The sequence below is a fragment of the Mariniluteicoccus flavus genome, from assembly GCF_054776655.1.
This window is the reverse complement of sequence record NZ_BAAHBN010000015.1, coordinates 1-55,681: the sequence shown is the minus strand read 5'-3', so window position 1 is coordinate 55,681 and position 55,681 is coordinate 1. Positions and strand designations below refer to the sequence as shown.

At 68.9% G+C, this 55,681-nt stretch carries 57 protein-coding genes and 1 pseudogene (1 of these 58 cut by a window edge); 18 read left to right on the top strand and 40 right to left on the bottom strand.

Features of this window, described 5'->3' with window-relative positions; translation table 11 throughout:
• The 5 genes in view from ACYVAG_RS16575 to ACYVAG_RS16555 are tightly spaced (at most 56 nt apart) and all read right to left on the bottom strand, a layout consistent with a single transcriptional unit that may run on beyond the window.
• Positions 1–115, bottom strand: the start of a protein-coding gene (locus tag ACYVAG_RS16575) for a DUF2695 domain-containing protein (RefSeq protein WP_460771506.1). Its footprint begins 254 nt before the window's first position; only the first 115 of its 369 coding nucleotides appear in the window; the start codon lies at positions 113–115; its stop codon lies off the left edge, out of view.
• A gap of 56 nt (positions 116–171) precedes the next feature.
• On the bottom strand, positions 172–585 hold the full coding sequence (locus ACYVAG_RS16570) for a hypothetical protein (protein ID WP_460771504.1): 414 nt from the start codon (positions 583–585) through the stop codon (positions 172–174).
• Between the two features lie 30 nt (positions 586–615).
• Entirely contained in the window at positions 616–807 is a 192-nt protein-coding gene (locus ACYVAG_RS16565) for a hypothetical protein (RefSeq protein ID WP_460771502.1), read from the bottom strand.
• Positions 807–1,595 carry a pentapeptide repeat-containing protein gene (locus tag ACYVAG_RS16560; protein WP_460771501.1) on the bottom strand — a complete coding sequence of 263 codons (789 nt, stop codon included), beginning with the start codon at positions 1,593–1,595 and terminating at the stop codon, positions 807–809. The genes ACYVAG_RS16565 and ACYVAG_RS16560 overlap by 1 nt, the downstream gene beginning before the upstream one ends.
• 21 nt (positions 1,596–1,616) lie before the next feature.
• Positions 1,617–2,438, bottom strand: a complete 822-nt coding sequence (locus tag ACYVAG_RS16555; RefSeq protein ID WP_460771499.1) for a class F sortase — start codon at positions 2,436–2,438, stop codon at positions 1,617–1,619.
• A 273-nt stretch (positions 2,439–2,711) separates the two neighbouring features.
• Between ACYVAG_RS16555 and ACYVAG_RS16550 the strand changes: the two genes are divergently transcribed.
• Complete coding sequence (locus ACYVAG_RS16550) at positions 2,712–3,272, top strand: hypothetical protein (RefSeq protein WP_460771498.1); 561 nt, start codon at positions 2,712–2,714, stop codon at positions 3,270–3,272.
• A gap of 68 nt (positions 3,273–3,340) precedes the next feature.
• Here the strand turns inward: ACYVAG_RS16550 and ACYVAG_RS16545 are convergent, their stop codons facing one another.
• Positions 3,341–3,535, bottom strand: a complete 195-nt coding sequence (locus ACYVAG_RS16545) for a hypothetical protein (protein WP_460771497.1) — start codon at positions 3,533–3,535, stop codon at positions 3,341–3,343.
• Between the two features lie 14 nt (positions 3,536–3,549).
• On the opposite strand from ACYVAG_RS16545, the pseudogene ACYVAG_RS16540 reads away from it, so the two are divergent.
• Positions 3,550–4,107: pseudogene (locus ACYVAG_RS16540) on the top strand (ABC transporter ATP-binding protein); the annotation flags it as partial.
• A gap of 1 nt (position 4,108) precedes the next feature.
• Here ACYVAG_RS16540 and ACYVAG_RS16535 read toward each other — a convergent pair.
• Positions 4,109–4,930 carry a DUF1206 domain-containing protein gene (locus tag ACYVAG_RS16535; protein WP_460771495.1) on the bottom strand — a complete coding sequence of 274 codons (822 nt, stop codon included), beginning with the start codon at positions 4,928–4,930 and terminating at the stop codon, positions 4,109–4,111.
• A 1-nt stretch (position 4,931) separates the two neighbouring features.
• Positions 4,932–6,326, bottom strand: coding sequence for a dihydrolipoyl dehydrogenase (gene lpdA / locus ACYVAG_RS16530; protein WP_460771494.1), 1,395 nt, complete (start codon positions 6,324–6,326; stop codon positions 4,932–4,934).
• 98 nt (positions 6,327–6,424) lie between these two features.
• Here lpdA and ACYVAG_RS16525 point away from each other — a divergent pair, with 98 nt between their 5' ends.
• Positions 6,425–7,948: a helix-turn-helix domain-containing protein gene (locus tag ACYVAG_RS16525; protein WP_460771492.1), complete on the top strand. Its 1,524-nt coding sequence runs from the start codon at positions 6,425–6,427 to the stop codon at positions 7,946–7,948.
• Positions 7,949–8,011: 63 nt separating this feature from the next.
• Here ACYVAG_RS16525 and pdxY read toward each other — a convergent pair whose 3' ends face one another.
• Positions 8,012–8,866, bottom strand: coding sequence for a pyridoxal kinase PdxY (gene pdxY / locus ACYVAG_RS16520; RefSeq protein ID WP_460771491.1), 855 nt, complete (start codon positions 8,864–8,866; stop codon positions 8,012–8,014).
• Positions 8,867–8,920: 54 nt separating this feature from the next.
• On the opposite strand from pdxY, the gene ACYVAG_RS16515 reads away from it, so the two are divergent.
• The 5 genes from ACYVAG_RS16515 to ACYVAG_RS16495 all read left to right on the top strand — a co-directional run bounded on the left by ACYVAG_RS16515 (position 8,921) and on the right by ACYVAG_RS16495 (position 13,074).
• Positions 8,921–9,931: a YeiH family protein gene (locus tag ACYVAG_RS16515; RefSeq protein ID WP_460771489.1), complete on the top strand. Its 1,011-nt coding sequence runs from the start codon at positions 8,921–8,923 to the stop codon at positions 9,929–9,931.
• Positions 9,932–9,969: 38 nt separating this feature from the next.
• A complete protein-coding gene (locus ACYVAG_RS16510) occupies positions 9,970–10,440 on the top strand; it encodes a PGPGW domain-containing protein (RefSeq protein ID WP_460771488.1) in 471 nt (156 codons plus the stop codon).
• A 28-nt stretch (positions 10,441–10,468) separates the two neighbouring features.
• Complete coding sequence (locus ACYVAG_RS16505) at positions 10,469–11,263, top strand: glycerophosphodiester phosphodiesterase (protein WP_460771486.1); 795 nt, start codon at positions 10,469–10,471, stop codon at positions 11,261–11,263.
• 53 nt (positions 11,264–11,316) lie between these two features.
• The gene (locus ACYVAG_RS16500) at positions 11,317–12,639 is read left to right on the top strand and encodes an MFS transporter (RefSeq protein WP_460771527.1); all 1,323 of its coding nucleotides are present in this window, start codon (positions 11,317–11,319) and stop codon (positions 12,637–12,639) included.
• A gap of 96 nt (positions 12,640–12,735) precedes the next feature.
• On the top strand, positions 12,736–13,074 hold the full coding sequence (locus ACYVAG_RS16495) for an RNA polymerase-binding protein RbpA (RefSeq protein WP_460771484.1): 339 nt from the start codon (positions 12,736–12,738) through the stop codon (positions 13,072–13,074).
• Between the two features lie 210 nt (positions 13,075–13,284).
• Here the strand turns inward: ACYVAG_RS16495 and ACYVAG_RS16490 are convergent, their stop codons facing one another.
• From ACYVAG_RS16490 to ACYVAG_RS16470, 5 genes are read right to left on the bottom strand one after another with little or no spacing between them, the layout of a single operon-like run.
• Positions 13,285–13,854, bottom strand: a complete 570-nt coding sequence (locus tag ACYVAG_RS16490; RefSeq protein ID WP_460771483.1) for an FxsA family protein — start codon at positions 13,852–13,854, stop codon at positions 13,285–13,287.
• Positions 13,854–14,732 carry a polyprenol monophosphomannose synthase gene (locus ACYVAG_RS16485; RefSeq protein ID WP_460771481.1) on the bottom strand — a complete coding sequence of 293 codons (879 nt, stop codon included), beginning with the start codon at positions 14,730–14,732 and terminating at the stop codon, positions 13,854–13,856. Before ACYVAG_RS16485 ends, ACYVAG_RS16490 begins: the two co-directional genes overlap by 1 nt.
• Positions 14,732–16,339, bottom strand: coding sequence for an apolipoprotein N-acyltransferase (gene lnt, locus ACYVAG_RS16480; RefSeq protein WP_460771479.1), 1,608 nt, complete (start codon positions 16,337–16,339; stop codon positions 14,732–14,734). The genes ACYVAG_RS16485 and lnt overlap by 1 nt, the downstream gene beginning before the upstream one ends.
• Positions 16,336–17,976, bottom strand: a complete 1,641-nt coding sequence (locus ACYVAG_RS16475) for an amidohydrolase (RefSeq protein ID WP_460771477.1) — start codon at positions 17,974–17,976, stop codon at positions 16,336–16,338. The genes lnt and ACYVAG_RS16475 overlap by 4 nt, the downstream gene beginning before the upstream one ends.
• Positions 17,963–18,427: an Lrp/AsnC family transcriptional regulator gene (locus ACYVAG_RS16470; protein WP_460771475.1), complete on the bottom strand. Its 465-nt coding sequence runs from the start codon at positions 18,425–18,427 to the stop codon at positions 17,963–17,965. Before ACYVAG_RS16470 ends, ACYVAG_RS16475 begins: the two co-directional genes overlap by 14 nt.
• A gap of 33 nt (positions 18,428–18,460) precedes the next feature.
• Between ACYVAG_RS16470 and ACYVAG_RS16465 the strand changes: the two genes are divergently transcribed.
• Together ACYVAG_RS16465 and ACYVAG_RS16460 are read left to right on the top strand one after the other, a co-directional pair.
• Complete coding sequence (locus ACYVAG_RS16465; RefSeq protein ID WP_460771474.1) at positions 18,461–19,435, top strand: 5'-3' exonuclease; 975 nt, start codon at positions 18,461–18,463, stop codon at positions 19,433–19,435.
• Positions 19,436–19,708: 273 nt separating this feature from the next.
• On the top strand, positions 19,709–20,149 hold the full coding sequence (locus ACYVAG_RS16460) for an HNH endonuclease (protein ID WP_460771472.1): 441 nt from the start codon (positions 19,709–19,711) through the stop codon (positions 20,147–20,149).
• A gap of 94 nt (positions 20,150–20,243) precedes the next feature.
• Here the strand turns inward: ACYVAG_RS16460 and ACYVAG_RS16455 are convergent, their stop codons facing one another.
• From ACYVAG_RS16455 to thpR, 5 genes are read right to left on the bottom strand one after another with little or no spacing between them, the layout of a single operon-like run.
• Positions 20,244–20,777 carry a DUF1707 SHOCT-like domain-containing protein gene (locus tag ACYVAG_RS16455; RefSeq protein WP_460771470.1) on the bottom strand — a complete coding sequence of 178 codons (534 nt, stop codon included), beginning with the start codon at positions 20,775–20,777 and terminating at the stop codon, positions 20,244–20,246.
• Between the two features lie 10 nt (positions 20,778–20,787).
• Positions 20,788–21,408 carry a methionine biosynthesis protein MetW gene (gene metW / locus ACYVAG_RS16450; protein WP_460771468.1) on the bottom strand — a complete coding sequence of 207 codons (621 nt, stop codon included), beginning with the start codon at positions 21,406–21,408 and terminating at the stop codon, positions 20,788–20,790.
• Positions 21,402–22,535, bottom strand: a complete 1,134-nt coding sequence (gene metX, locus ACYVAG_RS16445; protein ID WP_460771466.1) for a homoserine O-acetyltransferase MetX — start codon at positions 22,533–22,535, stop codon at positions 21,402–21,404. Before metX ends, metW begins: the two co-directional genes overlap by 7 nt.
• Positions 22,532–23,818 (bottom strand): O-acetylhomoserine aminocarboxypropyltransferase/cysteine synthase family protein, encoded by a 1,287-nt coding sequence (locus ACYVAG_RS16440; RefSeq protein WP_460771465.1) that lies wholly within the window; start codon positions 23,816–23,818, stop codon positions 22,532–22,534. The genes metX and ACYVAG_RS16440 overlap by 4 nt, the downstream gene beginning before the upstream one ends.
• A 41-nt stretch (positions 23,819–23,859) precedes the next feature.
• Complete coding sequence (thpR, locus tag ACYVAG_RS16435) at positions 23,860–24,468, bottom strand: RNA 2',3'-cyclic phosphodiesterase (RefSeq protein ID WP_460771462.1); 609 nt, start codon at positions 24,466–24,468, stop codon at positions 23,860–23,862.
• Between the two features lie 76 nt (positions 24,469–24,544).
• On the opposite strand from thpR, the gene ACYVAG_RS16430 reads away from it, so the two are divergent.
• From ACYVAG_RS16430 to ACYVAG_RS16420, 3 genes are read left to right on the top strand one after another with little or no spacing between them, the layout of a single operon-like run.
• Positions 24,545–25,270, top strand: coding sequence for an ATP-binding cassette domain-containing protein (locus ACYVAG_RS16430; protein WP_460771460.1), 726 nt, complete (start codon positions 24,545–24,547; stop codon positions 25,268–25,270).
• A 39-nt stretch (positions 25,271–25,309) separates the two neighbouring features.
• On the top strand, positions 25,310–27,625 hold the full coding sequence (locus ACYVAG_RS16425) for a YhgE/Pip family protein (protein ID WP_460771459.1): 2,316 nt from the start codon (positions 25,310–25,312) through the stop codon (positions 27,623–27,625).
• 8 nt (positions 27,626–27,633) lie between these two features.
• Complete coding sequence (locus ACYVAG_RS16420) at positions 27,634–28,305, top strand: TetR/AcrR family transcriptional regulator (protein WP_460771457.1); 672 nt, start codon at positions 27,634–27,636, stop codon at positions 28,303–28,305.
• 2 nt (positions 28,306–28,307) lie between these two features.
• Here ACYVAG_RS16420 and ACYVAG_RS16415 read toward each other — a convergent pair whose 3' ends face one another.
• Positions 28,308–28,793: a hypothetical protein gene (locus tag ACYVAG_RS16415; protein ID WP_460771454.1), complete on the bottom strand. Its 486-nt coding sequence runs from the start codon at positions 28,791–28,793 to the stop codon at positions 28,308–28,310.
• A 36-nt stretch (positions 28,794–28,829) separates the two neighbouring features.
• Between ACYVAG_RS16415 and ACYVAG_RS16410 the strand changes: the two genes are divergently transcribed.
• Genes ACYVAG_RS16410 through ACYVAG_RS16400 form a run of 3 tightly spaced genes read left to right on the top strand, consistent with a single transcriptional unit; the run spans position 28,830 to position 32,914 of the window.
• On the top strand, positions 28,830–29,879 hold the full coding sequence (locus ACYVAG_RS16410) for an ATP-dependent DNA ligase (protein WP_460771453.1): 1,050 nt from the start codon (positions 28,830–28,832) through the stop codon (positions 29,877–29,879).
• Between the two features lie 46 nt (positions 29,880–29,925).
• A complete protein-coding gene (locus ACYVAG_RS16405) occupies positions 29,926–32,478 on the top strand; it encodes an HAD-IC family P-type ATPase (RefSeq protein ID WP_460771451.1) in 2,553 nt (850 codons plus the stop codon).
• A gap of 52 nt (positions 32,479–32,530) precedes the next feature.
• Positions 32,531–32,914: a PPOX class F420-dependent oxidoreductase gene (locus tag ACYVAG_RS16400; RefSeq protein WP_460771449.1), complete on the top strand. Its 384-nt coding sequence runs from the start codon at positions 32,531–32,533 to the stop codon at positions 32,912–32,914.
• Here the strand turns inward: ACYVAG_RS16400 and ACYVAG_RS16395 are convergent.
• From ACYVAG_RS16395 to ACYVAG_RS16355, 9 genes are all read right to left on the bottom strand, one after another.
• Positions 32,904–33,815: a DMT family transporter gene (locus ACYVAG_RS16395; RefSeq protein ID WP_460771447.1), complete on the bottom strand. Its 912-nt coding sequence runs from the start codon at positions 33,813–33,815 to the stop codon at positions 32,904–32,906. The genes ACYVAG_RS16400 and ACYVAG_RS16395 overlap by 11 nt on opposite strands.
• Positions 33,816–33,824: 9 nt before the next feature.
• Complete coding sequence (locus ACYVAG_RS16390; RefSeq protein ID WP_460771446.1) at positions 33,825–34,775, bottom strand: dihydrodipicolinate synthase family protein; 951 nt, start codon at positions 34,773–34,775, stop codon at positions 33,825–33,827.
• Between the two features lie 33 nt (positions 34,776–34,808).
• Positions 34,809–36,215 carry a glycoside hydrolase family protein gene (locus ACYVAG_RS16385; RefSeq protein ID WP_460771444.1) on the bottom strand — a complete coding sequence of 469 codons (1,407 nt, stop codon included), beginning with the start codon at positions 36,213–36,215 and terminating at the stop codon, positions 34,809–34,811.
• Complete coding sequence (locus ACYVAG_RS16380) at positions 36,212–37,228, bottom strand: ABC transporter ATP-binding protein (RefSeq protein WP_460771442.1); 1,017 nt, start codon at positions 37,226–37,228, stop codon at positions 36,212–36,214. Before ACYVAG_RS16380 ends, ACYVAG_RS16385 begins: the two co-directional genes overlap by 4 nt.
• Positions 37,218–38,267 (bottom strand): ABC transporter ATP-binding protein, encoded by a 1,050-nt coding sequence (locus tag ACYVAG_RS16375; RefSeq protein WP_460771440.1) that lies wholly within the window; start codon positions 38,265–38,267, stop codon positions 37,218–37,220. Before ACYVAG_RS16375 ends, ACYVAG_RS16380 begins: the two co-directional genes overlap by 11 nt.
• The gene (locus ACYVAG_RS16370; protein WP_460771438.1) at positions 38,264–39,241 is read right to left on the bottom strand and encodes an ABC transporter permease; all 978 of its coding nucleotides are present in this window, start codon (positions 39,239–39,241) and stop codon (positions 38,264–38,266) included. Before ACYVAG_RS16370 ends, ACYVAG_RS16375 begins: the two co-directional genes overlap by 4 nt.
• Positions 39,242–39,251: 10 nt before the next feature.
• Positions 39,252–40,205: an ABC transporter permease gene (locus ACYVAG_RS16365; protein WP_460771436.1), complete on the bottom strand. Its 954-nt coding sequence runs from the start codon at positions 40,203–40,205 to the stop codon at positions 39,252–39,254.
• 15 nt (positions 40,206–40,220) lie between these two features.
• Positions 40,221–41,843 (bottom strand): ABC transporter substrate-binding protein, encoded by a 1,623-nt coding sequence (locus ACYVAG_RS16360; protein ID WP_460771434.1) that lies wholly within the window; start codon positions 41,841–41,843, stop codon positions 40,221–40,223.
• A 361-nt stretch (positions 41,844–42,204) separates the two neighbouring features.
• Entirely contained in the window at positions 42,205–42,420 is a 216-nt protein-coding gene (locus tag ACYVAG_RS16355; protein WP_460771432.1) for a hypothetical protein, read from the bottom strand.
• Between the two features lie 475 nt (positions 42,421–42,895).
• On the opposite strand from ACYVAG_RS16355, the gene ACYVAG_RS16350 reads away from it, so the two are divergent.
• Positions 42,896–43,183, top strand: coding sequence for a C40 family peptidase (locus ACYVAG_RS16350; RefSeq protein ID WP_460771430.1), 288 nt, complete (start codon positions 42,896–42,898; stop codon positions 43,181–43,183).
• 2 nt (positions 43,184–43,185) lie between these two features.
• On the opposite strand, the gene ACYVAG_RS16345 is transcribed toward ACYVAG_RS16350, so the two are convergent.
• The 5 genes from ACYVAG_RS16345 to ACYVAG_RS16325 all read right to left on the bottom strand — a co-directional run bounded on the left by ACYVAG_RS16345 (position 43,186) and on the right by ACYVAG_RS16325 (position 47,373).
• Positions 43,186–43,362, bottom strand: coding sequence for a DUF6767 domain-containing protein (locus ACYVAG_RS16345; protein WP_460771428.1), 177 nt, complete (start codon positions 43,360–43,362; stop codon positions 43,186–43,188).
• Between the two features lie 12 nt (positions 43,363–43,374).
• On the bottom strand, positions 43,375–43,929 hold the full coding sequence (locus ACYVAG_RS16340; protein ID WP_460771426.1) for a GtrA family protein: 555 nt from the start codon (positions 43,927–43,929) through the stop codon (positions 43,375–43,377).
• Positions 43,930–43,939: 10 nt separating this feature from the next.
• Positions 43,940–44,410 (bottom strand): hypothetical protein, encoded by a 471-nt coding sequence (locus ACYVAG_RS16335; RefSeq protein ID WP_460771424.1) that lies wholly within the window; start codon positions 44,408–44,410, stop codon positions 43,940–43,942.
• 62 nt (positions 44,411–44,472) lie between these two features.
• Positions 44,473–45,726, bottom strand: coding sequence for an ATP-binding protein (locus ACYVAG_RS16330; RefSeq protein ID WP_460771422.1), 1,254 nt, complete (start codon positions 45,724–45,726; stop codon positions 44,473–44,475).
• Positions 45,727–46,135: 409 nt separating this feature from the next.
• Positions 46,136–47,373, bottom strand: a protein-coding gene (locus ACYVAG_RS16325; protein ID WP_460771421.1) for an IS3 family transposase whose coding sequence is annotated in 2 segments (ribosomal slippage) — positions 46,136–47,088 and positions 47,088–47,373 — 1,239 coding nt in all. Because the reading frame shifts where the segments join, the coding sequence is not laid out codon by codon here.
• 800 nt (positions 47,374–48,173) lie between these two features.
• Here ACYVAG_RS16325 and ACYVAG_RS16320 point away from each other — a divergent pair.
• Positions 48,174–51,947, top strand: coding sequence for a hypothetical protein (locus ACYVAG_RS16320; RefSeq protein ID WP_460771419.1), 3,774 nt, complete (start codon positions 48,174–48,176; stop codon positions 51,945–51,947).
• On the opposite strand, the gene ACYVAG_RS16315 is transcribed toward ACYVAG_RS16320, so the two are convergent.
• The 6 genes from ACYVAG_RS16315 to ACYVAG_RS16290 all read right to left on the bottom strand — a co-directional run.
• Positions 51,935–53,062 (bottom strand): DUF4365 domain-containing protein, encoded by a 1,128-nt coding sequence (locus tag ACYVAG_RS16315; RefSeq protein ID WP_460771418.1) that lies wholly within the window; start codon positions 53,060–53,062, stop codon positions 51,935–51,937. The two genes, ACYVAG_RS16320 and ACYVAG_RS16315, sit on opposite strands and share 13 nt — an antisense overlap.
• Positions 53,063–53,185: 123 nt before the next feature.
• Positions 53,186–53,716, bottom strand: coding sequence for a hypothetical protein (locus ACYVAG_RS16310; protein ID WP_460771416.1), 531 nt, complete (start codon positions 53,714–53,716; stop codon positions 53,186–53,188).
• Between the two features lie 9 nt (positions 53,717–53,725).
• The gene (locus ACYVAG_RS16305) at positions 53,726–54,049 is read right to left on the bottom strand and encodes a hypothetical protein (RefSeq protein ID WP_460771414.1); all 324 of its coding nucleotides are present in this window, start codon (positions 54,047–54,049) and stop codon (positions 53,726–53,728) included.
• Between the two features lies 1 nt (position 54,050).
• Positions 54,051–55,037 carry a caspase family protein gene (locus ACYVAG_RS16300; protein WP_460771413.1) on the bottom strand — a complete coding sequence of 329 codons (987 nt, stop codon included), beginning with the start codon at positions 55,035–55,037 and terminating at the stop codon, positions 54,051–54,053.
• A gap of 8 nt (positions 55,038–55,045) precedes the next feature.
• A complete protein-coding gene (locus ACYVAG_RS16295) occupies positions 55,046–55,417 on the bottom strand; it encodes a TIR domain-containing protein (RefSeq protein WP_460771411.1) in 372 nt (123 codons plus the stop codon).
• Positions 55,418–55,460: 43 nt separating this feature from the next.
• Positions 55,461–55,681 (bottom strand): integrase core domain-containing protein (locus tag ACYVAG_RS16290; RefSeq protein ID WP_460771409.1); only part of this gene is annotated, 221 nt, incomplete at its 5' end.

Sequence of the window (55,681 nt, the reverse complement as noted above, 5' to 3'; positions counted from 1 at the left end):
CCAGCATGCGTGCCGTGTAGCACGCGAAACACTCCCGCTCGCGCGGCAGTGTCATGCGTTGCGCCTTCACCCACAGCTCGCGCTCCAGGTCGTCGATCCACTGTCCCGTCGTCATGTCTCCCCCTCGTTCTGGCCGGACGCAGAGCCAATCAGTGGGGTCTGACAATTCCGTCAGGGTGCGTCAACCGATCGGCGCCGGCGCCCGACCACGACCCCGATGGCCGCGCCGATAGCGGCGGGCACCAGCACGAGTCCGGCCACAAGAGGTGTCACGCCGCTCAGGTCCGACGCCAGGACCTGCGGATCGATGCGTGGCGCGAACGCCTGGGCCTGCACGGCAGCGATCACGCCCACGACGATGGCCGTGACGAGCCACACCGCCAGTGGTCGGCCCAGCTTCCCGGCCCGGTGACCGTCCAGAGCGCCCCAGACGCCGGACATCACGATCAGCGCGGCGAAGCCCGCCAGCCCGGCTCCCAGCGCGGCACCGCCCGAGCGATCGCCGAGGGTGGCGAGCCAGCCGGCGGCGAACGAGCCCGCCGCGAGGACCAGCGTACGGACGAACACGTCCAGAACTGCTCTCATGCTGACCATCCAATCACCCTGCGGCTTCGTTCAGATGGACATGAAGGCCCCGACGAGGCCGGCCAGCACCATGCAGGCCACGCCGATCGCGACGCAGACGCCGCCGCGCCGCTGCGTACGCGTGGCCTCCCCCGTCAGGTCCGTCATGAACTTGATGCCGACGATCACGAACGCCAGCCCGATGCACGGGATGATGATCACCGGCCACCACTTGGCGTCCATCACCGCTCCCATCCACCGGGGCGTGCAAGTCGTGCCGGGATCGTGGTCCGCGCGTCGCCGCGCGTGCCGTTCAGCTGCGACTGACTCAGGAAGAGGGCCTCGGCGAGGAGCGCGCCGCCGACGCGGGCCCCGCGCAGGTCGGCCCCCAGGAGGTCTGCGTACGCGAGGTCGGCGCCGCGCAGGTCGACGCCGATCAGCAGGCTCCCGCGGAGGTCCGCGCCCGCCAGCGCCACACCGCGCAGGTCGCGACCGGCGAGATCGGCCCGTGGATGGATGTACGCGGGCGCCCGGCCCCCGCGGCCCGAGCGCAGACGGGTGCTCTCGTCAGAGAGCACCGCTCCCACCCGGGAGCGCAGCTCCGCGACGTCCAGGTCCAGAACCCCTTGTCCCGTGTCGATCGCGGCGATCACCTCGTCGCGCACGGGATGGTCGGCGAGTTGCTCGAGATGGAACAGCATCTCGAAGAGTTGGTGCATCACGGGGAAGACCTCGAACATCTCCTGCCGGGTCTGGGCGTCGTCGTGCCACGTGCGGCCCGCGTACGTCACCGACGCGACGTGCTGCCCCGCTCCGAAGCAGTCGAACACCGTGCAGCCGATCCAGCCGCGGTCTGCCAGCGAGGAATGGATGGTGCACCGATGGTCACGCGCGAGATTGCGGCAGGGCTCGCCGGCGGCCTTGTCGACGGGGAAGGACTCCGAGGCGAAGAAGGGGAGGGCGACGCAGCACAGTCCTTGGCAGCGCGAGCAGTCGGGTCGGGTCTCCAGCACCCCCTGAGCGTGCCACATGACATCAACCGTGGCTGGGATTCAGGCGATCCGATCGGCATAGAAGATGATGCGCGACTCGTAGATGCCGGTGCGGGGATCGCGATCCCAGCACGTCATGATCGCGAGTTGGGGCCGCCCCGTGGCGTTGTGGTAGACGCCGGACCTCGGGTCATAGGTCCTGACCGAGATGCGCTTCTTCTCGCGGAAGCGATAGCACGCGACCTTGCCATCGGCACCGGAGACCTTGATGATGTCGCCCGGGTTCAACCCGCCGAGGTGGAGGTCGTTGCCGAGCGCACGGCCCTTCATGTTCGAGTGGATGTTGATGATCACGTTGCCCCGTGACGATCCGGGCGCCGGTGAGCCCGTGTACCACGCCGCCTGCCACAGGCTCTTGGCGACGCCCGGGTTGCCATCGGCGTCCTTGCCGACGCTGACCATGGGCACGTTCACCCCGGTGCGCAGGACCTGGAACCGGGTCGGGCGGACCGTGCCGGGGGTCGACGAGCAGGAGACCGGAGCGGGCCGGGCCGGGGCGGGGGCGCGGGGCGCCGGCGGCGGGTCCGCGGCGGGTGGCTCCTCATCGGGCAGCTCGGCGCCCACGGTGGCGGGTGGCTTCCCGGGCGGGGGCGCGGGCGCGGCCGGCTTCGGTGGCGCGACTGTCGGGCGGCTCGATGGAGACGCCGACGTGGTCGGGGTGGTGTCGACCTTCGCCCTGGGGGGAACGACGGGGGCCGCCGCCGGCACGGCGGAGACCTCGGCGCCCGCCTGTCCCGTCAGCCCCAGACCCAGCCACGACAGAGGAGCGAGCGTGAGCACGGCGGCGGCGATGCCGATCCTCGCCTTCAGTGTGTCAGCCATGCTCTCCCCCGTTCTCACTCATGTCCCACCACCGTAGGCAATCGCCGGCACGGCGGGCGTGTGGTGGGGGGTGGAAGATTCCTTGTCTTCGACTCGCTGCGCTCGCTCAGACAACGGGGGGCTGCGCTCGCTCAGACAACGTGTCCGACATCTCACCGCTCGGTAAGGGTTTCAACTACTACATCGCATAGTAGTCGTGGTTGAATCATCACGTACCCAAGAAGTACCGCCCCGCCTCACCGGGGTGAAGATCATTGACCTAGGAGTCTCCCGATGCGTCGCAGCGTCCTTGACAAGCTCATCTCTTACGTCGGCCTCGCCCTGGCCGCCCTCCTGCTCGTGGCCGGCGGCCTGCTCGCCTGGGCCAGCAGCTTCGTGAACCAGCAGGTGAGCGACCAGCTCACCTCCCAGCGGATCACGATGCCGTCGGGACCCGCCCTCGACGCGCTTCCGGCCGCCGACAAGGCCCAGCTGGCCCCCCACGCCGGCAAGGAGATGAGCACCGGCGCCCAGGCGAAGGCCTTCGCCGACAACTACATCCTCGTCCACATGAACAAGTCGTCGGGCGGCAAGACCTATGAGGAGGTCTCGGGTGAGTTCCAGAAGCTTCCCGACAAGACCACCGCGGAGGCCAAGAAGATGGGCGACCTGCGCCAGAGCCTCTTCATGGGCAACGCCCTGCGCGGCATGCTGCTCAACGCGTACGCCTTCGGCACCATGGGCATGATCGCCGGCATCGCCTCGGTCGCCGCCTTCATCGGCGCCGTCGTGATGGCGATCCTCGGCTTCCTCGGGCTCAAGCACGCGAAGACCGCGGGCGACACGACCCTCTGAAACCCGGCTGGACAAAGGAAAGGGGCGCACCGGCCGGTGCGCCCCTTCTGTGTCCCTGCGCCCGGGCGTCAGTCGGCCACGCGTACGCCGGCTCCCGTCGCCCGCCAGAACCGCCACCACATCAGACCCGCTGTGGTGGCGAGCCCGAGCCCGCAGCCATACACGCCCAGGCCGCCCCAGACGGCAAGTGCGAGCGCGGCGGGCAGCCCCACCACCCAGTAGCCGACGATCGACATCCAGAGCCCGGCCCCGGTGAGATCCAAGCCGCCTCACCGCGCTCGTCGGCCCATCGGGCGTCGGCAAGACCACGCTCGCGCGGGCGTTGGCCGGGCTCCACCCCGCCCTCGCGGGTGACCTCAGCCTCCACGGCGTACGCCTGCCGTGGCGCGTCGGCCGCCGACCCCGGCGTACGCGGGCCGCGGTGGCGTGGGTTGCGCAGGACCCGCGGGGCGCGCTGACCCCCGGGCGCACGGTCCGCGACACGCTCGCCCGGCCGCTGCGACGCAGCGGACTCGACGAGACGGTGCAGGGACTGCTGCATGCGGTGGCGCTGACGCCCGACGTCTCCGACCGCACGCCGGAGCGGTTGTCGGGCGGGCAGCGTCAGCGGGTCGCTTTGGCGCGGGCGCTCGCCCAGGACCCCCGCGTGCTGCTGGCCGACGAGGTGACGTCGGCGCTCGACCCGGGAACCGCCGTCGCGGTGGTCGATCTGCTCCGCAGACTGGCCGCCGAGCGGGACATCGCCGTGCTGCTCATCACGCACGACCTCGACCTGGTGGCGCGGCGATGTGACCGGGTGGTCGAACTGGCCGCATCTCCGGTCGAGGAGGGGTGAGTCAGGCCTTCTCGTGGCGCGCGTTGCGCGACCACACGAAGCAATAGACGGCGAACGCGGCGAATCCCAGCCCCATCAGGCCGAGCAGGATCGATCCGAACGGCGCCTGCTGCAGCGTCTTGAGTGCCCCGTCGAGCCCCGCGGCCTTTCCGGCGTCGAACGTGATCGCGGCCCACACGATGAGCAGTCCGGCGATGGCGAGGCCGACGCCCTTCGCGATCCACCCGGCCGTGCCGAGCTTCTTCGCCCATTCGGGCACGCCGCCGTCGAGGTCCTCCTGGACGAACTTGCGGCGGACCCCCTTGACGATCTGGCTCACGCCGACCGCGACGACGGCCGCGCCGAGCAGAGCGACCAACACCTGGCCGAAGGGCGCCGACATCAGCCGCCCGGTCACGTCCTGGGGCGCCTGGTTCGAGTTCGACGCCTGACCCCCCATGGCGATGCGGCCGGCGGTGAGCGCGAGGCCGGCGTACAGGATCGCGCGGCCGACGGAGGAGACCCGCTTGCGCAGACGCTTCTTGTCGTCGTACTGGGTGTGGCCGATCGCGGCCTCGATGGCCTGCCACACCACGAGCGCGACCATGCCGATCGCGACCAACCAGAGCAGCACGGTGCCGAAGGGCTTCGACGCCAGGTCGCGCAGCGCGCCCTGGTTGGACGCCTCTCCCCCGCCACCGCCGAGCGCGAGCTGGACGCAGATCCAGCCGATCAGCAGGTGGATGACGCCGTAGGCGATGAGCCCGAGCGTCACGAGCCACTGGTACGCAGGGTGGTTCTGCACCTGCGAGCCCGCGCTGCGGGCGGTGTCGGACGCGGTCATGTCAGAGGTTGATCATGTGGCCGGCGATGCCCTCGACGGCCTCCTTGAGGGCCTCCGAGAGCGTCGGGTGGGCGTGGATCGAACGGCCGACCTCTTCCGCGGTCAGGTCCCACATCTGCGCCAGGACGAGCTCGGGCAGCAGCTCGGTGACGTCGGGACCGACCATGGACGCGCCGAGCAGCTCGCCGTACTTCGCGTCGGCGACGACCTTCACGAAGCCGGTCGCGTCGCCCAGGCCCCAGGCCTTGCCGTTGGCCGAGAAGGGGAACTTGGCGACCTTGACGTCGTAGCCCTTGTCCTTCGCCTGCTGTTCGGTGTAGCCGAACGAGGCGACCTGCGGCTGGCAGTAGGTCGCCCGCGGGATCATGTCGTAGTTGATCGGCATGGTCTCGGCTCCGGCGATGGTCTCGGCGGCGACGACACCCTGGGCCTCCGCGGTGTGGGCCAGCATCAGCTTGGCCGTCACGTCGCCGATGGCGTAGATGCCGTCCACGTTGGTGCGCATGAAGTCGTCGATCGCGATCGCGCCGCGCTCGGTCAGCTCGACGCCGGTCTTCTCGAGGCCGAAGCCCTGCGTACGCGGGGCGAAGCCGATGGCAGACAGGAGCTTGTCGGCCTCGAGGACCTGCTCGCCGCCCTTCTCCGAGGTCACCTTCACCTTGACGCCCGAGCCCGTGTCCTCGACCGACTCGACCTTGGTCGACGTCAGGAGCTTCACGCCGAGCTTCTTGTAGGCCTTGGCGAGTTCCGCGGAGACCTCGGGGTCCTCGAGCGGCACGATGCGGTCGAGGAACTCGACCACGGTGACGTCGACGCCGTAGGCCTGCAGGACGTACGCGAACTCGATGCCGATGGCGCCGGAGCCGGCGATCACGATGGAGTCGGGGACCTCGTCGGCGAGGATGAGTTCCTCATAGGTCTGGACGTTCTTGGACACCTCGACGCCGGGCAGCATGCGGGTGACCGAGCCGGTCGCGATGATGCAGGCGTCGAACGTGACGGTGGTCTCGTCCTTGCCGCCGGAGACCTTGATGGTCTTCGCGTCGACGAACTCGCCCCAGCCGTCGAGCTCCTGGATCTTGTTCTTCTTCATCAGGAAGTGCACGCCCTTGACCATGCGGTCGGCGACGCCGCGCGAGCGCTTGTGGCCGACGCCGTAGTCGAGGGTGAACTCGCCGTTGATGCCGAAGGTCTTGGCCTCCTTCGTGACGAAGTGGGCCTGCTCCGCGTTGCGAAGGAGCGCCTTGGTCGGGATGCAGCCGACGTTGAGGCACACGCCGCCCCAATATTTCTTCTCGATGACCGCGACCTTCTTGCCGAGCTGCGCGGCGCGGATGGCTGCGACATAACCGCCGGGACCTGCGCCCAGCACGACGACGTCAAAATGTGCACTCATGCGCGCAACTCTATTGCCCCGGGCGGCGCGTCCGCGCCCGGGGCGAATCGCCGAACGGCCAACTTGAGAAATATCGTCTATGAGTTAACGTAGTGCGGGTGACTGATACCTCACCCGACCGAATCGGCGGCCTCGTCCGCGACGCGCGCAAGCACCGCGGGCTGACGCAGCTCCAGTTGGCCGAGCTGCTCGGCACGTCGCAGAGCGCCATCCACCGCATCGAAGCAGGTAACCAGAACCTCAGCCTCGACATGATCAACCGAATTGCCACGGCCCTGGGCAGCGAGCTCATCTCCGTCGGCAGCGGCGGCCCCGAGCACCTTCGCATCGAGGGCCCCACCGTGCTCTCGGGCAACATCGAGGTGCGCTCGTCGAAGAACGCGGCCGTGGCCCTGCTCTGCGCCAGCCTCCTGAACCGCGGCAAGACCACGCTGCGCGGCATCGCCCGCATCGAGGAGGTCAACCGCATCGTGGAGGTCCTGACCTCCATCGGCGTCGAGGCCCGCTGGTCCGACGACAAGGCCGACCTCGAACTGACCCGCCCCGACGAACTGCGCCTGGACGACATGGACGTGGCCGCGGCCCGGCGTACGCGGTCGATCATCATGTTCCTGGGTCCGCTGATGCACTTCTATCCCCACTTCAAACTGCCGTACGCAGGCGGCTGCGACCTGGGCGCGCGCACCATCGAGCCCCACCTGCAGGTCCTGCGCCACTTCGGCCTGGAGGTGACCGCGACCGAGGGCTACTACCAGTGCGAGGCCCGCCCCGTGCGCCCCGAGCGCCCGATCATCCTCACCGAGCGCGGCGACACCGTCACCGAGAACGCGCTGATGGCGGCGGCGATGACGCCCGGCACGACGGTGCTGCGCAACGCGTCGTCCAACTACATGGTCCAGGACCTCTGCTTCTTCCTGCAGCAGCTCGGCGTCCAGATCGACGGCATCGGCACCACGACGCTGACCATCACCGGCGTCGAGTCGATCAACACCGACGTGGAGTACGCGCCGTCGGAGGACCCGATCGAGGCCATGAGCCTGCTGACCGCGGCGATCGTGACCCGCTCGACCCTCACGATCGAGCGCGCCCCGATCGAGTTCCTCGAGATCGAGCTGGCCATCCTCAAGGAGATGGGCCTGCAGTTCGAGACGACCGACGAATACAAGTCGGCCAACGGCAAGACGCGCCTGGTCGACCTGACCGTCCGGCCGTCGGACCTGGTGGCGCCGACCGACAAGATCCACCCGATGCCCTTCCCCGGGCTCAACATCGACAACCTGCCGTTCTTCGGCGTCATCGCGGCCTGCTCCGAGGGCGAGACGCTGATCAACGACTGGGTCTACGAGAACCGCGCGATCCGCATGACCGACCTGAACCGCCTCGGCGCGAACGTGCAGCTGCTCGACCCCCACCGGGTGATCGTGAAGGGCCCGACGCGCTGGCGCTACCAGGAGGTCGTGTGCCCGCCGGCGCTGCGCCCGGCGGTCTGCATCCTGCTGTCGATGCTGGCCGCGAAGGGCACGTCGATCCTGCGCGACGTCTATGTGATCAACCGCGGCTACGAGGACCTGGCCAACCGCCTCAACAAGGTGGGCGCCAACATCGAGGTCTTCCGCGACTGACCTGCTCCACCACGCACCACGGCGCCGCGCCCCTCCTGGGGCGCGGCGCCGTCGCGTCCGGGGTCAGGCGAGCGGGCGCACGTCGAACCGTGCGCTCGGGGCCGCGATCTCGGCCTGGGCGCCGACCACCTGCAGCTCGGGGTCGCCGGAGTCGACGGTCGCGCGGAGCACCCCGTGGACGATCGCCGCGGTCCGGCCCAGCGCCTCGGCCGTCGAGCCCGTGTCGAGCAGGCCGGTGAGGAACATGGCGGCGGTGAGATCGCCCGATCCGGTGAAGGCGCGGTCGAAGATCGGGGTCGAGACCAGCCAGGCGCCCGTGCCGTCGACGGCGACCATGTCGAGCGTGCCCGGCTCGGCGTCGGCGTGCACGACCGAGGTCACCAGCACCGTCTCGGGTCCGCGGTCGCGCAGCGCGCGGGCCGCGGCCACCACCTCGTCGAGGGTGTGGGTCTGGCCCCCGGTGAGGAAGTCGAGCTCGAAGTGGTTCGGCGTCATCACGTCGGCCTGGGGGGCGACGCGGTCGCGCATCAGCTCGGGGATGCCGGGACGGCAGTAGAAGCCGCGGTCCACGTCGCCCATGACCGGGTCGCAGCAATAGAGCGCGCCGGGGTTGCGCTCCTTCACCAGTTCCACGGCCTCCAGAATGGCGGCCGCGACGTCCTCGCCGCCCTGGTAGCCGGACAGCACGGCATCGGCCCGCCCCAGCACGCCGCGATCGTCGATGCCGCGGACGACCTCGATGATGTCGGCCGCCGGCACGAGCGGCCCGCGCCACGCTCCGTAGCCCGTGTGGTTGGAGAACAGCACGGTGTGGACCGGCCAGACCTCCACGCCGCGGCGCTGCATGGGGAAGACCGCCGACGAGTTGCCGACGTGGCCGTACGCGACCGAGGACTGGATCGACACGATGGTATGCACGGGGTGATTCTGCCGCAGTTTGCCTCCGTGTTCGCCGCGGGCCAGACTCGGCGGGTGACCACGCCGACCTCTCCCCCACCCCACACCGGCGTACGCGGGGTCTGGGCGGGCCGCCTCGCCGGCCTGGCCGTCGCGGTCGGCGCGGCCCTCGTGGGGTGGCTCGTCAACCGCTGGGTCCCGCTGCTGAGCCCCCTGCTCGTGGCGCTCCTGCTGGGCATCGTGGCGGGCAACGCGACGCGCCTCCCCGAGGTCCTCCGGCCCGGCCTCACTTTCGCCGCCAAGCCGCTGCTTCGCGCGGGCATCGTGCTGCTGGGCCTGCAGATCTCGTTCGGATCGATCCTGGGGCTCGGGCTGCCGCTGGTGGGGGTCATCGTGGCCGTGACCGCGTGCACGTTCCTGCTGACCACCTGGCTGGCGCGGCGCCTCGGCCTGCCCAGCGAGCTGGGCCTCCTCGTCGCGGCCGGCTGCTCGATCTGCGGCGCGGCGGCGATCGCCGGCATGAATGGCGCCGTGGGTGCCGACGAGGACGACGTCGCCTCGGCGATCGGCATCATCACGCTGTTCGGCCTCGTCGCCATCCCCGTGATCCCGCTGGCGGCGACCGCGCTGGGGCTGCCCGCCGAGATGGCCGGGGCCTGGGCCGGGGCGTCGATCCATGAGGTCGCCCAGGTGGTGGCGGCCGCGGGCACCATCGGGGCGGCGGCCCTCGCGACCGCGGTCGTGGTGAAGCTGACCCGCGTACTCCTGCTCGCGCCGATGGTCGCGGCCGTGAGCGCGGTCCGCCGCCGATCGTCGACCGGACCGCGCCCGCCTTTGGTGCCGCTGTTCGTCGTGGGCTTCCTCGTCGCCGTCGCCGTCCGCTCGCTCGTGCCCCTGCCCGCGGGCCTGCTCGGCGGCGCCGGCATCGCCCAGAACCTGCTGCTTGCCACGGCCATGTTCGCGCTGGGGGCCGGCGTACGCCTCCGGCACCTGGTCACCACGGGCGGTCGGACCGTCCTGCTGGGCGCTGCGGCGTCGACGTTCATCGCCGCGGCGGGCCTGGGCGGCGTACTCCTTGCGGGTTGAGGCCAACATCCGTTGACCCGAACACCTAGAGTTGGCCCATGCACGCCGACCGCGACGACCGCACCGGTTCGACGCGTGTCTCCCGCGAACCGCACGACCATCCCCACCTGATCGACGCCCACGAGGACCGCTGGGCGTGGCGGGCGAAGATCCGCGCCAACCCCACCCAATTGTTCTTCTACCGCGTGGCGGTCGGCATCGCCGGACTGCTGTTGATGATCGCGGCGGGCCTGACCGGTCCCCTGCCCGGGCCCGGCGGCATCCCGCTGTTCCTGCTCGGGCTGGCGGTGTGGGCCAGCGAGTTCGAGTGGGCCCAGAACGTCATGCTGTGGTTCAAGGACTTCTTCCGGCGCTACCAGGGGTGGCGCTGGCCCAAGAAGCTCCTGTTCTGGGCGTGCTTCGCGGCGTGTTGCTGGCTGCTCGGCTATCTGACGATGCTGGTGTTCGGCGTCCCGCCGTGGCTGCCCGAGTTCGCGCGACGCTGGCTGGCGTACCTGCCGGGACTCTGAGCCACCGCGCCCTGCCAGACTGGCGCCCATGACCCGACGCCACGCGCGTGACTTCGCCTACTTCGACGCCCCCTTCATCCCGATGGCCCACCGCGGCGGCTCGTTCCTCGAGGCCAACCTGGGGCGTGAGAACACCGTCCACGCGTTCGGTCAGGCCGTCGCGCTCGGCTATCGCTGGCTCGAGACCGACGTCCATGCCACCGCCGACGGCCGCCTGGTCGCCTTCCACGACGACCGGCTGGATCGCGTGACCGACCGGACGGGCCTGATCGCCGACCTGCCGTGGGCGGCGCTGGAGGGGGTGCGCATCGGCGGCCGCGACGCCATCCCCACGCTCGACGAGCTGTTCGAGACCTTCCCGGACGCGCGGTTCAACATCGACATCAAGGCGCCGGGCGCGGTCGAGCCGCTCGTGGCCGCGATCAACGCCCACCGGGCCCACGACCGCGTCTGTGTCGGGTCGTTCGGCCTCGACCGCATCACCGCCTTCCGCCGGCGCATGGGCGACCAGGTGCCCACGTCGGTCACCGGGGTCGGGGTCGCGTGGACGTCGTTCGTGCCGGTCGTGCCCGCGTACGCCAACGACGCGGGCGTGGCTTTCCAGATGCCGGTCTCGCAACGTGTCGCCGGCCGCGACGTACGCCTGGTCACGCCGGGGCTGATCTCCCGCGCCCACGCCGCCGGCAAGGTGGTCCAGGTCTGGACCATCGACGACGCCGCCGAGATGCACGAGCTGATCGACCTCGGGGTCGACGGGTTGATCACCGACCGGGTCGACACGCTTCGGGACGTCTGCCTCGAACGCGGGCTGTGGCCCGCGTGAGGCGATAGTTTCCCGCTGTGACCACGACACCCCCGGAGACGGACCCCGCACCCATGGCCCTCGAGGCCTCCCCCGGCGCGGGCCGCCGCCAGGTCTGGTCGTGGGCGATCTGGGACTGGGGTACGCAGCCGTTCAACACCGTCATCACCACCTTCGTGTTCGCCGTCTACATCACGTCGGCCCCGTTCGGCTCCGAGAACGCGACCTCGCAGTCACTGGCCATCTCGACGACGGTCGCCGGGCTGCTGATCGCCCTGATCGCGCCGGTCCTCGGCCAGAACGCCGACCGGCAGGGGTCAAAGCTGCGCAGCCTGCGGTGGCAGACCTGGCTGCTGGCGTTGATCTCGATGTCGCTGTTCTTCGTGAAGCCGGCCCCGGCGTACCTGTGGGTGGGTCTGGCACTGCTGGGCATCGGTTCGATCGTGTCGGAGGTCGCGAACGTCAACTACAACGCCCTCCTCGACGACGTGGCCACGGGCAAGAACGTGGGCCGCATCTCCGGGTTCGGATGGGGGCTCGGCTATCTGGGCGGCATCATCGTGCTGCTCCTGCTGTTCTTCCTGTTCATCAAGCCCGAGGTGGGGCTGTTCGGGGTGACCGGGGCGCAGGGCCTCGACATCCGCGTGTCGATGATCGCGTGCGGCGTCTGGACGTTGCTGTTCACGATTCCGACCTTCCTGAATCTGAAGGAGCGCCGCCGCGCGACGGTCGCGCCGCGGCTGGGGGTCGTCGAGTCCTACCGCCAGTTGTTCGCATCGGTCGGGCGCATCCGCCGCAACAGCCCCCACACGCTGGCCTTCCTCGTGGCGTCGGCGCTGTTCCGCGACGGGCTGGCGGGCGTGTTCGCGTTCGGGGCGGTCATCGCGGCGGGAACCTTCGGGTTCTCGGCCGGTGATGTCATCATCTTCGGCGCGGTGGCCAACATCGTGGCCGGCCTGTCGACCATGGCCGCGGGACTGCTGGACGACCGGGTCGGGCCGAAGCGCGTGATCATGGTGTCGCTCGTGGGACTCGTCGCCACGGGCGTTGCGATCTTCGTACTGCACGACGGCGGCACCACGGTGTTCTGGGTGTGCGGCCTGCTCATGACGATGTTCGTCGGTCCGGCCCAGTCGGCCTCGCGCTCGTTCCTGGCCCGGTTGATCCCCGAGGGGCGTGCCGGCGAGGTCTTCGGACTGTACGCGACCACGGGTCGCGTGGTGTCGTTCCTCTCCCCCGCCCTGTTCGGGCTCGCCGTCTGGCTGGGCCACAAGGTCACGGGGCAGGCCAACACCCAATACTGGGGCATCCTCGGCATCGTCGTCGTGCTGCTGCTGGGCCTCGCGGCTCTCGCTCCGGTCAAGCAACACCACGAGCATGTGAATCGCTCTTTCTAACCCCCCTGGCTTCCCCCTGTCAAACCACCGGTATCCTGAGGAACAAATCGCTGCCCCGGCACGTTCCACCAGTGTCCCGATATTGGAGGTAATGGCATGGCTGACCGATCACTACGAGGTTCCGGGCTCGGTGCGAAGAGCTTTGAGGACGAGAAGTCCATCGAGTTCGCCCCGCGCCGGGAGATCGGGTTCGACTGTCCCCGCGGACACCAGTTCTCGTGCGCCTTCTCCGACGAGGCCGAACTCCCCACGAGTTGGGAGTGCCCGCGGTGCGGCAGCGAGTCCGTGCGCGCCGATGGCGTCCCGATGGCCGTCAAGCAGGAGAAGCCGGTGCGTACGCACTGGGACATGCTGCTCGAGCGCCGCTCGATCGCCGAGCTCGAGGACCTGCTCGCCGAGCGGCTCGACCTGCTGAGGTCCCGCAAGAGCGCCTGATTGCACTCCCCCAGAACAAGCCCCGCAGCCGAATGGCTGCGGGGCTTCGTCGTTCCTGGGATGGGATGCGGGATGTGAATGGAGCGGCGTGCCCCGACCCGCGCAAAGTGCACAGGTGCGCCCAACACGCGGGGTGGCGCTGGGCGGAGGCCGCGCAAAGTGCACAGGTGTGCACTTTTCACACTTGCTCGGGCCCGGAGTCGAACCTGGTCAGTCGCGCCTGCGCTCCGGGTCCTCCACGACCTCGCCGTCGATGATCGTGACGTTGCCTTCGGCAGGCGGGCGTGACGTCGTCGTGCCGAGCGGACCGAGCGGGCCCATCCCCATGGGTCCCATCGGACCGCTCTTCGCGACCCGGTCCAGCTGGGCCTTCAACACCCAGCCGAGCAGGCGTCGGGCCAGCGGTCGCGTGAACGGCACGAGGAAGAACATGCCGATGATGTCGGTGAAGAAGCCCGGGAACACCAGCATCACCCCACCGGTGAGGACCAGCGCAGCGTCGGCCAGCTCGCCCTGCGGCATGCGGCCGCTCTGCATCGCCGTCTGCAGCGCCCGCCACGCCTTCGTCCCCTCGCGCTTGGACAGCCAGGAACCCAGGACGGCCGCAACCACCAGCAGGCCGATCGTGGGCCACAGCCCGAGCAGCTCGCCGACCTGCAGGAGCAGCCACACCTCGGCCAACGGGACGGCGATGAACACCGCCGTCAGGGCCGGCAGGAGCCACCGGCGCCGACGCGGCGCCGGCCCGGATGTCCCCGACGGTCCCAGTGACTGGCTCATCAGCGCCCCGACTGCTCCCGGCGGGCGCCCAGGTCCTTCGAGTCCGATGACTTCTTCGTGCCCCTCGCCCGGGCCGCGAGGCCCTTCAGCTGGCTGCCGCGGTGGCGTACGCCCATGACCGTCGTTTGTTTCAGCGCCTCGACGAAGACGTCCTTGCCGAGCTTGGAGTCGCCGATCTCGCGCTCCTTGAAGTCGATCGGCACCTCGACGACGGTGAAGCCCCGACGATGGGCGAACCAGGTGAGGTCGCGCTGGATGCCGAAGCCCTTGGCCTCGATGTCGTCGATGATCGCGCGCAGCAGGTCGGCCTTCATGGCGTTGAGGCCGCCGGTGATGTCCTTGATCGGAATGCCGAGCATCAGGCGGGTGTAGAGGCTGCCGCCCCGCGACAGCAGCTCGCGCTGCAGCGGCCAGTTGATGACCGAACCGCCCTTGACCCAGCGGGAGCCCTTGACCATGTCGGCCCCGGCCGCGAGCGCGTCGAGCAGGCGGTGGAGCTGCTCGGGCTGGTGGGAACCGTCGGCGTCGTGCTCGACCAGCACGTCGTAGTCGCGCTCCAGGCCCCAGCGGAAGCTCGCGATGTAGGCGGCGGAGAGCCCCTCCTTGCCCTTGCGGTGGAGGACGTGCACGTGGGTGTCGTCGGCCGCCAGCTCGTCGGCGATGCGACCGGTTCCGTCGGGCGAGTTGTCGTCGGCGATCAGCACGTGGGCGGCGGGGACCGCGGCGCGCAGCCTCCCCACGATCAACGGCACGTTGCCGGCCTCGTTGTAGGTGGGGATGATCACGAGGACCCGGCCGAGGCCCGGGTACACGTCGCTGGCGTCGGTCACGATCGCCCTTTCCGTCGGCTGACTGTTCGAGTGTCCATCATCCCGCATCACTCCAAGGCCCGCGCGCCACCGCGCGGGTGAGTCGCCGAAACGCCCCGGAGCCACGGGAGCCGGCGTACGGACACCAGGCCGCCGGCCAGCGCCGCGAGCGCGCCCAGGCCGATGGCGAGGTCGATCCAGCCAGCCAGGCGTACGGCCGGGGTGATGGCGGTTTGCCGCGGCACCACATAGGTACGCGAGGCCGCCACCATCTCGTGGGTCCGGTCGAGGACACGCCCGTTGCGGTCGATGTGGCCCGACAGCGAGTTCGTGGTCGACACCACGATGTCGCGGCGCGCCTCCATCGCCCGGGCGCGGGTGATCGCGAACTGCTGCAGCGGCTGGGCCGTGCGGCGATAGGTGGCGTTGTTGGACTGGACGACGACCACCTCGGAGCCGCGTACGGCCTCGTGGACGGTGTCGTCGTACGCCAGCTCGAAGCAGATGATGTCCCCCACCGCGAGGCGGCGACCGTCGGCGAGCGGGACGTCGAGGACGCCCGACGTCGTGCCGGGCACCGACTGGGCACCGACGAGTTTCAGCAGCGGGATCACGGGCACCAGCGCGTCGCGGAACGGGACGTATTCGCCGAACGGCACGAGGTTCCGCTTGTCGTAACGCGCCGCGACCGTCTGGTCCGGCATCCACCACAGGCCACTGGTCTGGCGCTCGTCCTCGCCGGGACCGTCCATCACAGCGCCGACGAAGATCGGGATGCGGGCGATCCGGCTGGCCGCCTCGACGGTCGCCATGGTCTGGGTGTCGAGGGTCGGGTCGATGTCGGTCGAGTTCTCCGGCCACAGCACGAGGTCAGGCACCGGCTGGGCGCCGGCGCGCGAGGTCGCCATCAGGGTCACGGTCTCGGACAGGTGGTTGTTGGTGACCGAGCGGGCGCGGCCCATGCCGCCGATGCCGACCCCGTCGACGTTCCCCTGGACCATGCCGATGTTGACCGCGCCCTCGGTGGCCACGGGCTCCGCCTGCCACTGGCGCCCCGCCAGCCCGGCCCCGGCGGCCAGGACCACGGCCAGGGCCGCGCCGACCAGCGCGCGCGGCGTGCGGCGCAGGGCGGCGTACGCGAGGGCGGCGGCGAGGCCGGCGACCACGAGGGACACACCGGAGACGGCCATGAACGGGAAGAGCCCGGCGAGCGGCGAGTCGACAGTGGCGTACGCTAGGCGGATCCAGCCGAAGCCGCCGAACGGCGCGTGCCCGTAGAGCCACTCGACGGCCGCCCAGACCAGCGCCACGGCGATCGGCCAGGCGGGGAGCCGCTGGACGAGGCGTACGCCGACGCCCAAGAGGCCGAAGAACAGGGCCTCGAACACGATCAGGACCGCGGCGATGAACGGCCCGGCCCCCGGGACCAGCACGCGGAGCCACGACAGGGTGACCGCGCAGAGGCCCAGCCCGAAGACGTAGCCGGGCCCGAAGCCGCGGCCCCGGAACCACCGCTGCCCGGCGGCATGGGTCGGCGCCCCCGCATCGGGGTGGGCGAGCCACAGGAAGGCGGCCGGGCCGAGGACGACCAGCGGCCACAGGTTGGTCGGCTCGAAGGCGAGCCCGGTGGCGACGCCGGAGGAGACGAGGCCGAGCGCGCGGGCCCAGCGGCTCACGGGAGTTCCTCGACCAGCGCGCGGTCGTCGTGCACGAGCCGCCCGCGGGCCCAGGTGGCGGCGCAGGCGGGCGGGGTGGCGTACTTGTTGAGGGCGGGCCAGCCGTCGTCGCCGACGTCCTCGCACGCCCACAGGGCGAGGTCGGCCGGGGCACCGACGGCGATGGCGCCATGGGCCGCGTACCGCTCGCCGTGGGGGCCATGGGCGAGTTCGTGGCCAGCCGCGCCCGTGGCTGCGTACGCGGTGTGGACGTCGAGGCGCTCGCCCTCCTGCCAGTGGAGGGTGGCCGCACGCACGACCTCCCAGCCGTGGAAGGGCGTGACGGGGGCGTCCGAACCGAAGGCCAGGCGTACGCCGGCGCGCTGCATCGTCGCGAAACGGTTCAGGCCGGTGTAGCGGGCGCCCAGGCGCTGCTCGTAGAGCCCGCCGGGCATCCCCCACCACGCGTCGAACAGGGGCTGCATCGAGGCCCAGATTCCGAGCTCGGCCATCGTCGCGATGTCGCGGTCGGAGGCCATCTCGACGTGCTCGAGGCGGTGGCGGGCCCGGCGGATCGCCCCCGCACCGCAGGCATCGGCGGCGCGCCGCATGGCCTCCACCGACGTGGCCACACCGCGGTCGCCGATGCAGTGGAACCCGGCCTGCAGGCCCGCGCGGGTGCACGCGATGACGTGGGCCGCCGCGCGCTCGGCGTCGAGATAGAGGAACCCCTCGCCGCCGGCGTCGTCGACCGGGTGGTCGTGGTATCCCTCGGAGACGCAGGCGGTGCGGGACCCGATGGCGCCGTCGGCGTTGAGGTCACCACCGAGCCCGTGCAGGCCCTCGGCGACGGCCCAGCCGATGATCTCGGGGCTGGCCTCCTCGCCCCAGTAGGCCGGCAGATCGACCCCGAGCCGAGCGGCGACCCGACGCGTGAGGAGCAGCTCGTCAGGGGTGTTGAGGTGGGGCGCGCCCATCTCGTGGACCGACACGATGCCCTTCGCGGTGGCGGCGCGCAGGGCCGCCTCGACGTGGGACTCGCGCTGGGAATCGGTGAACATGCCGGCCACGGCCTTGCTGGCCAGGCCGAACGCCTCGCGCGTGATCCACCCGGACGGGTCGAAGCCGTCGGCGTCGCGGAGGCCGGGCACGCGGTCGACCAGGGCCGACGACACCAGCGCGGAGTGGACCTCCACGCGCGTCAGCAGGACCGGCGCGCCGTCCGCCGCACGGTCGAGCTCGGCCATCGTCGCGGGCCTGCCCTCGGGCCACTCGGTGTGGTCCCAGCCCTGGCCGGTGATCAACAGCGGTCCGGCCTCGGCGCGACGCTGGGCCACCGCGGCGAGCAGGTCGGTCACCGAGTGGACGTGGGCGAGGTCGAGCCCGGCCATGCCGCGGCCCGTGAGCAGCACGTGGGCGTGGGCGTCCACGAACCCGCCGGTCAACAGGGCGCGCTCGCCCACCGAGGGCCGGGCGTCCATGACGGGGAGGCCGAGCGTGGTGGCGTACTCCGCGGGTGTGACGGCGACCACGAAGCCGCCGCTGAGGGCCACGGCCCACAGGCCGGGGCGGTCGAGGAGGTGGAGACCGGTCAGAACGACGGAGGTCGAATGATCCGGCGTCGCCGGATCGGGGGGTGGTGCGTCAGGTTCGGTCACGCTTCTGTCCGGGGTGGAGGTTGGGTCTGTCGGCAAAGGGTACCGACAGGACCAGCGTCGTGCGGGTCGACACGTTCGCGGCGGAGCGGATGTCGGCCAGCAGCTGCTCGAGGTGCTCGGGGTCGGTGACCTGGACCTTGAGCAGATAGCTCGACGAGCCGGCGACCGAATAGCACGAGACGACCTCGTGGAGGTGCTGCAGCCGGTCGGGCGCGTCGTCGGGCTGGGACGCGTCGAACGGCGCGATGTCCACGAACGCGGTCAGCAGGTGACCGAACGCGGTCGGGTTGATCTTCACCGAATAGCCCTCGATGACGCCCCGCTGCTCGAGGCGGCGTACGCGCTGCTGGGCCGCCGAGGTCGACAGCCCGGTGGCGCGGCCGATGTCGGTGTAGGACATGCGGCCGTCGGTGGACAGCAGTTCGAGAATGCGGCGATCGAGATCCTCCATGCGGGCCATGGTGGCACCCGGCAGGATGGAGCCATGACGCGTCTCATGCTCCTCGACACCGCGAGCCTCTATTTCCGGGCCTTCTACGGCATTCGCGCTCCCCTGCGTACGCCGGACGGACGGCCCGTCAACGCGGTGCGCGGGCTGATGGACTTCATCGGGCGACTGGTCACCGACTACCAGCCGACCCATGTGGCGGCGTGCTGGGACAACGACTGGCGGCCACAGTGGCGGGTCGAGCTGCTGCCGTCCTACAAGACGCATCGCGTCGCGGACGTGTCGCCGCAGGCCCCCGTCGGCGCCGGGGGCGCGGGCGCGGAGTCGGGCGTGGGCGAGGAGGCGCCGGACGACCTCGCGGTGCAGGTGCCGATGATCGTCGAGGCGCTGGACGCGCTGGGCGTACGCATCGTCGGCGCCGACGGCTTCGAGGCCGACGACGTGATCGCCACGTTGGCCTCCACCGCCGACTGCGCGGTGGACGTCGTGACGGGCGACCGCGACCTGTTCCAGCTGGTCGACGACGCGCGCCCCATTCGCATCGTCTACACCGCGAAGGGCATGTCGAACCTGCAGGTCGTCGACGAGGCGTGGGTGCGGGCCAAATATGGGATCGACGCCCACCGCTACGCCGACTTCGCGGCGCTGCGCGGCGACACGTCCGACGGGATCCCCGGCGTGGCGGGCATCGGCGAGAAGTCGGCGGCGACGCTCGTGGAGACCTGGGGCGGGCTGGACGCGATCATCGAGGCCGCCCTGGACGAGGGGTCGGCGCTGTCGCCGACCATCCGGAAGAAGCTGAACGCGTCGGCCGACTATCTCGGCGTGGCGCTCGATGTCGTGCGCACCCGTCGGGACCTGGAACTCGGGGTCGGGCTCGACGACCTGGCGCTGCCGGCGGAGCCGGGGCCGGAGTTCGCCGCGCTGGCGGAGCGGTTCGGGCTGGGCGGATCGGGTGAGCGCGTGACCGCAGTCCTGCGTGCGCGGTCCACCACCCCAGAAATTCGGTGACAGTTTGCCGACACAACACTAATCTGTTCCCCGTCGGGAAAGACATCGCTGGAAGTTGGTTCCAGCACAGCAGGGACAACCACAGGAAGGAGCCACCGTGCACAAGCACCTCGTCCAGGCCGCGTACGCGGAGGCCCCGACCCGTCCGTGCCTGCGCAGGCGCACGATCGACGGATGTATGAGCTGACCCCCTCGGGTCAGCTCATCCACACCGTCCTGCGCGCATTCCCGCGGGGCGGTTTTTTGTTTGCTGGCGCATCGAGAGGAGGAAACATGAGCGGAGTTCTGGTGCTGAACGCCGACAACACGGCGCTGCACACCGTGTCGGTCAAGCACGCCATCGGCATGCTCGTCCGCGAGGTCGCGATCGTCGAGGAGGCACGTGAGGGTCAGGGCATCGGGCCTTACCCGTGGCCGCTCGTGCTCCGCCTCGTGCGCTACGTGAAGACGGCGTTCCTGTACGCGCGCCCGCCGGGCTGGACCAAGCGCGGCGTCCTCAAGCGCGATCGGCACACCTGTGCGTACTGCGGGGGCTACGCGGCCACCGTCGATCACCTGCTCCCGCAGTCACGCGGCGGACCGAACTCGTGGAAGAACACGGTGGCCGCCTGCGGGCCGTGCAACCTGAGGAAGGCGAACCGTACGCCGGCCGAGGCCGGTATGCCGCTGCGCTTCCGGGCGTACGCGCCGTCGCGCGCGGAACTGACGCGGTAGTCACTGCGACTTTTCGACCACGATTGACGATCTCGAACGCTCTGGCGGCCCCGAGATCGACGATCGTGGTCGATCTGTCGCACTCCAGGTCGCGTCAGCCCTTCGTGATCGGCTTCTTCTCGTCGCCGTCGTCCTCGTCCTCGTCGTCGCCCTTGTGGATCCCCAGCGCCTGGCCCAGCGCCGGCAGCACCATCATCGGGATCAGGATGAGCCACCAGGCCCGCCACCCCGTGGCGAAGCAGATGACGAGCGCCAGGGGAAAGCTCACCGCGGAGGCGATGCCGTAGAACCGGGCCATGGCCGAGTTGCGGTTCGCCCCACCGCCATGCTCGACCGCGGCCGAGCCGGAGTTGGAGTCGGCCAGCGGCACGAGCCCGCGGTCGCCCGGCAGGTCGGTGAACAGCCCGTCGAGCTCCTGCTCGGTCCGGGCGGCCAGGGCGCGCGCCATGCGGTCGTCGAACTCGAACTGGGCGAGGCGACCGTCGACGAGGTGGTCGCGAAGCCGTTCGACCGCGGCGTCCCGCTCGCGGTCGCCGATGCGCACTCCGCCCGGCTGGGCCGCCAGCTCGTCGTTGGTCGGCTCGCGACGGGGTTCGGGGGCGAGGGGCTCCTGGGGGTCGTGGCTCACCCACCCATTATCAGCAGACGGGCGGTTCGCCGTGTTGCGGGCGTGCGAGCACATACACCGCCGCGCCCGCGAACAGGTTCGGGTGGCGCCCGCGGCGCCCACCCAGGACACGTCCCGCCTCGTCCAACGGGATGCGTTGCTCCACCACGAACCCGGCGTCGGCGAAGAAGTCCTCAAGGTCCGCCAGCGTGGTGTAGCGCACGTTCGGCGAGTCGTGCCAGGTGTGCGGAAGGTCCTTCGAGATCGGCATGTGGCCGCGGACGATCGCCAACCGGTTGCGCCACAGCCCGAAGTTGGGGACCGACACGATGCAGCGGCCGCCGATGCGCGACATCTCGTCCAGGACGCGGCGCGGGTGGAGCAGGGTCTGGAGCGTGCGCGACAACACCACGGTGTCGTACGAGTCGGTCGCGAACTCCCCCAGCTCGGCGTCGACGTCGAGCTCGATGACGGGTACGCCTCGGCGGATCGCCTGCACGACCTCGGCCTCGTCGGTGTCGACGCCCGTGCCGCTGCACCCCTTCAGGGTGATCAGGTGGTCGAGCAGTTCCCCCGACCCGCAGCCCAGGTCGAGCACCCGCGCCCCGCGGGGGACGAGGTCGGCCACCAGCGCCAGGTCGGCCCTCAGCACGCGACTTCCTCGGCGGCGGCGCGGTCGAGGAACGCGCGGACGGTCGCGTGATAGCCCTCGAGCTCGAGCAGGAACGAGTCGTGGCCCCACGGCGACGAGATCTCGCGGAAGCTCACGGGCACTCCCCCGCGCTCGAGCTCGCGGACGATGCGCCGCGAGTGTTCGGTGTCGAACCGCCAGTCGGAGTCGAAGCTGATGACCAGGAACCGCGTACGCGCGGCCAGCACCTCGGCGAACGAGTCCAGCGAGGCGAACGGGTCGAAATAGTCCATCACGCGCGTGAGATACAGGTAGCTCAGCGCGTCGAAGCGATGGAGGAACGTCTCGCCCTGGTGGGCCAGATAGCTCTCCACCTCGAAGTCGACCCCGAAGCCGTGGCGCGGCGTCTCCGAGTCCTGGAAGCGCCGCCCGAACTTCTCGGCCATGGCCTCCTCGCTGAGATAGGTGATGTGGGCCATCATCCGCGCGATCGACAGGCCGATCTCGGGGCTGGTGCCGGTGACCGCGTACTGGCCCTCGGCGAAGCCGGGGTCGCGCGTGATGGCCTCGCGCGCCACGGCCGAGAAGGCGATGTTCTGGGCGGTCAGGCGCGACGACGAGGCGATGACGACGGCGTTGCCGACCTCCTCGGGGAAGGCCAGCGCCCAGTCGAGCACCTGCATGCCGCCCAGCGAGCCGCCCACGCACGCCATGAGCCGCTCGACGCCCAGATGGCGCATCAGCGCGCGATGGACCGTCACGAAGTCGCGCATCTGGAGCAACGGGAAGTCAAGCCCGTAAGGGTTTCCCGTGGCCGGGTCGATCGACGACGGCCCGGTCGTGCCCTGGCAGCCGCCGAGCAGGTTGGCCGAGATCACGAACAGCCGATCGGTGTCGAGCGGGCGGCCAGGGCCGATCAGGTTGTCCCACCAGCCGGGCTTGTCGGCGCCGTCGTGCAACCCGGCCGCGTGGGCGTCGCCGGTCAGCGCATGGCACACGAAGACGGCGTTGGCGGCCTCCGCATCCAACGTCCCATAGGTCTCGTAGGCCACGTCGACCTCCGCCAGCTTCGCCCCGCTGGCGAGCATCAGCGGGGCCTCGGGGGTGAACAGGCGTACGGTCCGGGTCTCGACGGTGCCGACGCTCATGGGGCGACGCGGGCGAGCGCCTGGTCGAGGTCGGCCAGGATGTCGTCGATGTGCTCGATGCCGATCGACAGGCGCACCATGTCGCCGGGCACTCCCGCGGCGACCAGCTCCTCCTCGGTCAGCTGGGAGTGGGTCGTCGTCGCGTTGTGGATCACCAGCGACTTCGCGTCGCCGATGTTCGCGAGGTGGCTGAACAGCTCCAGCGATTCGACGAAGGTCGCCCCGCCATCCCGCCCGACCTTGAGCCCGAACGACACCAGGCCGCCGTAGCCGCCCTTCAGGACCCGGTCGGCCACCTCCTTGTAGGGGCTGTCCTCGAGGCCGGGATAGTTCACCCACGCCACCGCCGGATGGTCGCTCAGGTGACGCGCGACCGCCAGCGCGTTCTCCGAGTGGCGCTGCATGCGGAGGTGGAGGGTCTCCAGCCCCTGCAGGAACAGCCAGGCGTGCATCGGCGCGGGGGTGGCCCCCGTGTTGCGCATGAGGACGGTGCGGCACCGCATGATGTACGCGGCCTCGCCCACGGCCTCGGTCCACACCACCCCGTGGTAGGCGGGGTCGGGCCCGGTCAGGCTCGGGAAGCGCTGGGCATGGGCCGCCCAGTCGAACCGCCCGGAGTCGACGATGACGCCGCCGATCGAGGTGCCGTGGCCCCCGATGTATTTCGTGGCGGAGTGGACGACCACGTCGACCCCGTGGTCGAACGGGCGGCAGAGGTAGGGCGTCGGGGCGGTGTTGTCGACGATGAACGGCAGGCCGAGCTCGTGGGCGGCCGCCGACCACGCGTCGAGGTCGATGACGTTGATCTTGGGATTGCACAGCGTCTCGCCGAACACGAGTCGGGTCTTCGCGTCGACGGCGTCGGCCAGCGCCTCGGGCTTCTCGGGGTCGACGAAGCGCGCCTCGATGCCGAACTGCTTGAGCGTGTGGGCGAACAGCGCGAACGTGCCGCCGTACAGGGTGGACAGCGCGACGATGTTGTCGCCCGCGTTGACGAGGTTCAGCACCGCGTACGTGATCGCGGCCGCGCCCGAGGACGTGGCGAGCGCGCCGACCCCGCCCTCGAGCGCCGTCATGCGCTCCTCGAACACCGACTGGGTCGGGTTCATGATGCGCGAATAGATGTTGCCGGGCGTCTTCAGCGCGAACAGGTCGGCCGCGTGCTGGGTGTCGTCGAAGACATAGGACGCCGTCTGGTAGATCGGCACGGCGCGCGCGTTGGTCGTCGGGTCGGCCTCTTCCTGGCCGGCGTGCACGGCGAGGGTCTCGAGTCGGTGAGCCATGCCCTCACGGTAGCGACGGTCGCCGACACCCCCGCGGGGTCTCAGGCCGTGGATCCGTCGAGGACGTCCCACCACCGGTCCTCGCCGCGACCGAACGGCAGGCGCGCCACGGTCTCGTGGCGTACGCGGTTGCCGCGGCCCTCGTTGGTGAACGACTCGACGACGACCAGCTCGCGGGCGGCGAAGCGTACGCCGGGGAACGCGTCGATCACCCGCAGCCAGGAGGTCGAGTCGAACCGCGGCTTGGTGCGCGCCAGCGTCAGGTGGGGCACGAACTTCGTGCCGTCGGGCTCGGTGCCGGCCCGGCTCGCGGCGGCGCGGCAGCCACGCGACAGCGCGGCGAGCTGGTCGCCGCCCTCGACGACGGCGAGATAGAGCTGGCGCGTCTCGATCGGGTCGGGGAACGCCCCCGCCCCGGCCAGCCGAACGTCGAACGGCCGGGCGGCCGCCGCGACCTCGCGGAGGTTCTCGACCAGCGGCTCGTACGCCCGGTCGGGCACGTCGCCGCAGAACAACGTGGTCAGGTGCCAGTGGTGGTCCGGCACCCACCGCAGGCGCGCGTCGGCGTCGCGTCGCGGCCCGAAGAACTCCTCCATCTCCTCGACAACGTCCGCGGGCGGATACACCGCGGCGAACATGCGTGAACCCATGGGGCGATCCTCCCACGAAGCGCACGACCACGAGGGCAATTTGTTTTTGACCTGACTGGTCAGGTTAAATAGAACCGTGAGTGACGACATCGATCTCCTTGACCCGGAACCGGAAATGGAGCCAGAACCGGAAGCCCAGCCCGCGCCCTCCCCCGCCCTCGAGGCGCACGCCCTCTCCCTAACCGGCGACCGCGGCCCGGTCTTCGGCCCCCTGGACCTCCAGGTCGCGCGCGGCGAGGTGGCCGCCCTCGTCGGCCCCGAGGGCTCGGGCCGCACGGCCCTGCTGCTCGCGCTCGTCGGCCGCATGGCGACGACGTCCGGGGATCTCACGGTGCTCGGCCACCGCCTCCCTCGCGGGCGCCGCGAGGTCCATCGTCGCTCGACGCTGGCGAACTTCGCCGACATCGACCAGCTCGACGAAGGACTGACGGTCCACGAGGTGCTCGCCGAGCGCGCCGCGATCCTGGCGCCCCTGTGGCGCCCCGCCCCGCGCACCGACCAGGAGGGCGTCATCCGTCTGTGCGCCCCGGTGTTCGGCGACCGGCCGATTCCCCCCGCCGATGAGCAGATCTGGCACCTCGGGGCTCTCGACGTCGTCCTCCTGCGGCTGACGGTCGCCCTGATGGGCGACCCCGAGCTTCTCGTCGTCGACGACGTCGACGCCCTGAGCGATCCCGATCACCAACGTGTCGTCTGGGGCGCGCTGGCCCGGCTGGCGGCCGATCGTGGCACCACGATCGTGGCCACGACGACCACCACCGACGCCGTGCCCGCCGACGCCACCCTCATCGACCTCGTCTGACCCCAGACGCCCCCGATCCCCATCCACGAAGGATTTCCCGTGTTCAGCACCTTCCGCTTCGGCACCGAGCTCCGCCGCTTCGGGCGTACGCGCATGTCGCGGCTCGCGCTCGTCGTCGGCGTGTGCATCCCCCTGCTCTATGGCGCTCTCTATCTCTGGGCGTTCTGGAACCCCACCGACCACCTCGACAAGGTGCAGGTGGCCCTGGTCAACCAGGACGCGGGCGCGACCCGCGACGACACCCGCGTCACCGCGGGCGACGACCTCGCCGGCAAGCTCCTCGAGTCCAGGGCGCTGGGATGGCGGCGTACGAGCGCCGTGGAGGCCGCCGACGGACTCGAGCAGGGCCGCTATGTCGCCGTGCTGACCATTCCCCGCGACTTCTCCCTGGCCGTCACCACCCTCGGGACCGACCATCCGGTCCAGGCACCGCTGCGCGTCACCTATGACGACGCCCAGGGCTACACGACGCGGACGATCCTGGCCTCGGTCATGCGCGAAGTGCGCACGGCTGCTGCCGATGGGGTCGGCGAGGCCGCGGTCGACAAGCTGTTCATCGGCTTCACCGACATCCATGCGGGGCTGGTCCAGGCCCGCGACGGAGCGAACCAGCTGGGCGACGGGACCCACGACGCCCGCGACGGTTCCACCAGGCTCACCGACGGGGCGTCGCAGCTGCGTGACGGCGCCGGCACCCTGTCGGCGAAGACCGGCGAGGCCGCCGAGGGCGCCCACAGGCTCCACGAGGGCACCGCGCTGGCCGCCTCCGGCTCCGCCGACCTGGCCGACGGAGCCGGTCGCCTGGCGACGGGCGCGACCCAACTCTCGGCCGGAGCCCGCCAGCTCGCCGACGGGTCCGGCCAGCTTGCGACCGGGGCGGACACCCTGGCCGGCGGCACCCAGAAGGCGGCCACGGGTGCGTCCGCGCTCCACACCGGGCTGGACACGCTGGCCGGCCAGACCGCCCAGCTGCCGGCGCAGACCCGCGCCCTCGCCGACGGATCGGCTCGGGTCGCAGCAGGCAACCAGCAGATCGCCACGAAGGTCACCACGGCAACCACGACCCTCACCACCGGGCTCGACGAGGTCGAACGGGTCACCCGCCAGCTCCCCGACTCCGATCCCCACCGGTCGGAGATCCTGGCCGGGATCAGCGAGGCCCGCGCCCGTGCCGGTCAGGTGCGCAGCGACGTCACCACCCTCGCCGACGGGTCACAGCAGGTGGCCGACGGCAACCGCGCGCTGGCGGAGCGTACGCCCGCGCTCACGAACGGCATCGCCACCGCCGCCGCGAAGTCGGGGGAGCTGTCGAGCGGGCTCGGCACCCTGGCGACCGGGTCGTCCACGTTGGCCACCAAGTCCCATGAGCTGGCGCGCGGCGCCGGCACGCTCGCAGAGAAGACGGGCCAACTCAGCGACGGCGCGGCGACCCTGTCGAGTGGCGCCACGCAGCTCGCCGCAGGCAGCCGCGAGCTCGACGCCGGCGCGGCCCGGCTCGACAGCGGGATGGTCCAGCTGCGCGACGGCGCGTCCACGCTTGCCACGAAGACCGGCGAACTGCGGGACGGCGCGGCGAGACTCGGTGACGGCATCGCCCGCATCGACGACGGTACGCACGAGCTTGCGGGCAGGCTCGGCGAGGCCGTCGGGCAGGTGCCGAACCTGTCCGCCTCCGAGCGCCAGGCGAACGCGTCCGCCATCTCGGCGCCCGTCAGCCTCGACCAGGCCTGGAACCACAAGGCGCTCAGCCAGGGCGAGGGCTTCGCGCCCTACTTCATCGGCCTCGCGCTCTATGTGGGGGCCATGATCCTGTGGATGCTGCTGCGCCCCCTGTCGAACCGCACGCTGGCAGCCCCGGTTCCCGCGGTCCGCGTGGTGCTCGCCAACTGGCTGCCGGCCGTCGTGCTCGGCGTGGCCCAGGCGATGCTGTTGCTCGGCGTGCTCGTCGGCGCCCTCGGCATGAGGCCCGCCCACGTGCTGGCCACGCTGGGCTTCATCCTGCTCGTGTCGCTCGCGTACGTGTCGCTGCAGCAGACCTTCAACATCGTCTTCGGTTCGTCGGTGGGTCGCGTCGTGACGCTCGTCGTGCTGACCATGCAGATCACGTCGTCGGGGGGCACCTACCCCGCGGAGACGACGCCCGCCTTCTTCCAGACCCTCCACCGGGCGCTCCCGCTGACCCAGGTGGTCAACGGGCTGCGCGGGTCCATCACCGGCGACCTCAACCACCAGTTCTGGGCCGCCGTGGCCTACCTGCTCGTGCTCACCGGCGCCTCGCTCGCCGTGTCCACCTGGGCCGCCGTCCGCAAACGCGTATGGTCGATGAGCCGACTCCACCCCGCCATCTCGCTGTGAGGACCACGATGGGCAGCACGCCGACCACGACCGCGCCGATCACCACGACGGACATCCCCGTCGAGGGCTCGGGCGACGGTCGCACGGCCCGGCGTACGCGCACCCGCGCCCGCATCCTCGCGGCGGCCGCCCACCTCATGGCCGACCGGGGCGTGACGGGCACCTCGATCGACGACGTGGCCGCGCAGGCCGGCGTCGCCAAGGGGTCGGTCTTCTACAACTTCGGCTCGAAGGACGCCCTGTGCCGCGCGGTCGTCGGGGGCGGGGTCGACCAGCTCACGGAGGCCATCGCCGGTGCGCGCGTCGGGCGCGAGGGCTGGGAGGCCCTCGACTCCGCCGCCCTGGCGCTTCTGGTCTCGGTCGACGACGCCCCCGACATGGGTCAGGTGCTCGCCACGGAGCTGTTCCGGCGGGGACGTCCGTGGCAGGACGACCTCGGGGAGCTGCGGTCGCGGCTCATCGACCCGCTGGCAGAAATTCTTGGTGAGGTGCACCGGGCGCGCAGGGCCGCCGGCCTCAGCTCGGCCGAGCCCGACGTCGACCACTTCGCCACCGTCGCCGTCTCGTTCCTCGGGGCCCTGATGTTCGCGGCCCTGGACCGCCGGGCCTTCGCGCCGGAGCGGCGCCTGGACGACGTCCACGCGGCGCTGCTGCTCACGGTGTCCGGCCTGCAGGCCTGACCTCAGCGCCCGGCGCTCAGCCGGCGCGCTTCGGCGTCGTGCTGGTCGAGCGTCAGGGACAGACCACGCTCGGGATATTCCCTGCGTACGCGTCCGTTCCCGCAGATCACCGACGGCTTCCCGCCGAGCGTTCCGCGGTCGAACCGCACCTCGCGCCACGGGATGCGGACCTCGCGGGGGCCGTCGAACAGGAGGACACCGCCCGGCTGGAGGACCCAGGCGACGCCGTTGGGCGCCTTCAGCTTGGTCCCTGACGCGAGGACTCCAGCGGCCACCAGGGCGCCGACCAGGGCGATGATCGCGCCGAGCACCAGCCAGATGTAGTAGGTCGCGTGGCCCAACTGGTCGAAGATCAGGCCCACGTGCGCCCCGCTCACGATCGCCACGATGGACGCCACGACCATCAGCAGGCCGACCGCGAGGACGAGTGCCCCGACGATCCGGTGGGCTCCCCCGCGTACGGGGGTGTAGTTCACGACGACGTCCATGATCGGATCGTAGCCCGCGGCCGTACGCTTGCCCGCATGGACCTCCCTGTCATGCCGCCGGTCAAGCCGATGCTGGCCAAGGTGGCCTCGGCGATCCCGCCGGGCCTGCGCTATGAGCCCAAGTGGGACGGGTTCCGCACCATCGTGTTCCGCGACGGCGACGAGGTCGTCCTCGGGTCGCGCAACGAGAAGCCCCTGACGCGCTATTTCCCCGAGGTGGTCGCCCAGGTCCTCGCCCAGCTGCCCCAACGCTGCGTCGTCGACGGCGAGATCGTCTGCGTCGACGCGGCCGGCACCGGCCTCGACTTCGAGGCGCTTCAGCAGCGCATCCACCCTGCGGACTCCCGCGTACGCCTGCTCGCCGAGCGGACGCCCGCCGAGTTCGTGGCGTTCGACCTCCTCGCCCTCGGCGACGACGACCTCACCGGCGAGCCGTTCGACACCCGGCGATCGCTGCTGGAGAAGGTGTTCGCCGACATCGAGCCGCCGCTCCACCTCACCCCGCTGACGACCGACGAGGCCGAGGCCGCGCGCTGGTTCGACGAGTTCGAGGGTGCAGGACTCGACGGCCTGGTCGCGAAGGCGCCGGGACTGGCGTACCAGCCGGACAAGCGGGTGATGGCCAAGATCAAGCACGTGCGCACGGCCGACTGCGTCGTCGCGGGGTTCCGCGTCCACAAGTCGGGCCCGGAGACGGTCGGCTCGCTGCTGTTGGGCCTGCACACCGACGACGGCCAGCTGGCGCCGGTCGGCGTGATCGGCGCGTTCCCGATGGCCCGCCGCCGCGAGCTGTACGCCGAACTCCAGCCGCTGGTCTGCGACTTCGCCGACCACCCGTGGTCGTGGGCCGAGGGCGGCGGTGGAACCGGCGCGGCGTCGCGCTGGAACGCCGGCAAGGACCTGACGTTCACCCCGCTGCGACCCGAGCTCGTCGTCGAGGCGAAATACGACTTCATGGAGGGCACACGTTTTCGCCACACCGCCCAGTTCGTGCGCTGGCGGCCCGACCGCGAGCCCGCGTCGTGCACGTTCGCCCAGCTCGAGCAGCCGGTGGCCTTCGACCTGCGCGAGGTGTTGGCGCGCTGAGCCCGCGTCCGCGTCCTGACCACGTGGTCTGCACTATCCTCCCTCCATGCAGCAGGATTCCGGCGTCGCGACGCCGCTCACCGGCCTGACCGCCGCGGAGGTGGCCGAGCGCGTCGCGCGCGGCGAGACCAACGCGGCCGCCCATGGCACCTCGCGCTCGGTCTGGCAGATCACGCGCGCGAACCTGTTCAACTTCTTCAACAACATCCTGTTCGTGATCGGGGCCGCCCTGATCGCGCTCGGGCGCTACAACGACGCGTTCACCAGCGTCGGGCTCGGCCTCATCAACGCCCTGATCGGGACCGTGCAGGAGGTCCGCGCGAAGAAGCAGCTCGACCGGATCGCGCTGACCTCACGCGTCCCTGCGCGCGTGGTCCGCGACGGTGCCGAAGTCGACATCGACCCCGACCAGCTCGTGCTCGGCGACGTCGTCGTGGCGCGCCCCGGCGACCAGGTGCTCGTCGACGGCCGGGTCACCGGCGACACCGTCCTCGGCATCGACGAGTCGCTGCTGACCGGCGAGGCCGACGTGCTCCGCAAGGCGCCCGGCGACGCGATCCTGTCCGGCAGCGTCGTCGTCAGCGGCCACGGCCACTTCGAGGCGACGGGCGTGGGCGAGGCATCGTACGCCCACGGGCTCACGGCCTCGGCGCGCGAGTTCGTGCCGACCCAGACGCCCCTGCAGCGGCAGGTCAACATCATCGTCCGCGCCGTCACGCTCGTCGTCGCCCTGATGAGCTTCGCCATCCTCTTCCAGGCGATCCTCGAGAACTTCGCGCTCGCCCGCATCGTCCAGGTGTCGGCCGTCCTGTCGGGCCAGGTCCCCTACGGCCTGTTCTTCCTCATCGCCCTCGCGTACGCCGCCGGGGCGGCCACGCTGGCCAGGCGCGGCGCTCTGGTGCAGCAGACCAACGCCGTCGAGAGCCTCGCCAACATCGACACCGTGTGCCTCGACAAGACCGGCACGCTGACCGCGAACCGTCTCGAGCTCGCCGAGGTCCACGCCTTCGTGCCCGCCTCCGACGCCGACGTACGCCGGGTCCTGGGCGCGTACGCGCACTCCACCGGCTCGCCGAACGGCACGTCCGAGGCGCTGGCCGCCGGACTCCCGGGCGAGGCGGGCGCGACGCTCGAGGTGCCGTTCCAGTCGTCGACCAAATGGTCGGCGCAGTCCCTGCCCGCCGCCGTGCTCGGTGACCGCGCCGACGACTGGGCCACGCTCGTGCTCGGCGCGCCCGAGGTGCTCGCGCCCCACCTCGCCGACGCGGCGCTGTTCGCCCCCGGCGGTCCGGGTGATGCCCAGCAGGCGGCGTGGACCGACCGTGGCCTTCGCGTGCTGCTCGTTGCGGCTTCGCCCAAGCCCATCACGCCCGGTGCCGGCGAGACCCCGGCCGCCTTCGACCCACGCTCCCTGACCCCCGTCGCCCTGGTCGCGCTGCGCGACGAGCTGCGCCCGCAGGCGCTGGAAACCCTGAAGATGCTCGCCGCCGGCGGCACCGACATCAAGATCATCAGCGGCGACAGCCCGCGTACGGTCGCGGCGCTGGCGAAGCAGGCCGACCTCGGGCCCGACATCCTGATGGTCACGGGGCCCGAGCTGGACGCCCTGGGCGACGGGGAGTTCGCCGAGGCCGCGAAGACCGGCACGATCTTCGGCCGCGCCACGCCGGCGCACAAGGAGCGACTCGTGCAGGCGCTCAAGGCACAGGGGCGCTATGTGGCGATGCTCGGCGACGGCACCAACGACGCCCTGTCGCTGAAGCGCGCCGACGTCGGCATCGCCATGGAGTCGGGTGCGACGATCACCCGCAACGTCGCCGACATGGTGCTGCTGAAGGACTCGTTCGCCGCCGTCGGGCCGGCGATGATCGAGGGCCGGCGCATCGCCGACGGCCTGACCAAGTCGCTCTACCTGTTCATCCCGCGGGTGATCACGTCGATCCTCGTGATCGTGTTCGTGACGATGCTCGGCATGGGGTTCCCCTATTCACCCGCCCAGGTCGCGCTCACGCTCTTCACCGTCGGCATCCCGAGCCTCGCGCTCACGCTGTGGTCGCGGCCCGACCCGGTGAAACCCCACCTGCTGCGCCGCATCGTCGAGTTCGCCCTGCCTGCGGGCATCGTCACGGCGGTCTTCGCGACCTCGATCTACGCGATGTTCCACGAGCTCATCGCGCGCTCGTTCCAGATCGGGCGCATCCCACCGGGCGCAGCGGAGCGATGGGCCCAATACACCGGCGTCGCCGCCTCGTCCTCGGAGTTCAGCGAGGCCGCGGCCACGATCATCGCCCAGACCGCGATGTCCACGTTCGTCTCGTTCTGCGCCTTCGGGCTGATCCTGTTCGTCGAGCCGCCCGCGCGGTTCTTCACCGGGTGGGCGCCGGTCAGCCCCGACAAGCGGCCGTTGTGGTTGGTCGTGGGCCTGTTTGCGACCTACATGGTCGTGCTCCACGTCGAGGTCACCGCGAACTACTTCGGCCTGCTCACCCCCCACGGCCCCGAGTGGAAGGTGTACGCAGTCGCCTTCCCCCTGTGGTTCCTGACCCTGCGTACGCTGTGGCGACACCGCCTGTTCCCGCGCATGCTCGGGCTGGACTGACGCGTACGCCGGCCCTCGTGGCCCCCGCGATCACCACACACCAAGGAGAACGATGAACCTGCTCGACCTCGCCGACGAGGACTTCGTCTCCCCGACCACCTTCCGCCGCAGCGGTGCCGCCGTGCCGACGACCGTCTGGCTCGGCCGCGACGGCGACGCGCTCGTGGTGATCACGCCGGCGTCGTCCGGCAAGCTCAAACGACTGGCGCACACGTCGCGCGTGGAACTGCGGCCCTGCTCGCGGCGCGGGAAGGTCGAGCCGGGCGCCCCGACGCTGACGGGTCACGCGACCGTCATCGACGACCCCGTCGGTGTGGCGCGTGTCCGCGGCATCATGGCCCGCAAGTACGGCCTCGAGTTCCGGGTGTTCATGTTCGTCGAGCGCCTGATCAAGCGCGAGGACGTGTCGCGGGTCGGGATCCGGATCACGGCCTGACGGCCGGCTCAGCCTCGGTGACCCCTGCGGGAGCTGCCCGCGACTGCACCAGGCAGGCGGCGGCGCCCAGGACGAGCGCAGCCATCGTCCAGCCCGTCAGCCTCTCGCCGAGTGCCAGCCAGCCCATCACCGTGGCGCCTGCGGGGATCACCGCGAAAAGGATGGATGCGCCACGCGCTCCGGAGCGTCGGATGCACTGCGCATACAAGGTCGTCGCGCCGACCGAGCTGAAGACCACCATCACTGCCAACAGCACGAGCGCGCGCGGCCAGTCGGTGACGTGCTGGGGCAGGGCCAGGACGAGTACGCCCGCCACCGGCGTCGACACCGTCAGCCCGATCGCCCCGATGAGCAGCACATCCATGCCCCGAAGGTGCCGCGCCTGGTGGATCCCGCCCAGGGAGAGTCCCAGCATGGCGATCAACACCGTCACCACGGCGATGCCAGAGCGCTGGTCGGCGAGCAGCTTCGGCAGGCACGCGAGGATGACGGCCCCGGTCGCGAGGACCAACGCGGCCATCCCCAGCCGAGACTCCCTGTGGCCGTGCATCGCGGCCAGGAGACCGGCCGTCACCACCGGGTTCAGGGCGATGATCAGCGAGACGAGCCCACTCGAGACCCCGTGCGACAGCCCCCAATAGACGCCGAGGAACTGCACGGCCTGCGTCAGCAGGCCGACCACGACCGTGTGGCCGACCTGGGCGCGGCTGGGGCGTTCGAACCCGCGTACCGCGAGGATCGCCCACAGCAACAGCGCCGACGCGGCGAACCGCAGCAGGATCACCAGGAACGGCGACATGACCGCCACCGAGGCCGCGCCGATGGGGTAGCCGGCGGCGTACAGGATCACGGTCGGCACGGCGAGCGCGGCCGGCAGGCGGCGTTCGGCGGGCGCGGTCATGGAGGATTTCTATCCTGTCGGTCGCCCCTGCGCCATCAGTCCCGCCCGTTGGAGATAGGGCACGATCGCCGCGATCTCCGCATCGTCCAGCGCGATGTAGGGCGGCGACATGATCGCGCAGTCGATCACGCCGAGCAGCTTCAACCCCGCCTTGAACGCGCCGAGCGCCGACGAGCCCCGGCCCATGCGCGCCCCCGACCCGACATCGACCAGCGGGAACATGCGGAACAGCCGTTCCTGCTCGAGCATCGCGGCGTCGAGGTCACGGCGCTGGTAGGCCTCCCACAGCCGCACATAGCCGGCCGGGTCGAGGTTGCCCATGCCGGGCACGATGCCGCCCGCGCCGAACATCAGCGCGCTGTCGGCAGTCACTTCGGAGCCGGTCAGCACGACGGCGTCCGTGATGCCCCGGTCGCGTGCGCCGAGGGCCAGCGCGCGCAGCCCGGCCTCGTCGCCCGACGAGTCCTTCACCCCGGCGAGCACGCCGTCGGCCATCAGCGCCAGCATGTGGTGGTGGTCGAGCTTCGTGCCGACCGAGCCCGGAAGGTCGTACGCGTACACCCCCACGTCGCCGCACACCTCCTTGATCAGCCGGAAGTGCCGGTCGATCTCGGCGGGATGCGTCCGCGTGTAGAACGGCGCCGTCGCGACGATGCCGTCGACCCCCAGGGCGAGCGCCCGGCGCACGTGGACGACCACGCGCGGCGTCGTCATGTCGACCACCCCGGCCACGACCGGGACGCGCCCGGCCGCCCTCGCGAGGATCGTCTCCAGCACCCGGTCGCGGTGGGGGTCGGGAAGGAACGCCACCTCGCTGGTGGTCCCCAGCGCGAACAGCCCGTGCACGCCCCCGGCAAGCAGGTGGTCGACGAGGCGGTCGAGGCTCGCGGTGTCGACCTCGAGGTCAGGGGTCAGCGGGGTGGCGACGGGCGGGACGACCCCGCGCAGCAGCGATGGCATGGTCAGCTCCGGAGGACTCGATGGATGGATGGGTCAGGTCTGGGCGGTGCGGTCGAGGACCAGGTCCCCCCGTACGCCGTGGACGGTCGCGCCGGCGCACTCCAGGACGAGCAGGGTGTCACGCCCGGTCGAGACCTCGGCGGCGTCGAAGGAGACCGCCTGCCACCCCGACCCGGTCAGGGGCGCAGCGTCCGCGCCGGTGCGGTCGCGGGTCTCGGCATCCAGCAGGCGGCAGGTGACCGCCCCGCCCTCGGCCACGTCGGCATGGACCTGCAGGTCCGGCCCCGCGACGCGGAACGGGCCGGCGACCAGCGTCCCGGACCCGTGCGTGGGCGCGTACCCCGCCAACCGGTCGAGCTGGATCTCCGCGCGGCCCAGCGCGGTCTCGCGGAAGCCGGTGTGGCGGCCGTTGCCGCCCATGTAGTAGAGCCACCAGCGCCCGTCGATCTCCACCGGTGCGCTCGCATAGATGCACCCCGCGTCGAACTCCGCGTCGGGATAGACACCCGAGCCGCGCTCGAGCAGCGGTCGATAGGCCAGGGGGAACTGCCACGTGTCCACCCGGCTGGCGGCCATCAGCACGAGGTCGACGGTGTCCCAGCCCTCCCGCGACCGGTCGCCGTCGTGATAGATCGAGCCGAAACCGATGTACGCCCCGTCCAGCGGCATCACCGGGAAGGCGTAGATCTGGTTCCACGCGTCCACCCCGCGTACGCATTCCACGGGCTTCGACCAGTCGAGGAAGTCGTCGCTGGTCGACACGGCCTGGACGCGGAGTCCGTCGCGCCAGATGCGGGTGATGAGGACATAGCGGCCGCTGTCCGGGTCGCGGAAGACGAAGTTGTGGGTGTCGGCGACGGGGTTGTGGACCGCCCAGGGTCGCGGGGCGCCGAAGTGGAGGCCGTCGGCCGAGAACGCGACGGCCATGTGGTGGCCGCGGTCGGACTTGTCGATGCGCGTGATGAGCTTGAACCGCCGCCCGGGATCGGGGTCGTCGGGGTCGATCAGCACGCCGGAGCCGTGCGCGCCGCGCATGAGGAGGTTGTTGGCGGTCGACCCGTCGAACTCGATGATGCCGAGGTCGGGCTTGGTCCAGGTGACGCCGTCGCGCGATTCGGCGTAGGCGAGGGCGAGCCGGCGCTTCGGCGAGACGACGTACGCGGTGGCGCCGCGCTCGTCGAGGGGGGTCTCCGCCGAGATGGGGTCGACGAAGAACGTCGTGTAGTAGAGGCGCAGGACCTCGGCGTCGTCGTCCCACAGGACGTTGGGGTAGCCGTTGTCGAAGCGAGCCTCGTAGGGACGGGGGTCGGGTGCGAACATCTCCTCGCCGAAGAAGGGTGAGGCGGGGTCCTTCGCGACGGGACCCGGCTCGAGCCGCATCCCGGAACACCAGTGGTGGACGATCGTTCCCGCGTCGTGGAAACGATAGGTCTGGGTCACGGGGTGCCCTTCGGTGGTGTGTCGAGGTGGCAGGCGACGCGGTGCAGCGGATCGGGGTCGGTGGCCTGGCGCAGCAGGGGCTCCTCGACCTTGCAGATGTCCATCACATGGGGGCACCGGTTGTGGAACGGGCAGCCCGTCGGCTTGTCGATGGGGCTCGGGACGTCGCCGGCCAGGACGATCCGCTCCCGCCGGGCGGTCTCCTCCATCGTCGGCACCGCGGAGATCAGCGCCTGCGTGTAGGGGTGTTCGGCGGTGCGGTGGAGGGTCGCGGACGGCAGTTCCTCCACCACCTTGCCGAGATACATCACGACCGTACGCCGGCTCACGTATTGGGCGACGCCGACGTCGTGGGAGATGAACATCATCGAGACGCCGGTCTCGGCCTGGATCTTCTTGAGCAGGTTGACGACCTGGGCCTGGATGGAGACGTCGAGGGCCGAGACCACCTCGTCGGCGATGATCAGCTCGGGGCTCACGGCCAGCGCGCGGGCGATGGCGAGGCGCTGGCGCTGGCCGCCGGAGAACTCGTGGGGGAAGCGCTGGAGGTATTCGGGCTGGACGTTGACCATGGCGCAGACGTCGGCGATGCGCCGGCGGCGCTCGTCGGTCGCCTTCGTGCCGTGCACCTGCAGCACCTCGTCCATCGAGTCGCCGACCCGCTGGCGCGGGTTGAACGACGTGTAGGGGTCCTGGAAGATCATCTGCACGCGCTTGCGGAACGCCATCTCGCGGCTGCCGCGGGCGTCGGTGACGTCGATCAGCCCACCGCTGGCGTCGGCGAACTCCAGCGTCCCGCCCGTGGGGCGCTCCAGCCGGGCGAGGACCCGGCCCAGCGTCGTCTTGCCGCAGCCCGACTCGCCGAGGACCGCAACGGTCTCACCGCGGCCGATCTCGAGGTCGACGCCGTCGACGGCCTTGACCTCGCCGACCTTGCGGCGCAGCACGCCGCCGAGCACGGAGAAATGCTTGGCCACGCCGGTGGCGCGGTAGAGCGGCGAGTCAGCGGTCATCGGACACCTCGCCATCCAGCAGCACACACCGCGCAACGTGTCCGCCGCCCGCGTCGCGGAACGCGATCACCCCGCTGCGGCAGCGGTCCCTCACGTGCGGGCAGCGGCCGGCGAACTCGCACCCGTCGGTCACGCTCGCCGGCGACGGCGTCTGGCCGGCGATGGTCCGCAGGGGCGTGTCGGGGTCCATGCCCATGGAGGGCACCGATTCCAGCAGCGCCTGGGTGTAGGGGTGGCGAGGGTCCTTCAGCACCTGGTCGCGGGTGCCGTGCTCGACGATGCGGCCGAGATACATCACCGCCACCTGATCGGCCACCTCGGCGACCAGCCCCATGTTGTGGGTGATGAGGATGACGGTCTTGCCCTCCTCGGCCTGCAGCCGCTTCAGCAGCTCCATGATCTGCGCCTGGATCGTGACGTCCAGCGCGGTCGTGGGCTCGTCGGCGATCAGCAGGTCGGGGTTGCAGATCATCGCCATGGCGATCATCACGCGCTGCCGCATGCCGCCCGACATCTCGTGGGGGTACGCGTCGTAGCGCCGCACCGGGTCGGGGATGCCGAGCTGTTCGAACATGGCGACGACCCGCGTACGCGCCTCCGTCTTCGACATCTTCTCGTGCAGCCGGAGGTTCTCGGCGACCTGTCTGCCGACCTTCTGGGCGGGGTTGAGCGACGACATGGTGTCCTGGAAGATCATGCCGATGCGCCCGCCGCGGAGGCCGCGGATCGCGCGGCCATAGCGGTCCATCGAGCTGAGCTCGTGGGTCTCGCCGTCCACGGACAGCACGATGCGGCCGTCGACGATGCGCCCGTTGTCGGGGAGCAGCTGGACGACCGAGTGGACCGTGACCGACTTGCCGCAGCCCGACTCCCCCACGATGCAGACGAACCCGCCGCGGGGGACGTCGAGCGACACGTCGCGCAGGATGTGGACCTCGCCGCCGTCGGTCGAGAACGTCACGTCGACGTCGGACAGGGACAGGATGGGGTCGGTCGCCCCGGCGTCGCTACGAGGCTGGTCCGCGCGTAGGGCCGTCATGCGTCCCTCCTGTTGCCGATGAGGTTCTCCTTGAGGACCTGCTTGACGGTGGTGCGGCGCTTCTTCGGGTCGAGCACGTCGCGCAGGCCGTCACCCGCGAGGTTCACGCCCACCACGAAGAGCACGATCGCTGCGGCCGGGAACACCCAGAGCCACCAGTACTGCTTCATCACGTCGGGCGACTGCGCCGCCGACAGGAGGTTGCCCCAGGTCGGCGTCGTGACCGGCACGCCCAGGCCGAGGAAGGACAGGCCCGCCTCGGCGATGATGTAGTGGGCGATGTTGATCGTGAACGCCACCAGGATCGGGCTCAGGGCGTTGGGCAGCATGTGCTTGAAGATGATCCGCGCCTTCGAGAACCCGAACGACCGCGCGGCCTCGACGTAGGTCTCCTCGCGCAGCGACATGAACTCGCCGCGCACCAGGCGGAACGTCGTCATCCAGCCGGTCAGCATGAACACGAGGATCACGTTGTTCACGCCCTGGCCGAGCAGCGACACGAAGATCAGCACGAGGATGAGGTTGGGGAACGTCATCACGATCTCGGAGATGCGCATCAGCACCGCGTCGACGGCGCCGCGCAGATAGCCCGCGATCGCCCCGAGGAACGTGCCGAGCAGCGTCTCGAGCAGCGACGCCATCACGCCGATGTAGATCGAGGTCTGGCCCCCGACGAGCACGCGGGCGAAGACGTCGCGCCCGAGCTGGTCGGTGCCCATCGGGTGGGCAGCGCTCGGCGGGCGTCGCGACTGCGTCGGGTTGATCGCGTTCGCGTCGTGGCCGGTCAGTTGGGCGGCGAACACCGAGGCCAGCACCATCAGCAGGATGATCGCGAGGCCCAGCATCACCGTGCGGTTGCGGACCAGCGAGCGGGCGTACGCGGCCAGTGCAGACTCCGGCTTGGCGGTGGCGGCGGCACCGGCGGCCGCGCGGTCGGACTGCTTGTCGGACGGGGTGTCCCTCAGCTCGGTCATCGTCGCTCCCTCAGCCCAACCGTACGCGGGGGTCGAGGATCGACTTGACGAGGTCGATCACGAACGAGGCCACGAGGATGACGATGGCGATCAACATGCTCGTCACCATGATCACCGGATAGTCCGACGACGACACCGCCGAGACGATGGTGCTGCCGATGCCGGGCCAGCGGAACAGCGTCTCGACGAGCACCGAGCCGCCGACCAGCAGCGGCAGCCGGAAGGCCAGGATCACCATGACCGGCCCCAGCGAGTTGCGGAAGACGTGGCCCCACAGGACCTTCCACTCGGGCACCCCCTTGCTGCGGGCGGTCTTCACGAACTCCTTGCCCATCGTGTCGAGGGTGGAGTTGCGCATGTAGCGGATCAGCACCGCCAACATGCCGAAGGTCAGCGAGGCCACCGGCAGGACCAGCTGCGGCAGGCGGTCGACGAACGTCACCTGACCGGGCAACATGCGCCCGCCGGTGGGCATCCACCCGAGCGTGTACGCGAACACCTGCAGCAGGATGATGCCGACGAAGAAGTCCGGGACCGAGATGCCGATGACGGCGATCGCCCGCGAGATGCCATCGGCGATGCCGCCCGGCTTCGCCCCGGCGAACAGGCCCAGGGTCAGGGCGATCGCGGTGGAGAGAAGCAGCGACAGGATGACGAGCTCGAACGTCGCCGGCAGGCGCAGCGCGAGGATCTGCATGATGCTCTGACCACTGCTGATGCTGTAGCCGAAGTCGCCGGTCAGCATGTCGCCGAGCCAGCGTACGTATTGCACCGGGAGCGGCGCGTTGAGGCCGAGCGACTCACGCAGTCGCTCGAGGTTGGCGGGGTCGCTCGCCGCGTCGGGCGGGACCATGTAGAGGATCGGATCCACCGGCGACAGGCGGATGGCGAAGAAGACCATCGCGCTGATCACCAGCGCCATGGGGATCAGGATCAGGACGCGCCTGACGATGAAGGTGACCACGGTGTCCCCTCGTTCCTACGACAGCTTCCACTCGGCGAAGTTGTTGTCGTAGATGTAGAGCGGGTTGCCGAACTTCGTCGCGCCCTGGATGCGCTTGCTGACGAACACGTGCTGCTGCACCGAGAACAGCGGGAGCTTCAGCTGCTTGGAGAGTTCGAGCTTCTCCAGGTCCTTGAGGATCGCGCTGCGCTGGGTCTTGTCGGCGGTCTGGCTCAGCTTGGAGTTGAGGGCGTCGAACTCCGGCTGCGGGCCGATGATCTGGCCGAAGGTCGGGGTGTTGGAGTATTCCGCGTACCACTCGTTCAGGCCGAACGCCGACAGGCCCTTGAACGCCACGTCGTATTTCTTCGTCGTGTAGAGCTCCGACGTCGCGTCGCCCTGGAACTTCAGCACCTCCACCTTGAGACCGGCGTCCATGAGCTGCTGGGCGACGGCCGTCATGAAGTTGATCGACGTCTGGTCGGTGTAGTAGTAGCGCAGGCGCAGGGGGCGGTTCGGGTCGACCTTTGCCTCGGCGAACAGGGCCTTGGCCTTCGCCGTGTCGAAGGTGTATTTCGGCGTCGAGGTGTCGTGCTCGGGCATGCTGTCGGGGATGCCGGAGTTCATGGTCTCGCCGGTGCCGGGATAGAGGCTTGTCACCAGCCCGTTCCAGTCGACCGCGTACTTCATGGCCTCGCGGGCCTTCGGGTTGTTCATCGGGTTCGCGGGGTCGGACAGGTTCAGCACGAAATAGCGATAGAACAGGACGTCGACGGGGTTGTCGGCGAACTGCTGGACCGACTTCATCGACTTGATGATCTCGGGGTCGTTGGAGGTGAAATAGTCCACCTTCCCTGCCGCTGCGTCAGCGGCGGGGTCGCTCGACTTGACCACGTTGATCTTCTGGATGACCGGCTTCTTGCCTTCGTAGCTGGCGTTCGGGACCAGCGTGATGAAGTTGCCCTGGCTCAGGGTGCCCACCTTGAACGGGCCGGAGGTCACGGGGTTCTTCCAGAACTCGGCGGTGTCGAGCTTGACGACCTCGGCGCCCTCGAGCGCGTGCTTCGGCAGGATCATGAACTGGGCGAGGACCTGCTTGAGGTCACCCACCGGGTTGGTCAGCCTGATGGTCACGGTGTTGCCCTCGGCCTTCACCCCGCTGAGCGTGGGTGCCTTGCCACCGGCCACGTCGGCCGCGCCCTCGACCTGCTTGAACGCCGAGACATAGACGGGGTTGGCCTTCGCCACCCGGAGCAGCGTCGACATCGACCACGCCACGTCGTCGCCGGTGATGGGCTTGCCGTCCGACCACTTGAGGCCGTCCTTCAGCGTGACGGTGAAGGTCTTCTGGTCGGCGCTGAGCTCCGACTTCGCGGCGAGGTCGTCCTTGACGTCGGTGAGGTTCGCCTCGGCGCGGAACAGACCGCGGAACATCACCGACTGGGCGAGCGTGCCGGAGTTGAACCACGGCGTACCGATCTGCTCGATGCCGACGCCGCCGCCGACGGTGTCGACCGCGGTGATCGTGTCGGAGGCGGCGGCACCGCCGCCGCCGGGCGCGCCGCCGCCCTGGACCTGGGAGTCGGGCTGGGCGCTGCAGCCGGAGAAGGCCAGGGCTGCGCAGGTCGCCGCCGCGGTGATCATGGTCCTGAGTTTCATGGGACTCTCCTCGTGGCGAGCTCGACCTTCCCCGTTGAAAGTTCGATGGTTCGACCGTAGGTCTGCCGGACGACAGCGTCAAGGACCGGCGGGTGACGCGGGTGGGTGTGTCGGGTGACGCGGAAATTTCCGGAGGTGACTTTTTTGCATACGCGTCGGTAGGGGCTGATCCGCGGGCCGGCCGTTGTTAGCGTCGGGGCACCGTTCTGCATGCCCTGTCGTCGCCGCTCCCTCGGCGATCCGTGAACAAGCCGGAACTTCCTCCGTCGCGCCGGGTGCGCGGGCCTCCGCGTACGCCTAGCGTCGTCCTCGACGGCCCACCCCCCACCCCCTGGAGCCGACCATGATCCGCACCCTCACCTCAGCGCGACGCCGGACGATCCTCGCCGCCTCCGCGGCCTTCCTGACCCTCGCCGGGGCCGGCGCGGTCGTCGGCGCCTCCCAGGCCGACGCCGCCGGCAACTGCTCCCCCATCGGCCAGCGGGCCGGCAAGGCCGCGTACGCGTGCGAGGTCTGGGTGCCCTTCGGGGGCGTGCCCGTCTACAACAACGGCCAGGTCGTGGGTCACCTCAGCCACGGCGGCCGCGCCAACTGGTTCATATGCCGCACGCAGGCCGCCGAATCGCGCGACCACGGCTATGTGTCGCGCGACTGGGCCGTGACGATGGCCGACAACAACCAGTGGGGCGTCGTGCCGGCGAACTACGCCAAGGGGGCCGACGATCGCTGGGGCGGGCTTCCGGACTGTTCGACGCTGACCGACAAGGGGGCGGCGCCCGCGCCGGCGCCGTCGGCGAAGCCGGGCCAGCCGTCGAAGCCGGCCAAGCCCGCCAAGCCCGCGCCCAAGCCGGAGCAGCCGGCTGAGCCGGCCGGCGAGGCGTGCGGCTTCCCGCTGACCGGCGCGAGCCCCATCGCCAAGAAGATGGCGATCGAGGCCTGCGCCCAGCGCCACCTCACGTACGCGTGGGGCGGCGGCCCACGTCCCCGGCAAGCCGGGCAAGTCGCGCGGCCAGTGCGACCCCGGCAACGGCGCCCCGAACGACTGGAACGTCGTGGGCTTCGACTGCTCGGGGCTGGTCCGGTGGGCGTACTTCAGGGCGACCGGGGTGGACGGCCTCGACGGCACCGCCCAGATGCAGAAGAACCTCAGCGCGCAGCGCGGCAAGCTCGTCCCCACCAACAACCTGGTGCCGGGCGACATCCTGTTCTTCGGCCACGGCAACGCCCACCACATCGGCATCTATCTCGGCAACGGCAAGATGATCAACGCCCTGCAGTCGGGCTCGCCGATCCAGGTCAGCGCGGTGCAGTCGGACCTCAGCGGGGCCGCGCGCTACTGACGCTACTGAGCGGGGCGCATGCGCTGTTCCCGGCGTACGCGCGCCCACTCGGCCGCAAGCTCGGGGTCGTTCTTCACGAGCCAGACGAGGCCACAGTCCTGCGGGCCGCTCGCGCCGGGGTGGCATAGGCTGCACGCGTCTCCGGGCCTGATGGGGCATCGGGCTTCGGGACGGGACATGACCGCATTCTACTACGTGGCGTCGTACTCAGGTGAGCGCGAGCTGCGTCCGCGTACGCGGTCGACCAGGCGCCGGAACACGTTCTCCTCGGGGAAGACCCAGAAGTTCATGAGGACGTAGAGGTAGACGCCCTCGATGCAGGCCGCGACGATGCGGGCGACCTGGTAGTGGACGCCGATGTGGTCGAGGAACGACGAGAACGCGAGGATCCAGATCACGTAGTTGCTGATGACCGCGACGGCCTGCTTGGCGGACTGCTTCGCGACGTGGCCGTGGACCTGGAAGTTGAGCCAACGGTTGAGGATGAAGTTCAGCACGCTGGCGCCGGCATAGCCGAGGGTGACGGCGAGCGGATAGTTGATGTGGAGCCAGCCCTTGAAGATGCTCAGCAGGACCAGGTCGAACAGGAACGTGGTCAGGCCGAGGATGCAGAAGCCGACGCCGGTGACCGGGATCCAGTTGAGGAAGCGCGGCAGGCGGCGATGGATCCACGAGGTCATGCTCGCGAACCCACGGGCAGCCCTGCCCTCGCTCTTGCCGTTCACGGCCTGACTGGTCTCTGACACCCGGCCAACCTTACTGGGCGAGAGGCGAGTGACCAGTGGTTTGGTCACGCGATCCGGGACGAGTCAGGGTGGGGGTCCACGTAGGGCCGGTCCCGCGCGGGATCCCCGCTCCGGCGAACGCCGGTCCCGCAAGGAACCAGACCCCGGTGATGAGCGGGAGGAGCAACATTGTGTCCCAGTAGGGATGGGTGGCCGCGTCGTCGATGCTTGTGGGTACGCGCCATCCCGCGAGGGCGATCATGATCAGAAGACAGACCGCGCCGATCGCGGCGGCGAGGAGTACGCGTAGCCAATCCTGCCAGATCTCTCGGACCTCAGCGGTCGATCCCTTGGGCGCCTTCAGCGGTTTCGGGCCATGGGCGAAGCGGTGGTGGAACCGCGCGTCTGTCCTGTCGATGATGTGGCGGCCGAAGGCGACGGTGATGCCGAGATACAGGGCGGCGAATGCGTGGGGGCGGGTGGGTTCGGCGCCGCGGATCACAAGTGTGCTAGTTGAGTTCAGAACTGAAAGCTTGTCGAAATCGACTCCCGAAATTCAGGCCGTCACGGCCCGAGAGCCGTGATCGGGACGACACAGACCCCGTCCGGACGCCGGTAGCTGTAGCGTCCGCCCGTCAGCACGATGAGCGTGGCTGGCTTGCCGTGGCGGTCATGGTCGACCTTGCCTGCCATTCGCAGCAGCGAATCTGCAGCCGCATCTGCCGCTGTTTCACCCAACTTGACTTCGACTGCCGCCCACCTGCCATCTGGGAGTTCGAGCACTGCGTCTATTTCGAGTCCGGTCTGGGAGTCACGCCACGATGCCAGCGTGGCACCCAATGGCTGCCCGTAGACGCGCAGGTCACGCATGACGAGTGACTCGAAGTGGAGGCCGGCGGCGTTGAGATCTCGCCGCAAGTCATTGCTCCCGACCCCTAACGCGGCTGTCCCCAACGACGGATCGACGAAGTGGTGGACGGCAGCCGTGCGCAGCCGCGTTCGCGATCGCATGTGGGGGCGCCAAGCCGGGATCGGTTCAATGAGCATGAGCCGGTCGAGGGCGTCAAGGTAGTTGGTGAGGGTCTCGGAGGCAATGCGCCCCCGTGCCCCGCCCACGTCCTGAGCCAGGGACGTGAGATTGAGCGGCGTCGCCGCCGCGCGTCCGAGAGCGGTCAGAAGCCGTTCGACGTTGCCAGGGTTTCGTCGGGAACCGAGTCCGGGAACATCCACCTCGGCGAGAGTGCGCAGATAGTCGCGCAGCCACAGGGACGCCTCGCGCTCGTCCGCTTCGAGCAAGTCGGGCCATCCGCCGATGGTGATGCGCTCGAGTAGTCCGTCGATGGTCAGACTGGAGCTGGCGCCGGCGGGTTCGTCGCCGTCCAGTAGGCGCCGCAGGCTGACCTCGCCTGTGGAGTGTCCGGTTTCGAACAAGGTCATCGGTCGCATGCGCAACCGGCCGATCCGTCCCGCTCCAGAATGGACACGCGCGTCATCGCGTGGACGCGCCGAGCCTGTGAGGACGTAGAGACCCTTCCCATCGTGGTCATCGACTGCGCGACGCACGAAGTTCCACAGTTCCGGGGTTTCCTGCCACTCGTCGAACACGATCGGCGTCGGCGAGGTGAACAGCTGCTCGGGAGCCACCTCCAGCGCTGCGCGCGCCGCTCGGTCGACATCTATGCGGAACACCGTGCGAGCAACTTCCTCCGCGGTGCGTGTCTTTCCCACCGCCTTGGGCCCGTCGATGAGGACTGCCCCCAAGGCTGCCATCCGTTGGGCCAGTTCGTCATCGACAACCCGAGATCGATAATCCGTCATGGCTCTACTCGATACTCCGTCATCGCTCTATTCTATAATGCGTCATGTTTGAAATCGATATTGCGTGTGCACGAGCCGGTTCCTGCCGTCTCAGCCACGATACCGAGCACGCGCCACGACCCGACGGTTCGGGCTCGTGCAGAAGCCGATCTCGCCGAAGGTGCCGATGATCAGGCACTGACGTGCCACACGGTCACCTCCCCCTGAGGAGAGCGGCCAGTTCGCCGACGTTGAGCCGGGGCTCCAGGCCCAGGGATTGTCTGTCGTGGGTGTTCGGTGCGCATGTCGAACGGGTGGGGAGCACCATCCGAGGTGGCCGACGCATACCGGCACGGTTGCCCGCACACCGGAGGACAGCAGCCACAGAGAGGCGCAGGGCAATCAAACTGAATCGGCCTGGCTTTCGTTCCTATTGGGAGCCTTGTCCGGCAGGGGCCGGCTGGGCTGATTCGAGGTCAGCGTAGTACGCCTGCTCGACCTCGGCGGGGGTGCGCATGTCGAGCTCGCCGTGGAGGCGCTGGTTGTTCCACCACCACACCCACTCGAGGGTCGCGAGTTCGACCTGTTCGACGGTGCGCCAGGGTCCGCGTTGGCGGATGAGCTCGGTCTTGTAGAGGTTGTTGACTGCTTCGGCCATCGCGCAGTCGAAGCTGTCGCCGACCGTTCCGGTCGAGGGAACGGCGCCGAGCTCGACGATCCGGTCGGTGTAGACCATCGCCATGTAGTTCGATCCGTGGTCCGAGTGGTGCGTCAGCCCGGTGAGGTCATCGCCGGCGTCCCACGCCGCCATATCGAGCGCCTGCATCGGCAAGATCTCCGCCTTCAAAGTCGCCGCCACGTTCCAGCCGACGATGCGCCGGGAGTAGACGTCGGTGACGAACGCGACGTATGCGAAACCGGACCAGGTGGCGACATAGGTCACGTCGCAGACCCAGAGCCGGCGGGGACCGTCGGCGGTGAATCGGCGGTTGACGAGATCGGTCGGCCGCTGCAGGGCGGGATCAGACTTCGTCGTGAACACTCGCTTGGACTTGCGCACCCTGCGAACACCGGCGAGCCGCATCAGCCGTTCGGTCTGGTCCCGACCGATCTCCCACCCTTGCCGTCGCATCAGCGCGTGCATCTTCCGGCGCCCATAGACGCCGTAGTTCTCCGCATGCAGCCGAGCGACCTCGGGCACCAGCAGATCATCCTGGAGCCGTCTCGCGGACGGAGTCCGATTCACCGCGGCACGGTAGCCGCGTGAGGTGAGGAACCCTCTCACTGCCGGTCGGAGGACCTGGCAGATGAGCTCGACCCCGAAACGATCCCGGTGTTCGTTGATGAACCGGATCATCTCGTCGAGGGGTGGTCGAGCTCCTTCGCGAAAAAGATGCTCGCAGCCTTGAGGATCTCGTTCGCCTTCCGCAACTCCGAGACCTCCTTCTGCAGCCGCTTGATCTCCGCCGCGGCCTCAGTCGTGACGCCGGGCTTCACCCCGGCGTCGACCTCGTAGCGACGCTGCCACAACCGCAGCGTCTCCGGACTCATCCCTAGCAGCCCGGCGACATGCCGGACGGCGCTCATCATCGTCGGGTGCGACGGCCGCGTCTCCGCGAGCATCCTGAGCGCCCGCTCACGCATCTCCGGGGAATACTTCCTGTTCATCGTGTTCCATCCTTACTTGAAGAACGGAACGAAAGTCAGGCCGATTCAAACATGGGTTTGTGATGACCGGATCAAATCTCACCAACATAAAAAGTCCCGGAAACCCTTGAGTTTCCGGGACCTCTCGGTCGGGCTGACAGGATTTGAACCTGCGACCCCTTGACCCCCAGGCGTCCAGTCGGCGTCAGTCAGGCCGGATTCCGCGTGATTCCGGGCCTCAGATCATGCAGAACACGTCACGGGATGCATGGTTTGCATGATTCTGGTCCCCTTTTGGTCCCCCTCGCCAACGAGGCAGAAGAACTCTCCTGAGGCACCCCACACGCCGGATTCTCCTGACGAGCGCGTCGCGCGGCCAGCGGCTACTTGATCCGGTCAAGGGGGCAGCACTCTCCCGCGCTTCTCCGGGCCGCAGACGCCTGCGATGTCGGTCACCCTCGCTATCGTCGTTCTATGGGTCGAGCGCAACCCGCGCTCGATCGACCGGAGTAGACCTTCGCGAGGGAAGCACCATGGGTTCGTCTGGCAGGGGTCGAAAGAGGCCACGTAGACGAGGCCCGACCGCGCCACGAGATGCCAACGCTCCGACGCCGCCACACCCTGCGGACAGCGACGCCCGCGAAGAGCTGTGGGGGAAGCTGAGACACGGCTCGCGCAACGTCGCAGGCGTCACTTGGCAACTTGCTGTCTCGGTGCACGTGCTTGTGATGTCTCGTGCAGGCGTCCTGCCGTTCACCACGCTAGTTCCCGAAGGCTTCGAGGACCTCGACTGTCGCACAGCTACAGGCGACGAGACTCTGGTGCAGGTGAAGGAGGTCAGCGGTGGAGCAGGACAGCTAGAGACTTCCAGAATCCGCGACGCGATCCTGCACGCTATGAATGCGACGACCGGCCCGATCGTTATCGTCACCGATGGCAGCCTCGGTTCGGGCCTGCAGTTCACCGGATGGGACGAACCACTTGCCGCACAGCCTGAGCGGTGCATCGCCCTAGTTGACGCTCTTGTCGCCCAGGGCCTGACCCGAACAGACGCAACCACTGCACTGGGACGTGTCCACCTCGTGTCGTTGCCGTGGAACCTACGCGAACAGACCGAAGCGCTCCTCAACGATAGACAGGGTGTTCATCCATCCGTTGCGTCATTCACTGTTGGCGCGCTGTACGAAGCCTTCGGGATTGCGAGTGCAGACCAACGTCATCTAGGCCTCGATCAGGCTCGAACGCTAACGCTCGGCGACGTTGACACCGCGCTGCATGTGGTCCAGTCAGCAGTCGACGTGACCGGCTTGGACGCTGCGGTGTCCGCAGGCGTGTGCCGCCCCGCGGATTACTCGACCACAAGGTCGACATCCGCCAGCCGGTTCTATCTGGGCGTGGACGGGGCGCCTATCTACATCGCACAGGGCCTGGATGTGATTAGGGCCGACGAGATGGATCAGATCACACAGGCGGCTCAAGAAGGCGAGTACACCGTCATCGTCGGCCCGTCCGGTTCGGGCAAATCGGTGCTGCTCTGGCGCGCAAGCCGCGACGTGATCCTAGGCGCTCGCGTCGTTCGTGTCGCCCGCGTGGCTACGGGCGAGGACGCCCGGCTGCTGGTCCGACACGTCGAGTTGCTTCGTGCTACTGCGACCTCTCCGGTTGTCGTCGCAGCGGACAACCTCGGCCGACCTTCCACGAGCGCGTGGCCGGATGCTGTTGCCGCCCTGCGCGAGGTTCCCCATGTCTTCGTCATCGGTGCGGCACGCGAAGAGGACTTCAGCCCCCGTCTATTGAACGGCAGCACCCGTGTCATCAGGCCATTGCTCGACCGCCTCACCGCTGAGCTGATTGCCGAGCGTGTCGAGCGCGCGGAGCTTACGACGAAGATGGCCACCACAGAAGCTCTCGCGCGCAGTGACGGTCTGCTCATGGAGTTCCTCTCCTTGCTGCGCGAAGGCAAGCACCTGGAACAGGTCCTCGCCTCACAAGCCGCCGAGCTGGCGACTCCTGGACGAGAGATTCAGCGAGAGGCCGCTCGCCTCGTTCTCGCAGCTCACGCAGTTGGATTGTCGTTGACTGCCCGAATGCTCGGAGAGGCGCTTGCCGCCGTCGCTGGAAGCAACAGCGCGGTAGGCGACGCCCTGGCGACACTGAAAAACGAACATGTCGTTCTCGACCACGGTGACATCTGGACAGGACTCCACGAACTTCGTTCGCAGACCCTGACCGCTCTGCTTCACGACGCCCCACCCCCTGCGCTCGGCGACACCCTAAGCGTTATAGCTCGGCTGCTCCCCGCCGACGAAGCGGGCTGGTTGCTGCGTCGCTCCGCCGAACGCTTCCCGGAGACCGTCGTCGCTGTTGCCGGCGCCGTTGCAGGTCATCTCCACGCGCCGGGTACCGCCTCCTCGGGGGTGGCCGAACTCCTCGAAGGAGCCGAGCGGGCGGACAACGTCGCGTACGCCACCACCTGTCTTCCGATCATTCGACGCCTCGCCCCTCCTGGGGTCTCGCCGACGCTGATAGCTCCATTCGTCTATGGAATTCGCAACCAGGACACGGCCCTCGACCCGATCGGCTCGCCAACGTTCGATCGCGCAGCTACGCAGATGACCCGGATCGCGCGAGCGCTGCCGCCGCGTAGTTCGCCAGTGTTGGAAGCCATTACCACGCAGCTCGATTCTGCCCTCGTCGTGCGCCTGCTCATTACAGGGACTCTCGTCGAGGCCGTCCGTCTCTTGGAGGCCCTGGCCGGAACCGTGCCGCTCAGCGCATCGGAGGCTGGCGCGGTATTCCAGGAGTTTGACGAGCCGACCAACGCCACGCAAGCCGACGCTTGGGCGCGTCTGATCGATGCGCTGAGCCCATTCGTCTCCGCCGAGAACCGAGAAGCTACCTTCGGAACGGTGGAGAACCGTGCCCTGGCGATCGCGCGAGCCGAGCCTTCGGCCGTCGCGTTAACCATGCAGATGGAGGTTAATCCGTCCGTGACGGTCATGCATGGTCTTGATGTTCAGGCGCAGTCGCCCGGCATGACCTGGGACGCCCCATCCTCAAGCAGCAGCGATGCCCTCAACGACTTCGTCGTCACGTTGGCGCGGCAGTTGGCGTTCGCGTGCCCAGAAGCAAGTCACGTCGAGGTCATCACAATCACACCGTCAGGACGGCGTTACAGGGCCGGAGGGTTTGAGCCTGGCTTCAAACACATGGCACGTGAGGTCTTCAAAGAGCGCGCTGGAGTCCGACGTAATGTCGGCTTCCAGGGAGCCGTCCGGATGCTGTCGGCGGCACCCACATGGACAGCCCTGCTCCTCGAACAGTCGCAGATTGCCCAGGCACTCGTCGATCTTGCAAGCGAGGGCGCCTTCCGCCTACGGGCCAACGACCCGTCTCACCAGGCACAAGCTTGGGCCGAGCGTGTGCAAGCTGCAAGCGAGCGAGCCGGCGAACTAGCCTCCAAACCGAAGGACGGATCGAAGGAAAGAGCCACCTCCCACGCCAGCGAGGACGATGCTCAACGACAGAACGACCCGGTGTCGCAAGCGCTCGGGGCCGCCGCGCAGGCGCTGAGCAATCTCGGGACGAACGATAATCGCGTCGCGGTGGCGATGTCGCTTCGAGATGCGGCCGCCAAGGTCGAACACGCGCGATCGCTGACACCGACATACTTCGGCCTCGATCAACCGGTCCCCGATGCACTCGGCAGTGAACTCGAACGGCTGGCGCGGGCCGCGATCAGCGCCGCAAACGACCCCGACGCCTGGCGCTCAGTCCGATTCGGCGATCACACCACAGTCGATGCGATCACGGCATCCTCGGCAATCGCAGCCCAGCAGCAACAACGCGCGGTGTTGTCCGTGATCGAAGCCGCCGTTCCCGACGCCGTTCTGCGCACGGTGTCGGATCCCACACCCTTCCCCAGCAGCATCGATCAGACCGGATGGTTGGTGACAGCGGGGCTACAGGACTGGGATGAAACAGTTGATGCCTTGGCCAACATCGACGCTGAGGCGCGTCACGCTCTCGACTGCAACGTATGGGCACTCGCGGTCGACGGCGTTCGCCCACTTCCGCTAGCGGTAATCATGGCGCATCACGGTGAGCACCCCGTTCTTCCACTAGCGGGTGAATCTCTCGAACAGCACCTCACGGCTGCCGGACTCAGACTGGCGCAGGCGGCAGACACCGCCACCGAGAAGGTCCGTGAGCTAACCGCGTCGGTAGCCCGCGCGTCATGGGCGTTGGCCCTGCATCGACGACGGCCAGCCGAATGGCCGGCCACGGTACTAGCGCCAACTGCCGACGAGCTCGCCCAAATGGCAATCGCGACCCAGACCGCGGTCGCACAACTGCCAGATTCCGTGGGGCCGGTCCTCGGGGCCGCCCTGAGCACGTTGGTCGCGCAAGTCGAATCGGAACTGCAAGAGCCCACGGCTCTGACACTCGCTGGGGAACTGCTCGACGTAGCCGATCAAGGACCCACCGCGGCAGCCATCAAGGCGGGTCTTTGGCAAGCCCTGACTGACCTTTCTCTAGCTCCTGCTGTTCATCTTGGCTCTGCCGACGCCGGAACCCTCGATCAGTCCATATAGTTTGCGTTATCCCAGTCGAGGTCCGGCGCGAACTCAAGGTAAACAAGGGTGGCGGTGAGTACGAGAAAGCTCAGCGCTTCAAGCCCAAGCTGGTGCCACATTCCGCTCCAACCGTTCGCCATCGACCCACGAGCCGTGCTGCGCCATAGTCCGCCCGTGCCGCTGAGGTCACGGCCACGGAAAAACAGCACAACGGATTCCTCGTTTGTAGCAGCCGCGCCGATAAGTTCGGACACGGCCGCTGCTTCGTCGGCGGAGAAGGTGGTCCGGTCTCTGGCTCCGTCGAGAATGACGCAAACATCGCCGAAGACTTGTTCGGGTGCAGGCTCGTCACGCACCTCGCCCAGATACCGATAGCCATACTCCGCAAAGGCAGGAGACTGCCATAGCAGCGTTTGCGCGATAACGCCGTGAAGGACCGTCAGCTCACCGACCTGGTGCCGTGACGCCTCGCGGAAATCGTGGACTTGCAGGAGACGGGTCACCATCTCTATCCAACGCTCCTTCGAGGGGTACGCGAGGACCGATCTGAGCGGGTCCATGCGGTGTCCAAGCGGGCGCCCACGGAATGCCGGCCCGTCGATACGCATGCTGCGATGGTTCACCAGCGATGCGATGCGCTCGGAGTTCATGACCGATGCAGTTGGTACATGGGCGGTGACCTCGCCGCTGCGATCGCGCATGGAAGCGTAGAACGTTGGGCCCCACTCTCGCTCAACTAGCTCACGGACATCGACGCCAACGAATGCATCGACCGACTCCACGTACACGATCAAGTAGACCGGTTCCGGTGCGGCGAACCAGAATCTGAGATGCTCGACCCCCACCTTCACTGTGACGCGCTTGGCTGCATGGAACTCATCTGCGGACATCGTCGCTGCGTGGACGCCCTTGAGCTGAAACCACACCCGGCCGGCGAGCGCACGCCAGTACGGCCGTTCTCCACCCTGCCTCGTGGGCTTCTCTTCACGCGCGAACAGATGCAGCCCTGTATCGATACCGGCGCGGTCCCGCCGGTACTCGACCACGACTCCGCTCTCGCTGAGCAACGTCTCGAACCTTGGCATGTATCGGTTCTCGAGTTCGTCGTGCTCTCCCATCCCCACCATGCTCATGCACCTGCCAACGATGTCCACTGCCTAACGACGTCACCACAAGCCACCGGGCACAGCAGTGCACGGCCGCTCGCTAGAGGCATGAGTGGTCGAGAACTGGCGGATTCTGGTGATCTGCGTGGCTCACGACGGAAGCGCGTTTCCCAATGACTCAATCATCTGCCGAGCCAGATCAGCAGACTCCTGAGTGACCGCCTTGCTGACGCCTGGCGAGACGGGCGCCAACAGCCCCTTGAGCATAGTGACGCCTCGCTTCACGATGCCTCTGTCAGGTTCCGTCTTCACCACCTCACGCAAGATCGTCTCGCTGGTGGCCAACGCTTCCGTGTCGTCGTCGGGGTCGAGGGTGAGTGAGGGGAGGCTCGCCAAGAGCCGAGTCACAAGGTCGGCCAGTTCCTCATACCCTGGGGCGACTTGCTCGGTTGTCTCCCGCGACTGAGTGACATCATGGTTGTTCCATGCGACCTGCGCATGGTCTCCGGTAATCGTAACTACCGGGCCGTTGTAGTTGTTGACCGTCGTCGCAGGCGGCAGATGAACTCCAGTGGAGTCGGCCTGAAGTGGAACGCGAACGGGGTTCTTGGCGAATTCACGTTCGATCTCCCGGGTCATCTGCCGGATGCCCTGTTTGTTGATTTTAAAGCCACTGGCCATTGGCGCTCCCTACTCCGCTGTATCGGGCTGCTCGTCGCAGTCGGTGGTAGCTTCACCTAGCGTTCTTGCGATGATCGGAAGATAGCGGCGAACCTGTTCGCGATCGCTCTCGCGTTCGTCGTCGGATAGTTGGTTGTACGGCGTGTTCATCTGCGTCGACCATCGTCGCGCTTGGTTCGCCGGAATGATCAGAGAGCCATCCGGTCCAGGTGTGCACTGATCATGGAGGTAGCGCTGCCAGTGAGACCACCGTTCGTGCTCGATGGCCGCCAACTCCTCCAAGAGCTCATCGCTCTCTAGCGCGGCCCTTAGCCCTTTGGGCTGGTCCTCCATCTCAGATCAACCCCTGCTTGACGAGCTTCCAGTAGTGCTGTCCGAGGACGGTCAGTTCGCAAGCCTTGCTCTGCATGGCTGCGTGCCACATATGTGGTGCGCCTACGGGGCGAACGAGATTGACCTTGACGTAATTCTGCAAAATCTTGAAAGTCGCCGTATTCACCGGGTCCGGCCCCGGCACGCTCGTGTCCTCAACCCCGCTCCGCTCTGGTTCGTAACTGGGATCTAGAAGAAGTTGATGATCCGCTGTCGGGAAGTAGGTTGTGATGGCTTGCAGATCGGCGAGATCGATCGGCGGGTCAGTCTCGCGAAGCGATACGAAGGTCTTGACGTTGGTCTTGAACACCGGTCGCTGCGCCCAAGGCCCGAGAGACTGATCAATGTGGGCATACGCGCTACCAGGCGTGATATCTCCCATGAGGTTGGCCGCGGCACCACTTAGTGCGTCGACAAGCAAGCTCGTGAAGACGCCCGACCCCCCGCCGGGTGTTTCGAGGGCGTACTGGGACGCCGTTGAGGCCGTGAGGATCGTAACGCCATCAGAAATCTCTGCTACCCCGGAAACGAGGGCATTGTCTCCAGCAGCCCCGCTGTGACAGCTGTCGAGAATGATGACCTTGTTCTTCGCCTTTGAGGTGTTCGCAAGCTTCATCACGTCCGCAAGTGTGAGGCCGTCATCACCTGTCGTGCAGTCACTAGCACAGAGATATCCGCCGGTGTCTTCGATATGGCCGTGGCCGGCGAAGTAGAACAACGCAATGTCTGCGTCATCCGCAAAGAGGTCACGAACAGCCTCCTTCAACGCAGATCGACCGACCGGTTGGGCGGGTGCGGTTCCCAACAGCACGTTTGGTGTAGGGAAGTTGATCGTGCCGTCTGCATTGCGTTCCAGGACAGCCTTCATCGCGTAAGCGTCATTCACGCATCCGCTCAGACTGCCGATAGACTCGTAGTGATCGATTCCGACGATCAACGCTTTGCGCATTTCAGGCTCTATAAGGAGTCGATGAATCCGCTGATGTTTGCATCACTCCACGCATAGGTGGGAACGCCAGAGATGCTTGTCCGGTCGGTCGAATAGGCCCAGATACCCCGGATCGACTTGCCTTCCTCCCTGGCGCATTGGATTTCCCACTTCTGGCCGCTTGACGTGAGCGAGTTCTTGCTGACCAGCACGATCACGCCGTGGGACCGCTTGATGCGGGTGCGAACCCGTTCTTTCCAGTCGCGGTCGTAGGGTTCTTTCACGGACATATCGATGAACTCGAACGGGGCGCGCGGGTGCAACGACTGCCCCTTGAGCAAGTCGCGCTGGTGCTCGTCTTCGATCGCGAACGCTACGAAAACGACCTTCTTGTCGGCCATGTCAACTCCTCTGTGAGTCGCCCCGGGTTTCGTGGAGGGCGGGTTATGCCGTGCTGGCGGTTGCCGGGGCACGGTTGAGTGCAGCGTAGTAGGTGGTTTCGTGCTCGGCGGGCGGGGTGTCGTTGCAGTGGCCGTGAAGGCGTCGGTGGTTGTACCAGTCGACCCAGGACAAGGTCGCGGCCTCGACGGCCTCGATCCCGCTCCAAGGGCCCTCTCGCCAGACGAGCTCCTTCTTGTAGAGCCGGTTCACCGCTTCGGCGGCGG

Bases quoted from the DNA above. Each gene is read 5' to 3' on its own strand.
- ACYVAG_RS16495 (WP_460771484.1), top strand. From the start codon at position 12,736: ATGGCTGACCGATCACTACGAGGTTCCGGGCTCGGTGCGAAGAGCTTT.
- ACYVAG_RS16550 (WP_460771498.1), top strand. From the start codon at position 2,712: ATGCGTCGCAGCGTCCTTGACAAGCTCATCTCTTACGTCGGCCTCGCC.
- ACYVAG_RS16390 (WP_460771446.1), bottom strand. From the start codon at position 34,775: ATGCCATCGCTGCTGCGCGGGGTCGTCCCGCCCGTCGCCACCCCGCTG.
- ACYVAG_RS16565 (WP_460771502.1), bottom strand. From the start codon at position 807: ATGGACGCCAAGTGGTGGCCGGTGATCATCATCCCGTGCATCGGGCTG.
- ACYVAG_RS16485 (WP_460771481.1), bottom strand. From the start codon at position 14,732: ATGCGGGATGATGGACACTCGAACAGTCAGCCGACGGAAAGGGCGATC.
- ACYVAG_RS16310 (WP_460771416.1), bottom strand. From the start codon at position 53,716: ATGGCCAGTGGCTTTAAAATCAACAAACAGGGCATCCGGCAGATGACC.
- ACYVAG_RS16465 (WP_460771474.1), top strand. From the start codon at position 18,461: ATGACGCGTCTCATGCTCCTCGACACCGCGAGCCTCTATTTCCGGGCC.
- ACYVAG_RS16375 (WP_460771440.1), bottom strand. From the start codon at position 38,267: ATGACGGCCCTACGCGCGGACCAGCCTCGTAGCGACGCCGGGGCGACC.
- lpdA (WP_460771494.1), bottom strand. From the start codon at position 6,326: ATGAGTGCACATTTTGACGTCGTCGTGCTGGGCGCAGGTCCCGGCGGT.
- thpR (WP_460771462.1), bottom strand. From the start codon at position 24,468: ATGGGTTCACGCATGTTCGCCGCGGTGTATCCGCCCGCGGACGTTGTC.
- ACYVAG_RS16370 (WP_460771438.1), bottom strand. From the start codon at position 39,241: ATGACCGAGCTGAGGGACACCCCGTCCGACAAGCAGTCCGACCGCGCG.
- ACYVAG_RS16330 (WP_460771422.1), bottom strand. From the start codon at position 45,726: ATGACGGATTATCGATCTCGGGTTGTCGATGACGAACTGGCCCAACGG.
- ACYVAG_RS16535 (WP_460771495.1), bottom strand. From the start codon at position 4,930: ATGACCGCGTCCGACACCGCCCGCAGCGCGGGCTCGCAGGTGCAGAAC.
- ACYVAG_RS16305 (WP_460771414.1), bottom strand. From the start codon at position 54,049: ATGGAGGACCAGCCCAAAGGGCTAAGGGCCGCGCTAGAGAGCGATGAG.
- ACYVAG_RS16510 (WP_460771488.1), top strand. From the start codon at position 9,970: ATGCACGCCGACCGCGACGACCGCACCGGTTCGACGCGTGTCTCCCGC.
- ACYVAG_RS16440 (WP_460771465.1), bottom strand. From the start codon at position 23,818: ATGGCTCACCGACTCGAGACCCTCGCCGTGCACGCCGGCCAGGAAGAG.
- ACYVAG_RS16300 (WP_460771413.1), bottom strand. From the start codon at position 55,037: ATGCGCAAAGCGTTGATCGTCGGAATCGATCACTACGAGTCTATCGGC.
- ACYVAG_RS16295 (WP_460771411.1), bottom strand. From the start codon at position 55,417: ATGGCCGACAAGAAGGTCGTTTTCGTAGCGTTCGCGATCGAAGACGAG.
- ACYVAG_RS16490 (WP_460771483.1), bottom strand. From the start codon at position 13,854: ATGAGCCAGTCACTGGGACCGTCGGGGACATCCGGGCCGGCGCCGCGT.
- ACYVAG_RS16360 (WP_460771434.1), bottom strand. From the start codon at position 41,843: ATGAAACTCAGGACCATGATCACCGCGGCGGCGACCTGCGCAGCCCTG.
- ACYVAG_RS16460 (WP_460771472.1), top strand. From the start codon at position 19,709: ATGAGCGGAGTTCTGGTGCTGAACGCCGACAACACGGCGCTGCACACC.
- ACYVAG_RS16405 (WP_460771451.1), top strand. From the start codon at position 29,926: ATGCAGCAGGATTCCGGCGTCGCGACGCCGCTCACCGGCCTGACCGCC.
- ACYVAG_RS16500 (WP_460771527.1), top strand. From the start codon at position 11,317: ATGGCCCTCGAGGCCTCCCCCGGCGCGGGCCGCCGCCAGGTCTGGTCG.
- ACYVAG_RS16415 (WP_460771454.1), bottom strand. From the start codon at position 28,793: ATGGACGTCGTCGTGAACTACACCCCCGTACGCGGGGGAGCCCACCGG.
- ACYVAG_RS16560 (WP_460771501.1), bottom strand. From the start codon at position 1,595: ATGTGGCACGCTCAGGGGGTGCTGGAGACCCGACCCGACTGCTCGCGC.
- ACYVAG_RS16470 (WP_460771475.1), bottom strand. From the start codon at position 18,427: ATGGAGGATCTCGATCGCCGCATTCTCGAACTGCTGTCCACCGACGGC.
- ACYVAG_RS16395 (WP_460771447.1), bottom strand. From the start codon at position 33,815: ATGACCGCGCCCGCCGAACGCCGCCTGCCGGCCGCGCTCGCCGTGCCG.
- ACYVAG_RS16315 (WP_460771418.1), bottom strand. From the start codon at position 53,062: ATGAGCATGGTGGGGATGGGAGAGCACGACGAACTCGAGAACCGATAC.
- ACYVAG_RS16570 (WP_460771504.1), bottom strand. From the start codon at position 585: ATGAGAGCAGTTCTGGACGTGTTCGTCCGTACGCTGGTCCTCGCGGCG.
- ACYVAG_RS16380 (WP_460771442.1), bottom strand. From the start codon at position 37,228: ATGACCGCTGACTCGCCGCTCTACCGCGCCACCGGCGTGGCCAAGCAT.
- ACYVAG_RS16505 (WP_460771486.1), top strand. From the start codon at position 10,469: ATGACCCGACGCCACGCGCGTGACTTCGCCTACTTCGACGCCCCCTTC.
- ACYVAG_RS16410 (WP_460771453.1), top strand. From the start codon at position 28,830: ATGGACCTCCCTGTCATGCCGCCGGTCAAGCCGATGCTGGCCAAGGTG.
- ACYVAG_RS16400 (WP_460771449.1), top strand. From the start codon at position 32,531: ATGAACCTGCTCGACCTCGCCGACGAGGACTTCGTCTCCCCGACCACC.
- metX (WP_460771466.1), bottom strand. From the start codon at position 22,535: ATGAGCGTCGGCACCGTCGAGACCCGGACCGTACGCCTGTTCACCCCC.
- ACYVAG_RS16555 (WP_460771499.1), bottom strand. From the start codon at position 2,438: ATGGCTGACACACTGAAGGCGAGGATCGGCATCGCCGCCGCCGTGCTC.
- ACYVAG_RS16420 (WP_460771457.1), top strand. From the start codon at position 27,634: ATGGGCAGCACGCCGACCACGACCGCGCCGATCACCACGACGGACATC.
- ACYVAG_RS16345 (WP_460771428.1), bottom strand. From the start codon at position 43,362: ATGTCCCGTCCCGAAGCCCGATGCCCCATCAGGCCCGGAGACGCGTGC.